Genomic DNA, 54,667 nt, shown 5'->3' with positions numbered 1-54,667 from the left:
GGAAAGGTGGATGGCAGCTTTGCTCCCACTCGTGCTTTAAGCACCGCGGACTCACAGCTTGCCATCCACCTCTCTCACCCTAGAGTTTACTTCCGGCCATAGACACAAGCGGGCTTGCCCCGCGATGGCACTTGCAGAATTACAGGGAAATCGGCTTACGCCCGGCAAAGGAATGCGCCAGCGTCCCGCCGTCGACCAGCTCCAGTTCTCCGCCCAATGGCACCCCATGAGCGATGCGCGAAGCCACCAGGCCCTTATCGGCCAGTAACTGCGCAATGTAATGAGCAGTCGCCTCGCCTTCCACCGTCGGGTTGGTCGCCAGGATCACCTCGGTAAAGGTACCCTGCTCTTCGATACGCGTCATCAATTGAGGAATACCGATCGCCTCAGGCCCCAGCCCGTCCAGCGGTGACAGGTGCCCTTTGAGTACAAAGTAACGACCACGATAGCCAGTCTGCTCCACCGCATAGACATCCATTGGCCCTTCGACCACGCACAGCAACGTATCGTCGCGGCGCGTGTCGGCGCACTGTGGGCACAGCTCCTGCTCAGTCAGGGTACGGCACTGACGGCAATGGCCAACCCCTTCCATGGCCTGGCTCAGGGCCTGAGCCAGGCGTGCGCCGCCACTGCGGTCGCGTTCGAGCAACTGCAGTGCCATGCGCTGAGCGGTTTTCTGGCCGACGCCGGGCAAGATGCGCAAGGCATCGATCAGTTGGCGAATCAGGGGACTGAAGCTCATGGGCAATAACCTGGATATTCAATAAGCGCGGGGAAAACGACGGTGGGAGCAACGGCCTCACAGCCGTGCTCCCACCGTAGGTACTACAAGTGCTGACTCAGAACGGCATCTTGAAACCAGGCGGCAGCTGCATACCGGCGGTCATGCCACCCATTTTTTCCTGGCTGTTCTGCTCGACCTTGCGCACCGCGTCGTTGACGGCGGCGGCAATCAGGTCTTCCAGCACTTCCTTGTCTTCCTGCATCAGGCTGTCGTCCAGACTGATGCGCTTGACGTCGTGACGACCGGTCATCACCACGCTCACCAGGCCGGCGCCGGATTGGCCGGTCACTTCGGCGTTGGCCAGTTCTTCCTGCATCTTGGCCATTTTTTCCTGCATCTGCTGAGCCTGCTTCATCAGGCCGGCCATGCCACCTTTCATCATGGGGATCACCTCAAATTTAGTCTTACGGGGTGCGGCGCGGGTCGGGCCCAGGCCGCTTGTGTCATTCAGTCATTCGCCCTGGGTTGCCGGGGCGTCTACAGGCTCAATAGTATCGTGTCGCACCATGGCACCAAACTGCTTGATCATCTGCTGGATGAGCGGGTCGGCTTCAATCGAAGCCTCTGCCTCCCCCTGGCGCTCGGCACGCTTGCGTGCTGCCGCCTGGGCCGGGGTTTCCTGCTCCGGGCGAATCAGCTCGATGGACAGCTTCAACGTGCGCCCGAAATGCTGGTTCAAGGCATCGTTCAGGCGGCGCTGCTGGGTCGCGTTGAACAGCGCACTGTGGGCCGGGTCCAGGTGCAGCAGCCAGTCATCGCCTTCGGCGGCCATCAACGTACAGTTGGCGGCGATACTGCCGGTCATTCCGGAGATCGGCAACTGCGGGAACAATTCCAACCATTGCAAAGCCAGTCCGGTGGCCGGCATGGCCGCTGGCAACGGCTCGGGAGCAGCGGCCGACGTCTCTTCGTGCACATGCTCGATAGCCAGTTCATCCAGGTAACTGTAGCTGGCCGGATCCATCTCCGGCTCGTAGTAATCTTCGTCCAGCGGTGGCTCGTCGTCACGCTCCATGCCGACTGGACTGTAGCCAATGCTGTCGTCGTGAGGCGGCTCGTCCTGGCGCACCACCGCCTGGACCGGCGCTGGGGCTGGTTGCGGCGATTCGACTACAGGTTCGGGCGCAGCAACTGCAGCCTCGGGCTCAGGCTCGGCAACAGACTGGACCAGGGCTGGATCGTTCCAAGGTAGGTCGACAACCGGCTCAGGCGCTTCAGCCTTGTCCTCGACTGGCGCGGGCGCGGGCGCGGGCGCGGGCTCAGGCTCCGGCTCAGGTTGAGCAACAGCTGCCAGCTCAGGAGCAGCAGGCGCAGACTCGACAACCGGCGCAGCAATCACCGCAGGCGCAGCGGCACTCGCTGCTGCCACCGCACTTGCCGAATCAGCTGTGGCCTGGCTGATCCCCACCGGCTTTAGTACCGGCGTCGGCGCGTCATCAGTATCGGCGGGACGGAACGCTAGCATGCGCAACAGCACCATTTCGAAGCCGCCACGCGGATCGGGAGCCAATGGCAGGTCACGACGACCGATCAAGCCCATCTGATAGTAGAACTGCACGTCTTCTGCCGGCAGCGCCTGGGCCAGGGCCAGTACCCGATCACGATCGCCCTGACCGTTGTCCACGGCTTCAGGCAGCGCCTGGGCAATGGCAACCCGATGCAGTACATTGAGCATCTCGGCCAGCACGCCGCTCCAGTCCGGCCCCTGCTCGGCCAGGTGGCGCACCGCTTCGAGCAAGGCCCGTGCGTCACCTTCAAGCAGCGCCTGCAGGACGCCATAGACCTGGCCATGATCGAGCGTGCCAAGCATGGCCCGCACATCGGCGGCCAATACCTTGCCTTCACCGAAGGCGATGGCCTGGTCGGTCAGGCTCATGGCATCGCGCATCGAGCCGTCGGCCGCGCGGCCAAGCAGCCACAGCGCGTCGTCTTCGAACGGAACGTTCTCGGCAGCCAGCACATGGCTCAAATGCTCGACCACCCGCTCGGGGGTCATGTTCTTCAGGGAAAACTGCAGGCAGCGCGACAGAATGGTCGCCGGCAGCTTCTGCGGATCCGTGGTGGCAAGGATGAACTTGACGTAGGGTGGCGGCTCTTCCAGCGTCTTGAGCAAGGCGTTGAACGAGTGGCTGGAGAGCATGTGCACTTCGTCGATCAGATAGACCTTGAAGCGCCCACGGCTCGGTGCGTACTGCACGTTGTCGAGCAGCTCGCGGGTGTCTTCGACCTTGGTGCGGCTGGCAGCGTCGATCTCGATCAGGTCAACGAAACGCCCCTCGTCGATTTCCCGACACACCGAACAGGTGCCACAGGGGGTCGAGGTGATGCCGGTTTCGCAGTTCAGGCACTTGGCGATGATCCGCGCGATAGTAGTCTTACCCACGCCTCGGGTGCCGGTAAACAGGTAGGCATGGTGCAGGCGCTGGTTGTCCAGTGCGTTGATCAAAGCCTTGAGCACATGGGTCTGGCCGACCATTTCGCGGAACGAGCGCGGACGCCATTTACGTGCAAGAACCTGATAACTCATCGAAAACCGTCAAATTGATAGACCAAAGACCGCTAATCCTAGCGGAGCAGGCCTGAAATTGCATCCGCTATGCAGCCTGACGTATAAGCTTTGTTCGCCAGGATGCTGTTGCTACTCAAGGAGACGTGGATGCGCTGGGTTTTGAGCCTGTTGACGCTGTACATCGGCCAGCTGTCGGCCGCTGAGCTACCACCCTTGCGTTTTGCAGTCGCCGATAGCTGGACCATGCCGCTGGTGCGCCTGGAAAACAACCAGCCGGTCGAAGGCGTCATGTTCGACCTGATGAACACCCTGGCCAGCCGCGTGCAGCGTCGCCCTGAATTTCACGTAATGCCGCGCTTGCGCCTGCAGGCAGCGATGGAGCGTGGCAGCGTCGATATGCGCTGTTTCGTGATGCCGTCCTGGAGTGGTGGGCAGTCGGGCAACTTCAGCTGGAGCCCGCCGCTGTTCCAGCAGCGCGATATGCTGGTGGCTGATCCCCACGAAGCAGCACCGGCAAATCTGGCGCAGCTGTCCAGCCAGGTCATTGGTACCGTGCTTGGATTTCATTACCCTGCACTGCAGGCACAATTCGACAACGGCCAGCTCATTCGCGACGATGCCCGAAGTCAGTTGCAAGTGCTGCAGAAACTCAAGGCCGGACGCTATCGCTATGCTGTTAGCAGTCAGTGGAGCCTTGACTGGTTTAATCGCTCGCTACCCGAAGCTCAACGTTTCAAGGCGGTGGCATTACTGGAGGAGCAGACGCTCAGCTGCTATGTGCGAAATGACCCAAGCGTACCCACGCAAGGCATTCTGCGCAGCCTTGATAGCATGAAAAAATCTGGAGAGATTGAGCGGATGGTCAGACGCCATACGGCAGCGCTGGACAGCCAGAAACAAGCAGGCGAGATAGCACGCGCAACAAAGACGATTAATAAACAAGATAGGTAAAGCAGGAAAAAGCGCATGGCTTGAAGAGAGGTGGCGACCCCACCAGCCACACCCCGGCACTCGATGTTCCCGCTATGGCTGCTCCCTTCCGGGCCTGACCAGGTTAACGGGTAATCAATGCGGGGGGACCGATGGGGTCACCATAACGCAGCTCATCTGGCGACGAGCCGCGCCATTGTACCGGAATCAAGTGAAGATACAACCTCTAATTCAAAAAAAACCATCCGTACTCAATGACTTGGCTGTGTTCCAGTGCTCAGATGGCAACACCGTGATCCCCCAGAAAGGCCACGAATGCATCTTCGTCCAGCACCTTGAGCCCCAGTTCGCTGGCCTTGGCCAGCTTGGAACCGGCACCCGGCCCGGCCACCACGCAATGGGTCTTGGCCGACACTGAGCCTGCGACCTTGGCGCCCAGGCTTTCCAGCTTATCCTTGGCGACATCGCGACTCATGCGCTCCAGAGAACCCGTCAGCACCCAGGTCTGACCGGCCAGCGGCAAGCCGGAGGCAACCTTCTTCTCACTCGTCCAGTGCATACCGAACGCGGACAGTTGTGCTTCAACATCGCGCGCCAGTTGCTGATTGGCCTCATCACGGAAGAATTCGCGTACCGCCTCTGCCTGTTTGGTGTTCAGAACCTGACGCAGGTCGATGCCATCGGCGGCAATGATTTTTTCCAGGCTATCGAGCTTGGCCACCAGCTTCTCGGCGCCCGTCGGCCCCACCGAGGGAATATCCAGCTTGGCGATCAGCCCGGCAAGTGTGGTGCTGGCCGCGAATTCGGCGCCCAGATCACCCTCATCTTGCAACTGCAGCCCACGCTCCAGCAGTTGGCTGATAACGCTGCGGTTGTGTTCATCTTCAAAGAAGCTATGGATCTCGTGGGCCACTTCCAGACCGATATCCGGCAGGTAGGTCAGCACCTGCGGCAACGCCGCCATGACCCGCTGCAACGAACCCAGCGAGCGCGCCAGGACCTTGGCGGTCTCTTCGCCCACGTCGGGAATACCCAAGGCATAGATGAAGCGCGCCAGGCTAGGCTGCTTGCTGGCGGCAATGGCCGCCAGCAGATTCTTGCTCGACAACTCGGCAAAGCCTTCCAGATCGACAATCTGCTCGAACGTCAGCTGATAAAGGTCGGCCGCCGAACGGATCAGGCCTTCATCCACCAGTTGCTCGACGCTCTTTTCGCCGAGCCCTTCGATGTCCATGGCGCGCCGCGAGACATAGTGAATGATCGCCTGCTTGAGTTGCGCAGCGCAGGCCAGACGGCCGACGCAGCGGTACACCGCGCCCTCACTGACGGTTTCCTTGCCCTTGCTGCGCTTGATCAACTGCGTGCGCTCAACCTGTGAGCCACACACCGGACACTGCGTGGGAATGTGCACCGGCCGGGCATCGTCAGGACGACGCTCAGGCACTACCTGCATCACCTGTGGAATCACATCGCCAGCGCGACGGATGATCACCGTATCGCCGATCATCAGCCCCAGGCGCGCTACTTCGTCCATGTTGTGCAGGGTGGCGTTGGACACCGTAACCCCGGCCACCTTCACTGGCTTGAGCCGGGCCACCGGGGTGACCGCACCGGTACGCCCGACCTGGAATTCGACGTCCAGCACTTCGGTCAACTCTTCCATGGCCGGGAACTTGTGGGCAATGGCCCAGCGTGGTTCGCGCGCACGAAAGCCCAACTCGCGCTGGGAAGCCAGGCTGTTGACCTTGAACACCACGCCATCGATCTCGTAAGGCAGGTCATTACGGCGCGCGCCAATATCGCGGTAGTACTCCAGGCATTCGGCGACGCCTGCGGCATGGCGTAGCTCGCGACTGATCGGCAGGCCCCAGACCTTGAGCTGCTCCAGAGTGCCGATATGCGTATCAGCCAGCGGCGCCGAGACCTGGCCCAGGCCATAGCTGCAGAACTCCAGCGGGCGGCTGGCAGTGATCCGTGAATCCAGCTGACGCAAACTGCCCGCCGCGGCGTTGCGCGGGTTGGCGAAGGTCTTGCCGCCCGCGGCGATCTGCGCCTGGTTCAGGCGCTCGAAGCCGGCCTTGGACATGTACACCTCGCCGCGCACTTCAAGCACGGCTGGCCAGCCTTCGCCTTGCAGCTTCAAGGGAATATTGCGCACGGTACGCACATTGACGCTGATGTCTTCACCGGTAGTGCCGTCGCCACGGGTGGCGCCCTGTACCAGTTGCCCGTCTCGGTACAGCAAGCTGACCGCCAGGCCATCGAGCTTGGGCTCACAGCTGTAGTCCACCGCCGCGCCGTCACCGAACAAATCGCCTGCCGGCAAGTCGAGCCCTTCGACCACGCGCCGGTCGAACTCGCGCAAGTCGTTTTCCTCGAAGGCGTTGCCCAGGCTCAGCATCGGCACTTCGTGGCGCACCTGAGTAAAGGACGACAAGGCTGCACCACCGACGCGCTGGGTCGGCGAATCGGCCGTCACCAGCTCAGGGTGCTCGGCTTCCAGGGCTTTGAGCTCGTTGAACAGACGGTCGTATTCGGCGTCCGGGATACTGGGTTCGTCGAGCACGTAATAGCGATAGTTGTGCTGGTCGAGCTCGGCACGCAGTTCGAGGATTCGGGATTTGGCGGTCATTTTCGTATTCTCTTGCAAAGCAAAAGAGCAGCCTGGGCTGCTCTTTGGGCATGTCTCTACTTTCTGTAGCGCATCCATCGCCGGCTAGGCCGGCGATGCTGCTAGCGTTTCTGGGTCAGGGCACGGCGCTCGAACTCGACGATGCGCTGACGGTAATGCTCGATGGTCTGGGCAGTCATGACGCTGCGCTGGTCGTCCTTGAGCTCACCGTTGAGCTCATGGGCAAGCTTGCGCGCAGCAGCGACCATGACATCGAAGGCCTGCTTGGGATGACGCGGCCCCGGCAAACCAAGGAAGAAGCTCACCGCACGGGTGCTGAAGTGGTCGATGTCATCCAGGTCGAATACGCCCGGTTTGACCGCGTTGGCCATCGAGAACAGCACCTCGCCATTACCGGCCATGCTTTCGTGACGGTGGAAAATATCCATTTCGCCGAAACGCAAACCGCTTTCCAGAATGTTCTGCAGCAAGGCCGGGCCTTTGAAGCCGCCTTCGTCACGGGAAATCACGCTGATCACCAGGACTTCTTCAACCGGTGGCAGGTCACGGGCTTCGGTGGTGGCAAAGGCGTTGCCGTTGTTACGGCTTTCATCCGGATAATCGTCGTCAGCGCTGGCAAACAGGTCCGGCTCACGCACACGCGGTTCGGCAGCAAGGTTCAGGTCGCCCTGTTGCGGCTCATTACCACGCTTGCGTTTTGCGGCTTTAGGCTTGCTGTTGCTGTCACGCTCGCGCGCAGCACTCATGGACGGCAGGTCGTGCTCGTCCAGCTCAGGCTCCTTGTGGGTCTCCAATACCCGCGGCGGGCCGATCAATTCGGGGCCGTTGTCGTCATCAGGGGCATTGGAGAAGCTGCGATCCAGACGAAACTTCAACTTGCCCTTGCCGCCGCGCATACGACGCCAGCCGTCAAAAAGAATACCGGCAATGACAATGATGCCGATGACGATCAGCCACTCGCGCAGACCGATTTCCATGTAATCCTGTGCCTCTGTAAAAAATGCTGAAAAATAAAGGGTTTAAACCCCTTTAAAACGTGGCGCCAACTCTATGTTCTGACAGGCGTTTTTACCCACGCAAAAAATAAGTGACATTAAGCTAGCACGACCAAAGATAACTTTACACCGTCTGTCGCAACTGACAGGGCCATTTAGCGCAGGTTCGCGCCTTATCGCCTCCAGTCAGGCGTCGACCATGGCCATCGCCTCCTCCACATCGACTGCAACCAGACGGGAGCAACCCGGCTCATGCATGGTAACCCCCATCAACTGATCGGCCATCTCCATGGCGATCTTGTTGTGGGTGATATAGATGAACTGCACTGTCTGACTCATCTCCTTGACCAACCGGGCATAGCGTCCGACGTTGGCATCGTCCAGTGGCGCATCGACCTCATCGAGCATGCAGAACGGTGCCGGGTTCAATTTGAAAATGGCAAACACCAGGGCCAGGGCGGTCAGCGCTTTCTCCCCGCCCGAGAGCAAGTGGATGGTGCTGTTCTTCTTGCCCGGTGGCCGCGCCATGATCGTTACCCCTGTATCGAGTAAATCTTCGCCCGTCAGTTCCAGGTAAGCACTGCCGCCACCGAAAACTTTTGGGAAAAGTGCCTGTAATCCGGCATTTATCTGATCAAAGGTATCTTTGAAGCGGTTGCGGGTTTCCTTGTCGATCTTGCGAATGACGTTTTCCAGGGTGTCCAGGGCTTCGACCAGATCGGCATCCTGAGCATCCAGATAGCGCTTGCGCTCTGACTGCTGCTGATACTCATCGATGGCCGCCAGGTTGATCGCGCCCAGGCGCTGGATGCGGGCGTCGATGCGCTCCAGCCCCTGTTCGGCCTCTTCTTCGCTGGCCCCCTCGCTGAGGGTGCCAAGCACCCCTTGCAGGTCATAACCGTCGGCTTGTAGCTGCTCCTGAAGGGTTTTGCGCCGCACGCTCAGCCCCTGCCACTCCAGGCGGTGCTGTTCCAGCTGACCGCGCAGCAATTGCGCTTGCTGCTCGGCCTGGGTCCGGCGTTTTTCCGCATCACGCAGCTCGCGGTCAGCCTCGTCCATATGCAAACGTGCCTGACGCATTTCGTCATCCACGCTCATGCGCTTTTCCAGCAATTCTTCGAGCTTCAGGCGCAACTCTTCCAGCGGCGCTTCGCCCTCCTCAAGGTTGAGGCTCAGCTGCTCGCGTTTTTCCGTCAGGCGCTCCGACTGCAGCTCCAGGCGTTCCAGGGCCTGACGGGTAGAATCGTGTTGGGCCCGCAGCGAGCCCAGGCGCACGGCCAACTGATGAGCGTGGTCCTTGTGCTGACGGGCTTCCTGACGTACCCGGTCGAGGCGCTCACGCAGGCTGTCGCGCTGAGCGAGGAGCAGTTCGCGCTGCTCGGTGTCCTGAGCCATCAGATCAAGGGCCTCCTGCAGTTGCAGGCGCGACTCGCCGAGGTTCTCGCTTTCGAGGGCGCGCTGCTCAAGCAGTTCAGCCAGTTCTTCCTCCAGACGTCGACGGCGCAAGCTCAATTGCTCGGCGCGCGCCTTGCCGGCCGACAACCGTGCGTTGAGCTCGCTCTGCTGGCGGGCCTCATCCTGAGCACGACGGCGCAATTGTTCACGATGCTCCTCCAACCCTTGCTGCTGCTCGCGCTGCTCTTGCAGCCGGGCCTCAAGCAATTCGAGTGCGACCTCCAGCTCTTGGTGCTCAAGCCCCAGGCGCTCCAGCTCCTGGCCACGGGCCAGCACCCCACCTTGAGCATCGCTGGCGCGATTGACCCGCAGAAAATGCCGTCCAACCCAGTAGCCATCTCGGCTGACCAGACTCTGCCCGTCGCTCAAGCGGCTGCGCTGGGCCAGCGCCTGCTCAAGGTTCTCCACCGGCACAACCTGCCCCAACCAAGGCGCCAGATCGACCCGGCCTTCAACCTTGTCGAACAAACTGCCCGGCATGCACGCACTTTCGGCCGTTGAATCAAGCAAGCGCAAATCGCCCTGACTGAACGCTGCCAGATCAAGGCCATTGAAGTCCTCCACCAGCACGGCCTGCAGATCCGCGCCCAGCACGGTTTCCACCGCCAACTCCCACCCCGGCTCGACCCGCAGGCCCTCAGCCAGACGCGGACGCTGCTCCAGGCCCTGCTCGCGCAACCATTGCGCGGTGCCGGTGCCCGGATCCAACGCGGCCTGCTGCAACGCTTCAAGCGAGGCCAGGCGACCGCCCAGGCGCTGCAATTCGCCCTGGGTCTGTTGCTGCGCCTGCACGGCCTGCTGCAATTGTTCGCGCAGGGTTTCCAGCTGCTCGACCACCTGTTGTTCCTGCAGCTGCAGCTCTTCAAGCACCAGCTCGCTGCTCGCCACTTGCTCACCCAACTCCAGAATCGCAGCATCTTCAGGGTCGGCACTGAGCTGGTCGCGCTCTTCAGCCAGCTTGCGCTGGCGCTCGGCCAGACGTTCCAGCGTCTGTTCGAGTTGCTGAATACGCGCCTGCTGCACCTCAGCCTGACGGCGTGGTTCGGCTGAGCGGGTGTTGAACGCGTCCCACTGCTCCTGCCAGCCGTGCATGGTGCCTTCGGCTTCTTCCAGGGTCGCAGCCGATTCTTCGGCGGCGGCCAGGGTCATTTCCTGTTCAGGCTCAAGCATTGCAAGCTCTTCGCCGAGAGTCGCCAGCAAGGTGCGGTCATGCCCCAGGTGCGACTCGGTCTCCAGACGCGAGCGCTCGGCTTCCTTGAAGTCGTCCTGAAGCTGGCGCAGGCGCTGCTGGCCGTGCTGGATACTCTGCTCGACCCGGGCGATATCGCCGCCAACCGAATAGAAACGCCCCTGCACCTGCCCAAAGCGCTCGGACAGCTCATGATGGCCATCACGCAGGCGCTCGATGCTGGCATCGGCATTGCGCTGCTCGGCCACCAGCGCCTCAAAGGAAACTTCCTGATCACCGATTACCGCTTCGCGCTGAGCGACCTGCTGATCCAGAGCCTGCCAACGCAAGGCCGCCAGTTGTGCCTTGAGCTGACGCTCCTCGGCCTTGTACTCCTTGTACTTCTCGGCAGCCTGGGCCTGGCGATGCAGGCGTTCGAGCTGGCGCTCCAGTTCTTCGCGCAGGTCGGTCAGGCGCTCGAGGTTTTCATGGGTACGGCGGATGCGGTTCTCGGTCTCGCGCCGACGTTCCTTGTACTTGGAGATCCCGGCCGCTTCTTCGATGAAGTTGCGCAGGTCTTCCGGCTTGGCCTCGATCAGCTTGGAGATCATCCCCTGTTCAATGATCGAATAGCTGCGCGGCCCCAGACCGGTGCCGAGGAAGATGTCGGTGATATCACGACGCCGGCACTTGGTGCCATTGAGGTAATAGGTGTTCTGCCCGTCGCGGGTGACTTTGCGGCGGATGGAGATCTCCGCGTAGGCGGCGTATTCACCGACCAGGGTGCCGTCCGAGTTGTCGAACACCAGCTCGATACTGGCCTGACTCACTGGTTTGCGGCTGGTCGAGCCGTTGAAGATGACATCGGTCATCGACTCGCCACGCAGGTTTTTGGCCGAGCTTTCGCCCATCACCCAGCGCACTGCATCGATGATGTTGGACTTGCCGCAGCCATTGGGCCCGACCACCGCTGCCATGTTGCTGGGGAAGTTGACCGTGGTCGGATCGACAAACGACTTGAACCCGGCCAGGCGAATGCACTTGAGGCGCATGCTCAGGCAGTCGCCAGTGCCGCCAGCACCAGCTCACAGCTGCGCTGGCAGTATTCGACCAGCACCGTACGGATGCGCGCCTGATCGCGGGCAACCACGGCCTCCAGCAGGTTGGCGAACAACGCCAGGAAGTCGCCCATTTCGGCCTTGCGTTGATCCAGCGCCAGGTAATAGGCGCGGCTCATGGCCGGCTGCAGGTTTTCAACGGTTTCCTGCAGGTAAGGATTGTTGGCGAACGGGTAAGCCGCACGCATCACCGCAAAGCTTTCTTCGACGAAGACCTTGATGTCCTGGCGCTGCAGAGCACTGGTCAGGCGTTGCTGAATGTTCAGGAACGCCTGCAGGTCGCCTTCATTGCGCCAGTTCTGCGCAACGGCATTGCCCAGCAGGATGTAGAGCTCGCCCATCAAAGTGCACAGGCTGCGCACGCCATGTTCGTCGAGCTCGGTTACATGAGCGCCACGACGCGGCAGGATGGTCACCAGGTGCCGACGCTCGAGGATCAGCAAGGCTTCACGTACCGAGCCGCGACTGACGTTCAGTGCCTGGGTGACCTTCTGCTCCTGGATACGCTCAGCAGGCTTGAGCTCGCCGCGGATGATCCGCTCAGCCAGGTAGTGGGCAATTTGCTCGGAGAGGCTGTCCGGCGCCTTGAACGTCATGGTTTTCCTTCAAAATCATTGAACGGTGCAAAAGGCGCAATTGTAGCGCACTTGCCCCGGTGCCGCGCAGGGGCCTGGAGGCAGAAGTTGGCACGAATGGCGCAAAAAATTCGGCCATGACCACTGCGGGCTATGCTCTATAGAAAAGCGCCTGTGGCAGGTGGGTAATGGCGTGTAAATTTTCCTGACCCAGAAGTCAGAAAATTGTTGACCTAAAAATCAAGTCTGCTTACAGTCCGCTCAACAACAATAAACCGCGTGTGAGGCCTTCCGTGATCCAGTTTCTACTCAACCAGGAGCTGCGCAGTGAGCATGCCCTGGATCCCAACCTGACAGTGCTGCAATACCTGCGCGAGCACTTGGGCAAGTCCGGTACCAAGGAAGGCTGCGCCAGCGGCGATTGTGGTGCCTGCACCGTAGTGGTCGGCGAACTGGCCGAGGACGACAACGGCCGCGAGCATATCCGCTACCGCAGCCTGAACTCGTGCCTGACCTTTGTTTCGTCGCTGCACGGCAAGCAATTGATCAGTGTCGAAGGGCTCAAGCATCAGGGCCAACTGCACAGTGTGCAACAGGCCATGGCTGACTGCCACGGCTCGCAGTGCGGCTTCTGCACCCCTGGATTCGTCATGTCGCTGTTTGCCCTGCAAAAGAACAGCGATGCCCCGGACCTGCACAAGGCCCAGGAAGCACTGGCCGGCAACCTCTGCCGCTGCACCGGCTACCGCCCGATCCTCGCTGCCGCCGAACAGTCCTGCTGCCAGGCCAGGCCCGACCAGTTTGACAACAACCAAGCGCAGACCATCGCCCGCCTCAAGGCCATTGCGCCGAGTGAAACCGGCGAGCTCAACAGCGGCGACAAGCGCTGTCTGGTACCGCTGACCGTGGCCGATCTAGCCGACCTCTACGGCTCACACCCCGAAGCACGCTTGCTCGCCGGAGGGACCGACCTGGCGCTGGAAGTCACCCAGTTCCACAAAACCTTGCCGGTGATGATCTATGTCGGCAACGTCGCCGAACTCAAGCGCATCGACAGCCTCGACGAGCACCTTGAAATTGGTGCTGCCACCCCGCTGACCGATTGCTACGACGCTTTGAGCCGTGAATACCCGGACTTCGGCGAACTGTTGCACCGCTTTGCCTCCCTGCAAATCCGCAACCAGGGCACCCTGGGCGGCAACATCGGCAACGCCTCGCCGATTGGTGACTCGCCACCCTTGCTGATTGCCCTGGATGCGCAGATTGTCCTGCGCAAAGGCGAGAGCACCCGCACCCTGGCGCTGGAAGACTACTTCATCGACTACCGCATCACCGCTCGTCAGGAAAGCGAGTTCATCGAGAAGATCATTGTGCCGCGCGCCCGTAGCGCCTGGACGTTCCGCGCCTATAAGGTATCCAAGCGTCTGGACGACGACATTTCAGCCGTCTGCGCTGCCTTCAACCTGCGCATCGAAAACGGTGTGATTGAAGCTGCACGCATCGCTTTCGGCGGCATGGCCGCGATCCCCAAACGCGCGCGCGCCTGTGAAGCCGCACTGGTCGGCAAGGCCTGGAACCAGGCCAGCATCGAACGTGCCTGCCAGGCTCTGGCCGAAGACTTCACCCCGCTCTCGGACTTCCGTGCCAGCAAGGAATACCGTCTGCTCAGCGCGCAGAACCTGCTGCGCAAATACTTCATCGAACTGCAAACGCCGCACATCGAGACTCGGGTGACCGCTTATGTCTAACCATCACGTCGCCAAAAACCAGGCAGAAATGGCCGAGCTGTTCAGCCAGGACCTGACCACCGGAGTCGGTCGCAGCATCAAGCACGACAGCGCCGACAAACAGGTCTGCGGTGAAGCGCAGTACATCGACGACCGCCTGGAGTTCCCCAACCAGCTGCACGTGTATGCGCGCATGTCCGACCGCGCCCATGCACGGGTGCTGAAGATCGATACCAACCCCTGCTACGCCTTCGAGGGTGTGCGCATCGCCATCACCCACGAAGACATTCCGGGCCTCAAGGACATTGGTGCGATCATGCCCGGCGACCCGCTGCTGGCCATCGACAAGGTCGAGTTCGTCGGCCAGCCGGTGCTCGCCGTCGCCGCCCGCGACCTGGACACCGCACGCCGCGCAGCGATGGCCGCGATCGTTGAGTACGAAGACCTGGAACCGGTGCTCGACGTGGTCGAAGCCCTGCGCAAGCGCCACTTCGTACTGGACAGCCACACCCACAAACGCGGCGACTCGGCCACGGCCCTGGCGAGCGCGCCGCACCGTCTGCAAGGTACCCTGCACATTGGCGGCCAGGAACACTTCTACCTGGAAACCCAGATCTCTTCGGTGATGCCTACTGAAGACAACGGGATGATCGTCTACTGCTCGACCCAGAACCCCACCGAGGTGCAGAAACTGGTCGCCGAAGTTCTCGACGTACCGATGAACAAGGTGCAGGTTGACATGCGCCGCATGGGCGGTGGCTTCGGCGGCAAGGAAACCCAGGCAGCCAGCCCGGCGTGCCTGTGCGCGGTGATCGCCCGCCTGACCGGCCAGCCTACAAAAATGCGTCTGCCGCGGGTCGAAGACATGCTGATGACCGGCAAGCGCCATCCGTTCTATGTCGAATATGACGTCGGCTTCGATGACAGCGGGCGCCTGCACGGCATCAATCTGGAGCTGGCTGGCAACTGCGGTTACTCGCCAGACCTCTCGGCGTCGATCGTCGACCGTGCCATGTTCCACTCCGACAATGCCTATTACCTCGGTGACGCCACGGTCAACGGCCACCGCTGCAAGACCAATACCGCATCGAACACTGCCTACCGGGGGTTCGGCGGCCCGCAGGGGATGGTCGCCATCGAAGAGGTGATGGACCACATTGCCCGCCACCTGGCGCTCGACCCTCTGGCGGTACGCAAGACCAACTACTACGGCAAGAGCGAGCGTAACGTCACCCACTACTACCAGACCGTCGAGCACAACATGCTCGAGGAAATGACTGCGGAGCTGGAAGCCAGCGCCGACTACCATCAGCGCCGCGAATCGATCCGCCGCTTCAACGCCAACAGCCCGATCCTCAAGAAAGGCCTGGCACTGACCCCGGTAAAATTCGGCATCTCCTTCACCGCCAGCTTCCTCAACCAGGCCGGTGCTCTGGTGCACGTCTACACCGACGGCAGCATTCACCTGAACCATGGCGGTACCGAAATGGGCCAGGGCTTGAATACCAAGGTGGCGCAGGTGGTGGCCGAGGTGTTCCAGGTCGACTTCCAACGCGTGCAGATCACCGCGACCAACACCGAGAAGGTGCCCAACACCTCGCCGACAGCAGCCTCCTCCGGTGCCGACCTGAATGGCAAGGCGGCGCAGAACGCGGCAGAGACCATCAAGAAACGCCTAGTGGAGTTCGCCGCACGCCAATACAAAGTGACTGAAGAAGACGTCGAGTTCCGCAACAATCATGTGCGAATCCGCGACGAGATCATCAGCTTCGACACACTGATCCAACAGGCCTATTTTGCTCAGGTGTCGCTGTCGAGCACCGGCTTCTACAAGACCCCGAAAATCTACTACGACCGCAGCCAGGCCCGTGGCCGTCCGTTCTACTACTTCGCTTTCGGCGCAGCTTGCGCCGAGGTGATCGTCGACACCCTGACCGGCGAATACAAGATGCTGCGCACCGATATCCTGCACGACGTCGGCGCCTCACTGAATCCGGCCATTGATATCGGCCAGGTGGAAGGCGGCTACGTCCAGGGCATGGGCTGGCTGACCACCGAAGAACTGGTGTGGAACGCCAAGGGCAAACTGATGACCAACGGCCCGGCCAGCTACAAGATCCCGGCAGTGGCGGACATGCCGGTCGACTTCCGCGTGAAGCTGGTGGAAAACCGCAAGAACCCGGAAGACACCGTGTTTCATTCCAAAGCTGTGGGCGAACCGCCGTTCATGCTGGGTATCGCCGCCTGGTGCGCGATCAAGGACGCCGTGGCCAGCCTTGCTGACTACCGGGTGCAGCCGAAGATCGACGCACCGGCGACCCCGGAACGGGTGCTGTGGGGCTGCGAGCAGATGCGCAAGGCGCTGGCGGCGCAGCAGCCGGCTACCGAGGTTGAGACCGTAGCACCGTAGTGTGCTCATCGCGGGGCAAGCCCGCTCCTACCTGCGGGAGCGGGCTTGCCCCGCGATTAAAGAGGCAATTTAACTATGCACACCTGGATCAACGCCCTCGCCGACCTGCAAGCCCGCAGTGAAGCCTGCGTACTGGTGACCATCATCGAAGAGCGCGGCTCGACGCCCCGCAATGCCGGCTCGAAAATGGTGGTCAGCGCCGAACAGCTGTTCGACACCATTGGTGGCGGCCACCTTGAATACAAGGCGATGAAAATCGCCCGCGAAATGCTCGCCGAGCGGCGCGAATCACCGCATCTGCAGCGCTTCAGCCTCGGCGCCAGCCTTGGCCAGTGCTGCGGCGGCGCTACCGTGCTGTTGTTCGAGCCCATGGGCCAGGTGCAGGCGCAGATCGCCGTGTTCGGTGCAGGCCATGTCGGCCGCGCTCTGGTACCCTTGCTCGCCGCGTTGCCCTGCCGGGTGCGCTGGATCGATTCGCGCGAGCAGGAATTTCCCGAGCAGGTTCCGGCCGGGGTCAGCAAGATCGTCAGCGAAGAGCCGGTCGATGAAGTCGACGACCTGCCTGCTGGCAGCTATTGCATCGTCATGACCCACAACCATCAGCTGGACCTGGAACTGACCGCTGCAATTCTTAAACGCAATGACTTCACCTGGTTCGGCCTGATTGGCTCGAAGACCAAGCGGGTCAAGTTCGAACACCGTCTGCGTGAGCGCGGCTACAGCGAAGAGCGCCTGCAGCGCATGCGCTGCCCGATGGGCCTGGCCGAGGTCAAGGGCAAGCTGCCGATCGAGATCGCCGTATCCATAGCCGCCGAAATCATTGCCACCTACAACGCCAGCTTCGGCCAGCACGACAGTGCGACCAATGCCGGCCCCATTGCCCAATTGCTGCCGCCCTCGCGGCGCAGCCAAGCCATATGACGAGAGCCCTATGAGCGCAACCTGCAAAGCCTACCGTGCCGCCATTTTGCACAGCATCGCCGATCCTGCCGAGGTAGGCATTGAAGCCTCTTACCAGTATTTCGAAGACGGTCTGCTACTGATCGACAACGGCAAGATCAGCGCCCTGGGCCACGCCAGCGAACTGCTGCCGACCCTGCCCTCGGACGTCGAGGTGCAGCACTATCAGGATGCCCTGATCACTCCAGGCTTCATCGACACCCATATCCACTTCCCGCAGACCGGCATGATCGGTTCCTACGGCGAACAGTTACTGGACTGGCTCAACACCTACACCTTCCCTTGCGAGAAGCAGTTTGCCGACAAGGCGCACGCAGACAAGGTAGCGAAAATCTTCATCGAAGAACTGCTGCGCAACGGCACCACCACTGCCCTGGTGTTTGGTAGTGTGCACCCGGAGTCGGTCGATGCCTTCTTTGAAGAAGCCGAACGTCTGGACCTGCGCATGATCGCCGGCAAGGTGATGATGGACCGCAACGCCCCGGACTACCTGACCGACACTGCCGAATCCGGCTATACCGAGAGCAAGGCGCTGATCGAGCGCTGGCACGGCAAGGGCCGCCTGCACTACGCAGTCACCCCGCGCTTCGCCCCGACCAGCACCCCGGAGCAACTGACCCTGGCCGGGCAACTGCTGGGCGAGTTCCCCGACCTGTACATGCACACTCACCTGAGCGAGAACCTCAAGGAGATCGACTGGGTCAAGGACCTGTTCCCTGAGCGCAAGGGCTATCTGGACGTCTACGACCACTTCAAGCTGCTCGGCGAGCGTTCAGTGTTCGCCCATGGCGTGCACCTGTGCGACGAGGAATGCCAGCGCCTGGCCGAAACCGGTTCGGCTGTAGCCTTCTGCCCAACCTCCAACCTGTTCCTCGGCAGTGGTCTGTTCAACCTGCCGCAGGCGGAGAAGTTCAAGGTCAAGGTTGGTCTGGGCACCGACGTCGGTGCGGGCACCAGCTTCTCGCTACTCAATACGCTCAACGAAGCCTACAAAATCATGCAACTGCAGGGCGCGCGCCTGAGCCCGTTCAAGTCACTGTACCTGGCCACCCTCGGCGGTGCTCAGGCGCTGAGCCTGGATGAGCGTATCGGCAGCCTGAAGCCTGGCAACGATGCCGACTTCGTGGTGCTCGACTACAAGGCGACGCCGTTGATGGATTACCGCATCCAGCAGTCGAACAGCATCGACGAGACCCTGTTCGTGCTGATGACCCTGGGCGACGACCGTACTGTCAAGCAGACCTTCGCCGCCGGGCGTTGCGTACACCAGCGTTAAGGTTCGCGGAACAGCCCCCGGTACAAACCGCCGCCGATCACCGCCCCGATCAGCGGCGCCACCCAAAATAGCCACAACTGCTGCAGCGCCCAGCCGCCGACGAACAGCGCCGGCCCGGTACTACGTGCGGGGTTGACCGAGGTGTTGGTTACTGGAATCGAGATCAAGTGAATCAGGGTCAGGGCCAGACCGATGGCAATCGGCGCAAAGCCTGCAGGGGCACGGCTGTCAGTGGCGCCCATGATGATCAGAATGAACATCGCGGTCATCACCACTTCGCTGGCAAAGCCTGCGGCCAGCGAATACCCGGCGGGCGAATGCTCGGCATAGCCATTCGATGCCAGACCTGAAGCCACATCGAAACCGGCTTTGCCACTGGCAATGAAATAGATCACGCCTGCGGCGATGATCGCACCGACCACTTGGGCGACGACATAAGGCACAAGTTCTTTGGCCGGGAACCGCCCACCCACCACCAGACCTAGTGATACAGCCGGGTTGAGATGACATCCCGAGATATGCCCAATGGCGAACGCCATTGTAAGTACGGTGAGACCGAAGGCCATGGCCACACCGACCAGCCCGATCCCGGCAGGCAGTGACGCCGCCAGCACCGCACTCCCACAACCACCCAGCACCAACCAAAATGTACCGATCAGTTCGGCACCCATGCGTATACCCAGAGGTGATGACATATACCTGCCCTCAAGTCGTTGACGTTTTACGCAGTACGCGCAAGCCCAACTGCTTGATGAAGGATTGCGGGGGGAGCAGGTGAGAATCTAGCAGAGGCTGGATGAAGTGCCAGTCGGCTGAAAAGTATCGCCGGCAAGCCGGCGATAGGAACGACGCGGAATCAGCCCTTGATCGGTACCGAGCTGCCACGCTTCTTGGTCTGCAGCAAGTGCGAGAACACCGCATGCAGGTCATCCGAAGCGCTGTCCTCGTCGAGGTTGAGCTTGCTGTCGATATGATCCATGTGGTGCATCATCAGGCTGACCGCCTGATTGACGTCACGCGCCTCAATGGCATCGATCAGTTGCATGTGTTCATCGTAGGAACAGTGCGAGCGGTTGCCGCTTTCGTACTGGGCAATGATCAACGAAGTCTGCGACACCAGGCTGCGCTGGAAGCTGATCAGCGGGGCATTACCTGCGGCTTCGGCCAGCTTCAGGTGGAACTCGCCAGACAGGCGAATACCGGCACCGCGGTCACCCCGTGAGAAACTGTCGCGTTCTTCACGAACCATCTGACGCAACTCGTTGAGCTGCTCGGCCGTGGCGTGCTCGACCGCAAGCTCGGTGATGGCGCGCTCAACCATGCGCCGCGAGAAGAACACCTGGCGGGCCTCCTCAACCGTCGGGCTGGCCACTACCGCACCACGGTTAGGCCGCAACAGCACCACGCTTTCATGGGCCAGGCGCGACAATGCACGACGAATGATGGTGCGGCTTACGCCAAAAATTTCGCCCAGGGCTTCCTCACTCAACTTGGTACCCGGCGCCAGGCGCTGTTCGAGAATGGCCTCGAAAATGTGCGCATAGACGATATCGTCCTGGGTTCCGCTGCGTCCGGCCTTGCCGGTACGCACTGGTTTCTTGAGAGGTTGCAGCTGTTCGTTCATGGGCACTCGAGCACGGGGATCGGCCTGTCGGACCCCGACTGTAATACCAGCCAGTGGGGCGAAGGCAAGCCTTGGTAAGAAAATTAAACGATTAAGGTATGGGCACATTGTACACAGCCGCAGGGATTTCTGCAGGGGATGATGGCCTTTATAGCGATGCGGCGAAATTATTTGCGCACAGCAACGAAAACATTATTTGCATTCTTTGTATACAAACGCATAATCCACTCGTGCAACTTCCTGACTCAGAAGTCAACAAAAGGTCCGGTCGCCTGCCATCCCATCCGCCTCACAGAGCGTCCCAGTGCGTGCGCAGGACTGGCTCTGAAAAACAAGAAAAGACTTGAGGAGTACATGCTGTGGAAAGCCGCAAATCCGAAGCCCCTACGCTGGATCTTGCCCCACCGCTCGAAACGAGCTGGCTGGAGCGGATTTTCAAACTCAAGCTACATGGCACCACCGTCAAGACTGAAATGATCGCCGGGTTGACCACCTTTATCACCATGGCCTACATCATCTTCGTCAACCCCAACATCATGGCCGATGCCGGCATCGATCACGGCGCGGCCTTTGTCGCCACCTGTATCGCCGCCGCCCTGGGCTGCCTGTTGATGGGCCTGTATGCCAACTGGCCGGTAGGCCTGGCACCGGGCATGGGACTCAACGCCTTCTTTACCTATACCGTGGTCGGGACCATGGGCTACACCTGGGAGGCGGCGCTGGGCGCAGTATTCGTCTCCGGGGTGCTGTTCATGCTGCTGACGCTGTCGCGGGTGCGTGAATGGCTGCTCAACAGCATTCCCGTGAGCCTGCGTCATGCAATGGGTGCCGGCGTCGGATTGTTTCTCGGACTGATCGGTCTTAAAACTGCCGGGATTGTCGTCGACAGCCCGGCCACCCTGATCAAGCTCGGCTCCCTGCATGAGCCTGGCCCGCTGCTGGCAGCGATCTGCTTTTTGATGATAGCGGTACTCAGCTATCACCGGGTGTTCGGCGCGATCCTGATCAGCATCATCAGCGTCACCCTCGCCGGCTGGGGCCTGGGCCTGGTCGAATACGGCGGCCTGTTCTCGCTGCCTCCGAGCCTGGCACCGACCTGGATGGCCATGGATGTCGCGGGCGTGTTCAACGTCAGCATGATAGCCGTGGTGTTCGCCTTCCTCTTCGTACACATGTTCGACACCGCCGGTACCCTGATGGGCGTAGCCCAGCGCGCCAACCTGGTGAATGCTGACGGGCGCATCGAAAACCTCTCGCGCGCATTGAAGGCTGACAGTGCTTCGAGCGTATTCGGCGCAGTGGTTGGCGTACCACCGGTAACCAGCTATGTGGAAAGCGCTGCAGGTGTTGCCGCAGGTGGCCGCACGGGCCTGACCGCCGTGGTGGTCGGTCTGTTCTTTATCGCCGCGATGTTCTTCGCGCCACTGGCCGGGATGATTCCTGCCTACGCCACGGCGGGGGCGTTGATCTATGTCGCGATGTTGATGATGGGCAGCATGGCACACATCAACTGGGATGAAGCCACCGACAGCATCCCGGCGATCGTCACCGCAATCATGATGCCGCTGACCTTCTCGGTTGCCGATGGTATTGCCCTGGGCTTTATCACCTATGTGGTGCTCAAGGCGGGTACCGGCCGGTTCAGCGAGATCTCGGCGAGCCTGTGGGTGCTGACGGCGATCTTCATTGCCAAGTTTGTGTTCCTGTAAACACCGCTGCAGCCAGGCAAAGCCTCACCTTCGGGTGGGGCTTTTTTGTTGCCCCGCGATAAAGACAGCACAAAACCCCAGGTAAAAAAAAGCCCGCAGTGTGAGCGGGCAAGGACCTACGAAGATTCTTCTAGCGACCAACTAGCTCCCACGATAGGTCGAGTAACTGTACGGCGAGATCAACAGCGGTACATGGTAGTGGTCCTGCTCGGCGCTAATGCCAAAGCGCAGTACCACGACATCAAGAAAGGCATGCTCAGGCAACTGCACGCCACGGGCGCGGTAGTAGTCACCCGCATTGAACTGCAGTTGGTAGACACCACTGCGGTAGTCGTCACCTTGCAGCAGCGGCGCATCGCAACGGCCATCGCTGTTGGTCAGGGTGGTGTGCAGCAGCTCAAGCTGCTGGCCTTCGACGCGGTACAGCTCGACCTTGATCGAGCTGCCAGGGCAGCCGTGAGCGGCATCCAGTACATGCGTGGTCAAACGTCCCATTGCTTGCTCGCCTCTGTTCTATCTGTGGGCAAAAAATCCCGTACGGCGCCGTCAGAAGACCCGGCAGCGTACGACCGTCGGATTATTAAGACATTTTTCTGTAAAATTGTACACAATAATTCGGTATTCTTCCCCGGCATGTCCGCCACCGCCTGTAAATACTCCATCAGTCGCAAAACCACGCTACTGGCCGATGAGCGCGCAATTAATTGACCAATTGGGCAGGTTTCTTGCAGAGGGTTTCCGAGGGCAAAAACAGTAAGAAATAGGAAAAAACAGGCTTACAAACCGCAAACAAAGTTGTATACAATCACCTCATCGTCGTGGCCGATACCCTACCCGGGCGCCACGCCCTCCGTTTACACGTATAAGAAGGAAGACTGCAGTGAGCGCTGATTATCCTCGCGACCTGATCGGTTACGGCAATACCCCACCCCATCCGCGCTGGCCGGGGAACGCCCGCATCGCTTTGTCTTTCGTGCTCAACTACGAAGAAGGCGGTGAACGCAACATTCTTCACGGGGACAAGGAATCAGAAGCCTTCCTCTCAGAAATGGTTGCCGCCCAGCCCCTGCAGGGCGCCCGTAACATGAGCATGGAATCGCTCTACGAATACGGCAGCCGCGCCGGCGTCTGGCGCCTGCTCAAGCTATTCAAAGACACCGGCGTCCCCCTGACCATCTTCGCCGTCGCCATGGCTGCCCAGCGTCACCCCGACGTGATCCGTGCCATGGTCCAAGCCGGCCACGAAATCTGCAGCCACGGCTACCGCTGGATCGACTACCAGAACATGGATGAGGCCCAGGAGCGCGAGCACATGCTCGAAGCGATCCGCATCCTCACCGAACTGACCGGTGAGCGTCCGTTGGGCTGGTACACCGGTCGCACCGGGATCAACACCCGTCGCCTGGTGATGGAGGAAGGCGGCTTCCTTTACGACAGCGACACCTACGACGACGACCTGCCCTACTGGGAACCGAACAACCCGACCGGCAAGCCGCATCTGGTGATCCCTTACACCCTGGACACCAATGACATGCGCTTCACCCAGGTGCAGGGTTTCAACTGCGGCGAGCAGTTCTTCCAGTACCTCAAGGATGCCTTCGACGTCCTCTACGAAGAAGGCGCCGAGGCACCGAAGATGCTCTCGATCGGGCTGCACTGCCGCCTGGTCGGTCGCCCAGCGCGCCTGGCCGCGCTCAAGCGCTTCATTGAATACGCCAAGAGCTTTGATCAGGTCTGGTTCACCCGGCGCGTGGACATCGCCCGTCACTGGCACGCAACCCACCCTTACCAAGCCGAGAACGCCCAATGACCGCTTTCAAAACCCTCACGCCTTCGTCTCTGGAGCGTAGCGCGTTCGTCGAAGCCTTTGCCGACATCTACGAGCACTCGCCATGGGTGGCTGAAAAGGCCTACGACCTGGGTCAACTGCAGGAAATCGACCAGATCGAAGCCCTACATCAACGCATGAGCGACATTCTGCTGAGCGCCGATCACGCCGCCCAGCTGGCCTTGATCAACGCTCACCCGGACCTCGCCGGCAAAGCCGCAATCCAGGGTGAGCTGACCGAGTCGAGCACCAACGAGCAGGCCGGCGCCGGTATTCACCAGTGCACCGCCGAAGAGTTCGCGCACTTCACCGAGCTCAACGACGCCTACAAGGCCAAGTTCAAGTTTCCGTTCATCATGGCGGTCAAAGGCAGCAATCGGCACCAGATCCTCGCCTCGTTCGAGAAGCGCATCCATAACTCGGTCGAGGCCGAATTCAAGGAAGCGCTGGCGCAGATCAACCTGATTGCCCTGTTCCGTCTGCTGCAACTTTAAGGGTAAGCCCGGCCTTACCCTCCACAACACAGAATAAAGAGAATCCGCATGCGCACTTTAGTGATTGAGCCCTTGACCAAAGAAGCCTTCGCCCCTTTCGGTGACGTGATCGAAACCGACGGCAGCGACCACTTCATGATCAACAACGGTTCGACCATGCGCTTCCACAAGCTGGCAACGGTACAAACCGCCCAGCCCGAGGACAACGCGATCATCAGCATCTTCCGCGCCGACGCGCAGGACATGCCGCTGACCGTTCGCATGCTGGAGCGCCATCCGCTGGGCAGCCAGGCTTTCATTCCGCTGCTCGGCAACCCCTTTCTGATCGTGGTCGCGCCCGTTGGCGATGCACCTGTATCAGGTCTTGTCCGCGCTTTCATCAGCAATGGAAAGCAGGGCATCAATTACCATCGCGGCGTCTGGCACCACCCGGTGCTGACGATCGAAAAGCGGGATGACTTCCTGGTGGTTGATCGCAGTGGCACTGGCAATAACTGCGATGAGCATTTTTTCAATGAGGATGAGCAATTGATCCTCGCCCCCCACCAATAAGAGAAGACCTGAGCACCCGGCTACAGGGTGCCAGGGTAGAGGTAAAGACTGTGGAAGCACATCTGTTGGAATGGCTGAACCTGAGCGTGCGTTGGGTTCACATGATCACTGGCGTCGCCTGGATTGGCGCGTCGTTCTACTTTGTCTGGCTGGAAAACAACCTCAACCGGGCCAACCCGCGCGATGGTCTGTCCGGCGATCTCTGGGCGATTCACGGTGGCGGGATCTACCACCTGGAGAAATACAAGCTGGCTCCGCCGAAAATGCCGGAGAACCTGCACTGGTTCAAATGGGAAGCCTATTTCACCTGGATGTCGGGTATCGCCCTGCTGTGCCTGGTGTTCTACTGGAACCCGACCCTGTACCTGCTGGCCCCTGGCAGCACCCTGAGCGGTGGTGAAGGGATCGCTATCGGTGTCGGCTCGCTGATCGCCGGCTGGTTCATCTATGACTTCCTCTGCGACTCGCCGCTGGGCAAGCGCCCTGGCCTGCTCGGCCTGGTGCTGTTCGTCCTGGTGATCGCCGCCTGCTACGGTTTCAGCCAGGTGTTCAGCGGTCGTGGTGCGTACCTGCACACCGGCGCGATCATCGGCACCATCATGGTCGGTAACGTGTTCCGCATCATCATGCCGGCCCAGCGAGCACTGGTAGCCGCCATCGAGAAGAACGAAACCCCCGATCCGACCCTGCCGGCCAAAGGTCTGCTGCGTTCGCGTCACAACAACTACTTCACCCTGCCGGTGCTGTTCATCATGATCAGCAACCACTTCCCGAGCACCTACGGCAGCCAGTACAACTGGCTGATCCTGGCCGGTATCGCTGTGGCTGCAGTGTTGGTGCGTCACTACTTCAACACCCGCCACGACAGCAACAAGTACGCCTGGACCCTGCCGGTCGGTGCCCTGTCGATGATCTGCCTGGCTTACGTCACGGGCCCTGCGCCGATGCCGAGCGCGCCTGAGCAAGCTGCCGCCAAGGTCGAGTATCAGCCGTTGCCGGAAACCGCACTGGGTGGCAAAACCGCTGCCGAGAAAGCTGCAGAGCAAGCCGCCACACCTGCCCAGGCTGCCGCCCCTGCTGCCGAAGCACCCGCAGCCAACGTCGCCAACGTCGCCAACGTCGCCAAACTCGACGATGCCGGTTTCGACAAGATCCACAGCGTCATCCAGGAACGTTGCACCGTGTGCCATTCGGCCAAGCCGACCAGCCCACTGTTTAGCGCCGCACCTGCCGGTGTAATGCTCGACACCCCGCAGCAGATCCAGCAACAGGCCGCACGCATTCAAGCACAGGCCGTGGCCACGCAGATCATGCCACTGGGCAACATCACCCAGATGACCCAGCAGGAACGTGAACTGATTGGCGCCTGGATCGCCAAGGGAGCACCAACCAACTGATGTATCTGGCGGCCCGTAAGGGCCGCCCTTCAGCGTCCGGCCTGGCGCTGCACAGTGCGATTGAACAATAAAAACAAAACCGAGGTGTTGCATGTCCGAGTCACGCAAGGCGTACATCCCCGTTGCGCCCCCACGACAGCCACTGCCAATGCTCCAACTGTTTCTGGTGGGTCTGCAACATGTCTTGCTGATGTACGGAGGCGCGATTGCCGTGCCCTTGATCATCGGCCAGGCCGCCGGCCTTTCTCGTGAAGAAGTCGCTTTCCTGATCAATGCCGACCTGCTGGTCGCTGGTGTCGCCACCATCGTCCAGTCGTTCGGCATTGGTGCAGTCGGCATCCGCATGCCGGTGATGATGGGTGCAAGCTTTGCTGCAGTCGGCAGCATGGTGGCCATGGCCGGTATGCCTGGTGTCGGCTTGCAAGGTATTTTCGGTGCGACCATCGCTGCCGGTTTTTTCGGCATGCTGATCGCCCCGTTCATGTCCAAGGTGGTGCGTTTCTTCCCACCACTGGTGACCGGCACGGTCATCACCTCGATTGGCCTTTCACTGTTCCCGGTTGCCGTTAACTGGGCCGGTGGCGGCGCCAGCGCGGAAACCTTCGGCTCCCCTATCTACCTGATCGTCGCCGGCCTGGTGCTGGCCACCATCCTCCTGGTCAACCGCTTCTTGCGTGGCTTCTGGGTCAACGTCTCAGTGCTGATCGGCATGGGCCTGGGCTACATCCTGGCTGGCTCCATTGGCATGGTCGACCTCTCCGGCCTCGACGAGGCGCCCTGGGTGCAAGTGGTGACACCGCTGCACTTCGGCATGCCGACCTTCAGCCTGGCGCCGATCCTGTCCATGTGCCTGGTGGTGGTGATCATCTTTGTCGAGTCCACCGGCATGTTCCTCGCCCTGGGCAAGGTCACTGATCGTGAAGTCACCCCGGGCATGTTGCGCCGCGGTCTGATGTGCGACGCCGGCGCATCGTTTGTCGCCGGTTTCTTCAACACCTTCACCCATTCCTCGTTCGCCCAGAACATCGGCCTGGTGCAGATGACGGGCGTTCGCTGCCGCTATGTCACGGTGGTTGCCGGCGGTTTTCTGATCCTGCTCAGCCTGCTGCCCAAGGCGGCCTTCCTGATCGCCTCGATTCCACCTGCAGTACTGGGCGGTGCGTCCATTGCCATGTTCGGCATGGTCGCGGCCACCGGGATCAAGATTCTCCAGGAAGCCGACATCGCCGACCGCCGCAATCAGCTGCTGGTCGCCGTCAGCGTCGGCATGGGCCTGATCCCGGTGGTGCGTCCGGAGTTCTTCGCGCAGATGCCACAGTGGATGGAACCGATCACCCACAGCGGCATCGCTATGGCCACGGTCAGTGCGCTGATCCTCAACTTGCTGTTCAACATCCTCGGCGGCGCCGAACGCGCTGCACATAACGAAGCCGCCCACCAGCACTGAGTCTTTGGGCGGCGCTTGCCGCCCGGTATCACCCCGAGCAGTACGCAGGACCGTCGACCCGTGGGAGCGGGTCGGCCGGGGCGCTTCGCGCCGAAAAACCCAAAACCAACAATAACAAAGCCGGGAATCACAACATGAAAGGCATCACCACTTCCCTTGTGTTGGGTAGCAGTCTGCTGGCCACCTTGCCAGCCGCCGCAGAAGACCTGTTGCAATGGCACACCAACAGCCTCACCTACCTCTATGGCAAGGACTTCCAGGTCAACCCTGCAATCCAGCAGACGGTGACCTTCGAACACGCCAACCGGTGGAAATATGGCGACACCTTCCTGTTCATCGACAAGATCTTCTACAACGGCGGCACCGACCGCAACAAAGGCAACAATACCTATTACGGTGAGTTCAGTCCGCGCCTGTCGTTCGGCAAGATCTTCGATCGCAAATTCGAGTTCGGTCCGATCACCGACGTGTTGCTGGCCATGACCTACGAGTCGGGCGAAGGCGACAACGAGGCCTACCTGATCGGTCCCGGTTTCAACCTGGCGATTCCCGGCTTCAACTACTTCACCCTCAATATCATGCAGCGCAACACCGAGGGCAGCCGCCCAGGTGATGGCGTCTGGCAGATTACTCCGACCTTTTCCTACACCATCCCCGTAGGCAGGTCCGACATCCTCGTCGATGGCTACATGGACTGGGTGGTCGACAACGACTCGACCCGGCGCGGCACCTACCACGCCAACCTGCAGTTCAACCCACAGGTCAAATACGACCTGGGCAAGGCCCTGAACCTGGGCGCCAAGCAGTTGTACGTGGGTATCGAATACAGCTACTGGAAAGACAAATACGGCATTGAGAACAGTGGACGCCTGGACACCAACCAGAGTGTGACCAGCGCCTTGGTTAAGGTTCACTTCTAAAACCTGACCAAACGCACAGCTTTAGCTACACCCGCTCCAGGACGGAGCACTTGAGGACCCGCGCGCAAGCCAGTAATCTGCGCGCCCCTCGCTCAGGGCAGGACGGATCCTGCCTGCGTTTGCTGACCGCTCAGTCAATGAATTCGGGCGGTTGGCAAGCGTCACGCCAACCTGAAATACCCCTTTTCATCAGTTCAGAAAGACGTCGAGCAGGATTGCTGTGCCGTACCGGAAAGTTGGCGCAGCTCTTGCCAAACAGTTGTGGCCAATCGAAAAAAACTGACTCAAAAGACAAGTATTTAAACCCAACGGTGCCACGCAGAGCACCGACAACAGATTCAATCAAGGGAGCAACACAGCGATGCGCATGACCAATAGCCTGATCCTCGCCGGCGGCCTGCTGGCGGCCAGTACTGCCGCCACCGCCGGTGACCTGCTGCAATGGCAGAACAACAGTTTGACCTACCTATGGGGCAAGAACTTCGCGGTCAACCCGCAAATCCAGCAGACCGTGACCTTCGAGCACGCCGATGCCTGGAAGTACGGCGACAACTTCATCTTTGTCGACAAGATCTTCTATAACGGCGATAAAGACTTCAACAACGGCGACAACACCTACTACGGCGAGATTCAGCCGCGTCTGTCGTTCGGCAAAATTTTCGACCAGAAGCTGGCGTTCGGTCCGATCAAAGACGTGCTGCTGGCCATGACCTACGAATTTGGCGAGGGCGATACCGAGTCTTACCTGATCGGTCCTGGTTTCGACCTGGCCATCCCGGGCTTCGACTACTTCCAGCTGAACTTCTACCAGCGCAACACCGAAGGCAGCCGCGCCGGTGACAACGTCTGGCAGATCACCCCGGTCTGGTCGTACACCATTCCTGTGGGCAAATCCGACATTCTCATCGATGGTTTCATGGACTGGGTGGTCGACAACGATGCCACCAGCCGCCGTGGCACCTACCACGCTAACCTGCACTTCAACCCGCAGGTCAAATATGACCTGGGCAAGGCGTTGAACTGGGGCGAGAAGCAGTTGTATGTCGGTTTCGAATACGACTACTGGAAGAACAAGTACGGGATCAAGGACAGCGACGCGTTTGATACCGATCAGAACACTGCCAGCTTCCTGGTCAAAGTGCATTTCTGATTGATGCCATCGCGGGGCAAGCCCGCTCCTACCTGGTGGGAGCGGGCTTGCCCCGCGATGAGGCTATCAGCCCTTCACCGCTCGCCAAAGCTTGCCAACAACAGCCACCACCGCCAAAACTGCCGCACCGGCCACAATCCCCACCCCGCCATTGAGCAAGGCGCCCGTCAATGCCCCGCCCCGCCCTTCACTGAAGGCTTCGATCGCATGATGCAACGGCGCCACGCCATGCACCAGAATCCCGCCACCGACCAGAAACATCGCCGCGGTACCGATCACCGACAGGCTTTTCATCATGTACGGCGCCGCACGCAGGATGCCGTTGCCGATGGCCTTGGCCACGCTCGACGCTTTCTGGGTCAGCCACAAGCCCAGGTCATCAAGCTTGACGATGCCGGCGACCAAGCCATAAACACCAATGGTCATGACAATGGCGATGCCTGACAGCACGACGATTTGCTGGGTCAGCGGCGCATCGGCGACCGTCCCCAGGGTGATGGCAATGATCTCGGCGGAAAGAATGAAGTCGGTACGCACCGCCCCCTTGATCTTGCCCTGTTCGAAGGCCACCAGATCAACTGCAGGGTCTGCCACCGCCTCGGTCAACGCGGCATGTTCGGCCTGGTCCTCCTCCTTGCTGTGCAGGAACTTGTGGGCGAGCTTTTCAAAGCCCTCGAAACACAGGAAGGCCCCCCCGATCATCAACAGCGGCGTCACCGCCCAGGGGATAAAGGCACTGATCAATAGCGCTGCCGGCACCAGGATCAGCTTGTTGACGAACGAGCCCTTGGCCACCGCCCAGACCACCGGGATTTCCCGCTCGGCACGCACCCCGGTTACCTGCTGGGCATTGAGCGCCAGATCGTCACCCAATACACCTGCGGTCTTTTTCGCCGCGACCTTGGTCATTACCGAGACATCGTCCAGTACCGTGGCGATATCGTCGATCAATACCAGTAGACTGCTTCCTGCCATGTTTGCCTGATTCCAGCGGGTTGAGAGGCGCTCAGTCTAGCCCAAAGTCGCCACCTTGAGCCCTCTGCAAACGCGGTGCTACCATGCGCAACCGCCCTTTCAGGCCCGAGGATTAGCGTCAACCATGAGCAGCATTCGCGAGCGCAACAAAGAACTGATCCTGCGCGCGGCCAGTGAAGAGTTCGCCGACAAGGGCTTCGCCGCCACCAAGACCAGCGACATCGCGGCCAAGGCCGGGCTACCCAAGCCGAACGTCTATTACTACTTCAAGTCCAAGGAAAACCTCTACCGCGAGGTCCTGGAAAGCATCATCGAGCCGATCATGCAGGCGTCAACGCCGTTCAATGCCGACGGTGATCCCAAGGAAGTCCTGAGCGCCTACATCCGCTCGAAAGTACGTATCTCCCGCGATTTGCCGTTTGCCTCCAAGGTATTCGCCAGTGAGATCATGCACGGTGCCCCGCACCTGAGCCCGAGCCAGGTCGAACAGCTCAACGAGCAGGCCCGGCACAACATCGAGTGCATCCAGGCCTGGATCGACCGTGGGCAGATTGCCAAGGTCGACCCGCACCACCTGATGTTCAGCATCTGGGCGGCGACCCAGACCTACGCTGATTTCGACTGGCAGATCTCCGTGGTCACCGGTAAAGCCAAGCTGGAAGACAGCGACTATGAGGCGGCGACCCAGACCATCATTCGTCTGGTGCTCAAGGGGTGTGAACCGGACGCTTGACCTGTGAGAACAAGCTCATCCGGTGGGGCTTGCCCCGCGATGCAATGTGACTGAACAATCGCAATCGCGGGGCAAGCCCGCTCCCACCGGGGGATAAAGTCTTAAGCTGCTACTCCGGCATCTGCCGTCAATCCCACCTCTTCGATCGCACTGATCGCGCACTGCTCATCGATATCCGAGGTATCGCCACTGATACCGATCGCGCCCACCACCACGCCCTGCTGATTACGAATCAGCACGCCACCTGGCGCCGGCACCACCGGGCTCTGCCCCAGGCCATTAAGCGCGGCGAAAAACGCCGGGCGTTGTTGTGCATCCAGGGCAATCAGGCGCGAGCCCTTGCCCAGGGCAATCGCGCCCCAGGCCTTGCCCATCGCCACTTGCGGGCGCAGCAGGCTGGCGCCGTCTTCACGCTGCAGGGTTAACAGATGGCCGCCAGCATCAAGCACCGCCACCGTCAGGGGCGCGGCGGAGATCTTGCGGCCTGCGGCCAGCGCGGCGTTCACCAGGCTGACGGCGACTTTCAGGGTCAATGTGGTCATGGAAAGGTCCTCTTGTTGTTAGAAGCCCTGAGGGCAGGTGTGAAAGCAATAGAACAAATAGAACACAATGGCGAATATTTTTGTATACAATAATTTGAGAGCGATAACCCAATTCTGACGAAACGCCTTTTTTATGGCCTTCCCGACGAAAGCACCCATCGCCGAAGAAAATGGATTGACCAGAGTCGCCTGGCGTGAATACACTCTGACGAAAAGCCATTTGTATACAATTACAAAATCAAAGAGGCACAAAACCATGAGCAAAATGAGAGCAATTGATGCAGCCGTTCTGGTGATGCGCCGCGAAGGTGTTGAAACCGCGTTTGGTATTCCGGGTGCTGCAATCAACCCGCTGTACTCGGCCCTGAAGAAAGTCGGCGGTATCGATCACGTCCTCGCTCGTCACGTTGAAGGCGCCTCGCACATGGCCGAGGGCTACACCCGCACCAAAGCCGGCAACATCGGTGTGTGCATCGGCACCTCCGGCCCTGCCGGCACTGACATGGTCACCGGCCTGTACAGCGCCTCGGCCGATTCCATCCCGATCCTGTGCATCACCGGCCAGGCGCCGCGTGCCCGTATGCACAAGGAAGATTTCCAGGCCGTCGATATCACCAGCATCGTCAAGCCAGTGACCAAGTGGGCGACCACCGTGCTGGAACCCGGTCAGGTGCCGTACGCGTTCCAGAAAGCCTTCTATGAAATGCGCTCCGGCCGTCCAGGGCCGGTGCTGATCGACCTGCCGTTCGACGTGCAGATGGCCGAAATCGAATTCGACATCGACGCTTACCAGCCGCTGCCAGTGCATAAGCCTGCTGCCAACCGCATTCAGGTCGAAAAAGCCCTGGCCATGCTCGACACCGCCGAGCGTCCGCTGCTGGTAGCCGGTGGCGGCATCATCAACGCCGATGCCTGCGACAAACTGGTCGAGTTCGCCGAGCTGACCGGTATCCCGGTCATCCCGACCCTGATGGGCTGGGGCATCATCCCTGACGATCACCCGCTGATGGTCGGCATGGTCGGTCTGCAGACTTCGCACCGCTACGGCAACGCCACCATGCTCAAGTCCGACGTGGTGCTGGGTATCGGTAACCGCTGGGCCAACCGTCACACAGGTTCGGTCGACGTCTACACCGAAGGCCGTCGTTTCATTCACGTCGATATCGAACCGACCCAGATCGGCCGGGTATTCACCCCTGACCTGGGCATCGTTTCCGACGCCGGTGCTGCACTGGATGTGTTCCTGGAAGTGGCCCGCGAGTGGAAAGCCGCTGGCAAGCTCAAAGACCGCAGCGCCTGGCTGGAAGATTGCCAGCAGCGCAAGTCGAGCCTGCAGCGCAAGACCCATTTCGACAACGTGCCGGTCAAGCCGCAGCGCGTGTATCAGGAAATGAACCAGGTGTTCGGCAAAGACACCTGCTACGTCAGCACCATCGGTCTGTCGCAGATCGCCGGCGCGCAGTTCCTGCACGTGTACAAGCCGCGTCACTGGATCAACTGTGGTCAGGCCGGCCCGCTGGGCTGGACCATTCCTGCCGCCCTGGGTGTGGTCAAGGCTGATCCGAGCCGCAAAGTTGTGGCGCTGTCGGGCGACTATGACTTCCAGTTCATGATTGAAGAGCTGGCCGTGGGTGCGCAGTTCAACCTGCCGTACGTTCACGTGCTGGTGAACAACTCCTACCTGGGGTTGATCCGCCAGGCACAGCGCGGCTTCGAGATGGACTACTGTGTGCAGCTGGCGTTCGAGAACGTCAACGCGCCGGAGCTCAACGGTTATGGTGTCGATCACGTCGCCGTGGTCGAAGGCCTGGGTTGCAAGGCCCTGCGCGTGACCGAGCCTGGCGAGATCGCCCCGGCCCTGCTCAAAGCACAAAAACTGGCTGAAGAGTTCAAGGTACCGGTAGTGGTCGAGGTTATCCTCGAGCGCGTGACCAACATTTCGATGGGCACCGAAATCAACGCGGTCAACGAATTCGAAGACCTGGCCCTGGTCGGCAACGACGCGCCAACCGCGATTTCCCTGCTCGACTGATCGCTGCAGCGGCCCTGCTGCATTAGGCGCAGGGCCCACTTTTGCAAGGAGACAACCATGCCACGTTTCGCCGCCAACCTGTCCATGCTGTTCACCGAGCAGGACTTTCTCGCCCGCTTCAAGGCTGCTGCCGACGCCGGCTTCAGCGGTGTCGAATACCTGTTCCCGTACGATTACAGCTCGGCTGAAATCAAGCAGCAGCTCGATGCCCACGGCCTGACCCAGGTGCTGTTCAACCTGCCGGCCGGTGACTGGGCCAAGGGTGATCGCGGCATCGCCTGCGATCCGGCCCGCGTCGAGCAGTTCCGCGCCGGCGTCGACCTGGCCATTGCCTACGCCCAGGTACTGGGCAACACCCAGGTCAACTGCCTGGCCGGTATCCGTCCACAAGGTCCGGATTGCGCCAGCGTACGCAAGACCTTCGTCGACAACCTCAAGTACGCTGCCGACAAGCTGGAAGCCGCCGGGATCAAGCTGGTCATGGAAATGATCAACACCCGCGACATCCCGGGTTTCTACCTGAACAACACCAAACAGGCCCTGGAAATCCAGGCCGAAGTCGGCAGCAGCAACCTGTTCCTGCAATACGACATCTACCACATGCAGATCATGGAAGGGGATCTTGCCCGCACCATGGAAAGCAACCTGGCCAAGATCAACCACATCCAGCTGGCCGACAACCCGGGCCGCAATGAGCCGGGTACTGGCGAGATCAACTACCGCTTCCTCTTCGAACACCTGGACCGCATCGGCTACCAAGGCTGGGTGGGCTGTGAATACAAGCCACTGACCACCACCGAAGCTGGCCTGGGCTGGTTGAAATCCCATAACGCGATCTGAAACTGATTGGCATGGTTTCTCTGTGGGGGCGGGCTTGACCCGCGAAGCGATGGCGACCCCAACAGCGCTATCGCGGGGCAAGCCCGCTCCCACCGGGTTACCGCATCTAACAATTACAAGAGGCATCTCTCATGGCTAAAATCGGATTTATCGGCACCGGCATCATGGGCCACCCAATGGCGCAGAACCTGCAAAAAGCCGGTCACAGCCTATTCCTGTCCACCCACCACGATGCAGCCCCGGCCGACCTGGTCGCCGCTGGCGCCGTGGCCCTGGCCAACCCGAAAGAAGTGGCCCAGGAAGCTGAATTCATCATCGTCATGGTGCCCGATACCCCACAGGTAGACTCGGTGCTGTTCGGCGAGAATGGCGTGGCCTTGGGCGTTGGCCCGAACAAAGTCGTGATCGACATGAGCTCGATCTCCCCTACCGCCACCAAAGCCTTCGCCGAGAAGATCAAGGCCACCGGCGCCACCTACCTCGACGCCCCGGTATCCGGCGGTGAAGTCGGCGCCAAAGCTGCGACCCTGAGCATCATGGTCGGCGGCTGCCCGAATGCCTTCGAACGCGCTCTGCCGCTGTTCCAGGCCATGGGCAAGAACATCACCCGCGTCGGCGGCAGCGGTGACGGCCAGACCGCCAAGGTTGCCAACCAGATCATCGTCGCCCTGAACATTCAGGCCGTCGCCGAAGCCCTGCTGTTTGCCGCCAAGAACGGTGCCGACCCGGCCAAGGTACGTGAAGCCCTGATGGGCGGCTTCGCCTCGTCGAAGATCCTTGAAGTGCATGGCGAGCGCATGATCAAAGGCACCTTCGATCCAGGCTTCCGCATCAGCCTGCACCAGAAGGACCTGAACCTGGCCCTGCAAGGCGCCAAAGAGCTGAACATCAACCTGCCCAACACCGCCAATGCCCAGCAAGTGTTCAGCACCTGCGCGGCCATCGGTGGCGCCAACTGGGACCACTCGGCACTGATCAAAGGCCTTGAGCACATGGCCAATTTCTCGATCCGCGACGACCAGTAACAACCCAGGCAACAGCGCCCCTGGGTCAGCCTGCACGGAGGCAGGCCCGGGGGCGTTTTCGATTCTGCAGAACAATAAGATTGGAGCCTGCCATGTCGGTCGATCCGCAACACTTTCTGCGCGAGCTGTTCGCCACGGCTATCGATGCCGCGCACCCTCGCCAGGTGCTTGAAGCACACCTGCCCAGCGACCGCAGCGGTCGCGTCATTGTCATCGGCGCCGGCAAGGCCGCAGCCGCCATGGCCGAAGTGGTTGAGCGCAACTGGCAGGGCCCGGTTTCCGGCCTTGTGGTGACCCGCTACGGTCACGGCGCCAACTGCTCGAAAATCGAAGTGGTCGAAGCCGCCCACCCGGTCCCCGATGCCGCCGGCCTGGCCGTGGCCAAACGCGTGCTGGAGATGGTCAGCGATCTGAACGAAGACGATCGCGTGATCTTCCTGCTTTCCGGCGGCGGCTCTGCCTTGCTGGCCTTGCCCGCCGAAGGCCTGACCCTGGCCGACAAGCAACAGATCAACAAGGCCCTGCTCAAGTCCGGTGCCACCATCGGCGAGATGAACTGTGTGCGCAAGCACCTCTCGGCGATCAAGGGCGGCCGACTGGCCAAGGCCTGCTGGCCAGCCACCGTTTACACCTATGCAATTTCCGATGTGCCGGGCGACCTGGCTACGGTGATCGCCTCTGGCCCTACCGTGGCCGACCCGAGCACCTCGGCTGAAGCGCTGGCGATCCTCAAGCGCTACAACATCGAAGCCCCGGCTGCAGTCACCGCCTGGCTAAACAACCCGGCGTCCGAGACCGTCAAGGCCGACGATCCGGCGCTGGCGCGCAGTCACTTCCAACTGATCGCCCGCCCTCAGCAGTCGCTGGAAGCGGCGGCGGTCAAAGCCCGCCAGGCTGGCTTCAGCCCGCTGATTCTCGGCGACCTGGAAGGCGAATCGCGGGAAGTGGCCAAGGTTCACGCTGGCATCGCCCGACAGGTCGTCCTGCACGGCCAACCGCTGTCGCCGCCCTGCGTGATTCTTTCTGGCGGCGAGACCACCGTGACCGTGCGCGGCAATGGCCGTGGCGGACGCAATGCCGAATTCCTCCTGAGCCTGACCGAGAGCCTCAAGGGCTTGCCCGGGGTCTACGCCCTGGCTGGCGACACCGACGGCATCGACGGCTCGGAAGACAATGCCGGCGCGCTGATGACCCCGGACAGCTACGCCCGTGCTGCAGCCCTGGGGCTGTCGGCCAGCGACGAACTGGACAACAACAATGGCTATGGCTACTTCGCCGCGCTCGATGCCTTGATCGTCACCGAGCCGACGCGGACCAACGTCAACGATTTTCGCGCCATTCTGATCCTTGAGAGTGCCAAACCATGACGCCTGATAAAAAAGTCAAAATCCTCGCGACCCTCGGGCCTGCCATCAAGGGTATCGACGACATCCGCCAGCTGGTCGAGTCCGGGGTGAACATCTTCCGCCTCAACTTCAGCCACGGCGAACACCAAGACCATGCCCTGCGCTACCAGTGGATTCGCGAGGTAGAGCGTCAGCTCAACTACCCGCTGGGCATCCTCATGGATCTGCAGGGGCCGAAGCTGCGCGTTGGCCGTTTCGCCGAAGGCAAGGTCCAGCTGCAACGCGGCCAGGCACTGCGCCTGGACCTCGACAGCACCCCGGGCACTGCCGAGCGGGTCAACCTGCCGCACCCGGAAATCATCGCCGCGCTGGAGCCGGGCATGGACCTGCTGCTCGATGACGGCAAGCTGCGCCTGCGGGTAACTGCCAAACACAGCGACGCGATCGAGACCGAAGTGCTCAATGGCGGCGAGCTATCCGACCGTAAAGGCGTCAACGTCCCGCAAGCGGTTCTGGACTTGAGCCCGCTGACCGCCAAGGATCGCCGTGATCTGACCTTCGGTCTGGAACTGGGTGTCGACTGGGTGGCGCTGTCGTTCGTACAACGCCCGGAAGACATCATCGAAGCGCGCCAGCTGATCGGTGACCGCGCCTACCTGATGGCCAAGATCGAAAAGCCCTCGGCCGTCACCCAACTGCGGGCGATTGCCGAACTCAGCGATGCGATCATGGTTGCCCGTGGTGACCTGGGTGTGGAAGTACCCGCCGAAAGCGTACCGCAGATCCAGAAGAGCATCATCAATACCTGTCGCGAGCTGGGCAAACCGGTGGTGGTGGCCACGCAGATGCTCGAATCGATGCGCTTTTCGCCAGCGCCGACCCGTGCCGAAGTCACCGACGTGGCCAACGCCGTGGCCGAAGGTGCCGATGCGGTGATGCTCTCGGCCGAGACCGCCTCCGGTGACTACCCGCTGGAAGCCGTGCAGATGATGAGCAAAATCATCCGCCAGGTTGAAAACGGCCCGGATTATCAGGCGCAACTCGACGTTGGCCGCCCGAAGGCGGAAGCGACCGTCTCCGATGCGATCAGCTGCGCGATCCGGCGTATCAGCGGCATCCTGCCGGTAGCTGTGCTGGTCAACTACAGCGAGTCGGGGGCCTCGACCCTGCGCGCTGCGCGCGAGCGGCCACGGGCACCGATCCTCAACCTGACCCCCAACCTGTCCACCGCCCGGCGCCTGAGCGTGGCCTGGGGTGTGCACTCGGTGGTCAATGATCGCCTGCGTCAGGTCGACGAAATCTGCTCCACCGCGCTGGAAATCGCCCAGGCACAAGGCATGGCCAGCCGTGGCGATACCCTGTTAATCACTGCCGGTGTGCCTTTTGGCAAACCGGGATCGACTAACACGTTGCGCATTGAAACCTTGATCTGATGTAAAAGCCATCGCGGGGCAAGCCCGCTCCCACCCTGTAGGAGCGGGCTTGCCCCGCGATAGGCACAATACAAAACCCACGTGGGAAAACCCGGCCCAATAGAGGCCACCCCACTCCACAGCAACCCAGACTGCCCCCATGTACACCAAGAATTTCGTCAACCCGTGCCCCGACTGGGCCACGGCCTTGCTCAATGGCTTCAGCCAGGTCCTGCTGCAGCGCAATCCGCTGTGCGGGCTGTTGTGCCTGCTGGCCATCACCCTGACCGCTCCCGACCTGGTCGGCGGTGCCTTGCTCGGTGCCCTTGCCGGCCTGCTCACCGCCCAACGCCGTGGCTACAATCGCACGGACCGCCAGGCTGGCCTATACAGTTACAACGGCGTGCTGATCGGCCTGCTGCTCAGCTATGCCCTGCCCTGGTCGGCGATTCTGCCGCCGCTGATCATTGCTGCCGGCGGCCTGAGCAGCATGCTCGTACACCAGTGGCTCAAACGCGCCAGCTCCAACCTGCTGCTCCCGGCATATACCGCTCCATTCGTATTGATCGGCTGGGCCGTGCTGATAGTCAGCGAACCCGGCGCCAGCAGCACCAGCCCGATCGAGCCCAATGCGCTCTATGCCCTGGCGTGCGGGCTGGGTCAGATCTTCCTGCTGAACAACCCGCTTGCCGGTCTGTTGATCGCCATCGGCCTGCTGATCGCCAACCGCTATGCCGCGGCCTGGGCATTGCTCGGCGCGGCGCTGGGCGGTAGCTTCGCACTGCTTGGCGGCGAAGCCAATGCCGCGTACGCCGGCCTGTACGGCTTCAACGCCGCACTCGCCGCCCTAGCCTTCAGCCAGACCCGTAAACAGCCCTGGCTGCCGTTGCTGGCAATGATCCTGGCAATCATCCTGCAACCGCTGGTTGCACAACTGCCGGTACCCGGCCTGACGGCGCCGTTCATCTTCGCCTGCTGGCTGGTGCTGATCGGCCAGCGCCTGATGCGCCAGCCACCTGCCCGCCGAGCCAGCCGCTTGCATAGCTGAGGCACTGCCCCTAGGCTCAGCTCCATCGTGAAATGGAGCTGAGCATGGATACCCCTTTGAGCTGGCGTGCGCGGCTCTACGTCATCGTTTTTCAAACCGACACCGTCGCTGGCCGACGCTTTGACAGCATCCTGCTGCTGATCATCCTCGCCAGCCTGATCACCGTGGTGCTGGACAGCATCGATGAAGTGCACCAGAACTACGCCGGACTGCTGGCCGGGATCGAGTGGGGGTTCACCGCCATCTTTCTGGTCGAGTACCTGATTCGCCTGTACTGCTCGCCCAAGCCCTTACGCTACGCTTTCAGCTTCTACGGTCTGGTCGACCTGCTGGCGATCGTGCCGGGAATCATCGCCTTGTACTACAGCGACGCGCAGTACCTGCTGATCATCCGGGTGATCCGCATGCTGCGCATCTTCCGCGTGCTCAAGCTCAGCCCCTATCTCAAACAAGCGCATTACCTGCTCTCGGCACTGCGCGGCAGCAAGCAGAAAATCATTGTGTTTTTGCTCAGTGTCTCGACCCTGGTGACGGTGTTTGGCACCCTGATGTACGTAGTCGAAGGACCGGAACATGGTTTTACCAGCATTCCCAAAGGGATCTACTGGGCAATCGTCACCCTGACCACGGTCGGCTTTGGCGATATCGTGCCCAAGACGCCACTGGGCCAGGTGATTTCCTCATTGGTGATGATCACCGGTTACTCGATCATTGCCGTGCCCACCGGAATCTTCACCGCGGAGCTGGCCAATGCCATGCGCGGCGAGCAACTGCAACATGACTGCCCGGTATGCCGGAAAAACAACCACGAGCACGGTGCCGCGTTCTGCTCGCGTTGTGGTAATGCGTTGTTCAAGAAAACGGAATAAGCAAAGTACTTTTTAATCTTTTTGCGCCTAAGCTTGAGCCGCTATAGTCGCTGGCATAATGCCTTTAACGCCAATTCGAACAAGGAATGCGCAGTGAAAAAACGCTTTAGTGCCTCGCTTCTGGCCGCCGGCCTCGCCCTGGGCTCCCTGGTCCACGCCGCACCAGCGCCGTTGCTGAACGTCTCCTATGACGTGATGCGCGACTTCTACAAGGACTACAACGCCGCCTTCCAGAAGCACTGGGAAGCCGAGCACAAAGAGAAAATCACCGTACAGATGTCCTTCGGCGGTTCGAGCAAGCAAGCGCGCTCGGTGATCGATGGTCTGCCGGCAGATGTCATCACCATGAACATGGCCACCGACATCAATGCCCTGGCCGACAACGGCAAACTGGTACCGGACAATTGGGTCACCCGCCTGCCGAACAACAGCGCACCGTTCACCTCGGCTACCGTATTCATCGTCCGCAAGGGCAACCCCAAGGCCCTCAAAGACTGGCCTGATCTGCTCAAAGACGGCGTCCAGGTCATCGTCCCAAACCCGAAAACCTCCGGTAACGGTCGCTACACCTACCTCTCGGCCTGGGGCTATGTCCTGAAGAAAGGCGGTGACGAGAACAAGGCCAAGGATTTTGTCGGCAAACTGTTCAAACAGGCGCCGGTGCTCGATACCGGTGGCCGTGCCGCGACCACCACCTTCATGACCAACCAGATCGGCGACGTGCTGGTGACCTTCGAGAACGAAGCGGAGATGATCGCCCGCGAGTTCGGCCGCGATCAGTTCGAAGTGATCTACCCGAGCGTCTCCGCCGAAGCGGAACCACCGGTGAGCGTGGTCGACAAGGTTGTGGACAAAAAAGGCAGCCGCGCAACCGCCGAGGAGTACCTGAAGTATCTGTGGTCGCCAGAGGCCCAGGAAATCGCTGCCAACAACTACCTGCGCCCACGTGATCCGGCAGTGCTGGCCAAATACACCGACCGTTTCCCGAAAGTCGATTTCCTCTCGGTGGAGAAGACCTTCGGTGACTGGCGCAGCGTGCAGAAGACCCACTTCAACGACGGTGGCGTGTTCGACCAGATCTATACCGGCCAGTAACACTTGCCCGTGGGGGCGGATTCATCCGCTCCCTGGCAAATCGACAGAGCCTGTGGTTCAGGATGGCCTGGACGACGTCAGTCAGGAACTGGATGTCGACAACCACCTGAATGATAACTGGCGCCTGCGCGCCGATGGCTTGATTCGACTTTCTAGCGCCCTGACATCGGTGATAAAGTCGCGCCCATGAACGCCTCCCCTGCCAACCGCCCGCTGATTGCCTGGACTCTGTACTTCTGCGTCCTGTTCAATCTGTTCGCCTGCGGTATCGGTCACGGGCAAATGGTGGGCCTGCAACTCAACGGGATCGGCGGCGCCTATTGTTCGGCCATGGGCAGCGCAGGGCCGACCCTGAAAAGTGATTTCAGCGACCAGTCGGTGTCTGGCTGGGACAGCATGCAAACCTGTCCGGTGTGCGCCGCAGCGGTGGTTTGCCTGGGCCTGGCGCTGGTCATCGGCTGGTTGCTGGCCGCCGCCCGCACCCGACGCTATCACCGCGAACTGCGCAGCAAAGCGCCACCGCGCTATTGCTGGCCCGCCGCCAACCCTCGCGCCTCACCGCTTCTGGCTTGATCCCTGCGGCAGCCCGCGCGGCTGCCGGTAACCGGCCTTTTCGCTGCGCCTGTCTGACAGGCGCCGCTGGCCGCTGGCTCAATTTCCAGAGTGCAATTCATGTCTCACTCCCATCGCTTTTCCGGTTGCGCGGCGCTGCTGTGCGCGCTGTCTTTCAATGCCTCGGCCGATGCGCCGTTGACCCTGCCCGATGTGCACATCGACGGTCGCGCAGAAACCGAGGATGGCGTGCTGCTCGACACCCCTTCCCAGACTGGCTCACGCCTGAGTCTGACCCCTCGTGAAACGCCAGCATCGGTGAGCATCATCAACCGCCAGCAGATCGAACAACGCGGCGCCCAGACCACCCAGGACATGCTCGCCGGCGTGCCGGGCATGACCGCCGCCTCGCCACCCGGCTCGGCAGGATCGGTAGCCTACCGCGGCTTTTCGGGGGCGCAGATCACCCAACTGTTCAACGGCATCAGCGTGCAGTACGACTCCATTGCCGCGCGTCCGGTGGACAGCTGGATCTATGACCGCGTCGAAGCCATCGGCGGGCCTTCGAGCTTTCTGTTCGGCGCCGGTGCCGTGGGTGGCTCGATCAACTACATCACCAAGCTGGCCAGCCGTGACGAGAGCTTCAACGAAGGCCGCATCAAGTACGGTTCCTACGACAGCAGCGAAACCTCGTTCGGTTTCAACCATGCCCTCAACGACGCTGACGGCATCCGCAACTATGCCCGCCTGGACTTCAGCCATACCCACAGCAATGGTTACGTTGACCGTGAGGAGCGCGATGCCTGGAGTGTGGCCTTCTCGCTGCTGACCGACATCAACGACCAGCTGTCCCACACCCTCGCCCTGGAGTACCAGAACGAGAGCGTCGACAGCCCCTACTGGGGCAGCCCGGTACTCAACCCGCTGGGTGGCGAAATGAAGGTCGACGAGAGCCGCCGTTTCGAAAACTACAACGTCGAAGACGGCCGCTACGAGCAACGCGTGCGCTGGCTGCGCTCGATCACCGAGTACCGTTTCAACGACGACACCTCGCTGCGCAACACCCTCTACCACTACAACACCGAGCGAAACTTCCGCAACCTCGAGACCTACGCCTACAACGCCGACAACAGCCAGGTCAAACGCTCCAACGCGCTGTTGCAGCGCCATGACCAGGAGCTCAACGGCAACCGTATCGAACTGCTGCACCAAGGCCAGTTGCTGGGCATCAACAGCCAGTGGTCGAGCGGCGTGGACTACAGCCACAACGTGCAGACGAACTATCCGCGCTCGGTCAGCGGGGTGTTCGACAGCGTCGATCCGGCGCACTTCGAGCCCGGTCATTTCTACGACCTCAAAGGCATGGTCCCGGGCTACCAGAAGAACCGCCAGAACACCGTCGACACCTGGGCCGCATTCCTTGAAAACCGCTTGCAGCTGACTGATCGCCTGTCGCTGCTGACCGGCTTGCGCCATGACCACATCGACCTTCAGGTGCACAACTACCGCACTGCCGATGCCAACAACCCGCGCGACTTCAAGCGCATCTACGAACCTACCACCGGACGCGTCGGCCTGGTCTACGAACTGACCCCAGCGGCCAACGTCTACGTGCAGTACAGCACCGCTGCCGACCCGCCCGCCGGCATCCTCACCACCGCAACTTTCGCCCAGGTGCGCGACTTTGACCTGAGCACCGGCAAACAGATCGAAGTGGGCAGCAAGTTCAGCTTCCTCGAAGGCCGCGGCGCCGCCACCGTTGCCGCCTACCACATCGTGCGCAAGGACCTGGCTACTGCCGACCCGGCCAACCCAGGCGTCACCCAGCCGGTGGGCAAGCAATCATCACGCGGCATCGAACTGGCCGCCTCCCTGCGCGTCACCCCGCAACTACTGGCCGAGGGTAACTTCGCCTACGTCGACGCTCAGTACGATGAGTTCAATGAAAACGTCGGCGGTACCAGCGTCTCGCGCAAGGGCAATACCCCGACCAACATCCCCGAGCGGGTCGCCAACCTGTGGCTGACCTACGACATCGCCCCCAGCTGGCAGGTAGGTGCCGACAGCCGCTACGTGTCATCGGTGTATGCCGATGCGGCCAACACCCGTTATGCACCGGCTTACACAATCTTCGGCGCCTTCGTTGGCTACAAGGTCGATGAAGACACACATATCACCGCCCGGGTACGCAACCTGACTGACGAGGTGTACGCGCGCTGGACCAGTTCGAGCATGCTCTACCTCGGTGCGCCGCGGACCCTGGAGCTGGCCGTGCAGACCCGCTTCTAGGACGCCGACGATGAAACGTTACCTGTACCTGTGGCACCGCTGGCTAGGCATCGGCCTGTGCCTGTTCATGGCCCTGTGGTTTTTCTCGGGCGTGGTCATGCTCTACATCGGCTACCCCAAGCTGACACCGCGAGAGCACCTGACTCATCTGCCGGTGCTCAGCCTACAGGACTGCTGCGTCGACCTGAGCATCGCACTGGCTGCAGCCGATCCACAGCGCTCCCCTGCGAGCATTCGTCTGAGCACCGTAGCCGGTGAGCCGCGCTACCTGTTCAGCTATCCGGGCCGCAGCAATGTCGCAGTGGATGCGCGCACCGGCCAGCGCGTGGGCTTCACCGACCGCGAACAGGCCCTGGCCGCCGCTCGCCAGTACGATCCATTGGCGACACCGCTTTATCAGGGCCCGGTACAGGAAGACCTCTGGAGCCATTCCCGCGCGCTGGATGCCGACCGGCCCTTGCAGCGGGTACAGCTTGCCGATGTCGACGGCACTCTGTTGTATATCTCCGGGCAAACCGGCGAAGTGGTCCGCGATGCCTGCGCCCTGGAGCGTGGCTGGAACCTGGTCGGCGCCTGGCTGCACTGGTTGTACCCGTTGCGAGGCATCGGCGTGGATGGGTGGTGGAGCAATCTGGTGATCTACCTGTCCCTGACTGCCACTGTCATGGCGGTGCTTGGAGCGGTGATCGGTGTGCTGCGCTGGCGCATCAGCAAACCCTACCGCAGCGGCTCGCGTTCGCCCTATCGGGGGTTTGCCCGCTGGCACCACATCGGTGGTTTGCTGTTCGGCATACTGGCGATCACCTGGATCTTCAGTGGATTGATGTCGATGAATCCATGGCGGATTTTCAGTAGTTCAGCGCCACTGGACACATCGGCGTACCAAGGTGGGCCGTTGCAGGCCCAAGCCTTTCCGGTTTCCGCGGCCCAGGCGCTTTCACGTTTTGCCGATGAAGGATTGGTGACGCGGGAGCTGGAATGGCGTCTGGTCGGTGGCTTGGGTTACCTGATCGGTCATGACGGCGGTGGTCGTACCCGAGTGCTGTCGATGGTCGACGGGCAGGTGCTCGACCGCCTGCCGAGAGAAGTGCTGGAGCGCGCTGCGCAGACGATTGTGCCGCAGGGGCAGATGCACAGTGAGCTACTCGATACCTACGACTTTTACTATTACGCCCGGGCTGAGCAGAGCATGCTCGGGCATCTGGAAAAGCGGTTACCGGTGTTGCGGGTGCGCTTTGATGATCCGCAACAGACCTGGTTGCATCTGGATCTGTACACCGGGGAGGTGCTTGGCGTGCTTGATCAACCCAAGCGGGTATCACGCTGGTTGTTTGCCTTGTTGCATAGCTGGGACTGGTTGCCGTTGCTGCAGCGGCGGCCGGTTTGGGATATCTGGATGATCGCATTCAGTGTTGGAGGACTGATTCTCAGCGTCAGTGGTGTGGTGTTGGGATGGCGGCGATTACGTAAGTAGTTCAGGTTTTTTGGGGGGCGTTTAGTTCTTTGCGTTTATCCATTGGCGGTGGTGGCGCTGCCAATGGATATGCCCACAAATCCGAGGGCCTCATCGCGGGGCAAGCCCGCTCCCACCGAGCAAATCAGATTCCACTGACTAGCCAACGCCGGGTCCTAAGACCTATCCTACGCAATCTGTCGGCCTCAGTAGCTTGCCCGGGGAAGGTCTTAACACTAGGCTCGCTCGGTCACTGAATCTTCGGTGATCGGGTTTGGCGACCCGGCAAATATATGCAGACATACCCCTGAACGATGGCTGGCGTCCTGGACGTCTGCGCCTCTTTTATGGTGGCTGTGCGCGGGAGGGCTTAGGCCCTGCCGGGGTTTCCTGCGTTGATCCGGTTCGCCAACCCGCGTACAGCTACCACCCATTCTCGTTTGGCGACGAGCGAGTGGTAGCTCCATCAACCAGGAGCACCATGATGAAAAAACCCGTTCCCGATCCCCCCAGCCTGCACCTCATTGAAACGCTCGAAACCGACCTCCCCTGTTGCCCGGAACATCCGCCCTTGTTCAGCGTACGCGCCGGCGTCAGTGCTGAAGATGCGCTGGTGCATGCTTCGTTTTACCTCAAGTGCGCCCGTACCACCGTTATCGAAGCCGTCCGCCATACCAACAAGGAAGGACGAGGCTTGATCTGGTCCACCCAGCATTCAGTGGAGATGGCCATGGCGCTGCTTGATGCGTTGCTTGACGGGCTAGAGGCGCGACAGACGCCCGACTGATCCGCGCCCACAAAAGCAAGTCGCTCCCTCCTAGCGGAACACCAGCGCCTTGAGCCCACCCGCCGGATCGTTATCGGGAAACTCCGGTGGGTTGGCCAAACGCTCGACGAACACCAGATCCGGCGCCTCTTCGGCCATACCCTCAATCAAAAACTCAGGCCCGATGGCCGGATCATTGACACACGCCAACACCGTCCCACCGTCAGCCAACAGTTCCGGCAACCGCCGCAAAATCTTGCGGTAATCCTGAGTCAACACAAAGCTGCCTTTCTGAAAGGTCGGCGGATCGATAATGATCAGATCATAAGGCCCGGACTTACGCACCTTGCCCCACGACTTGAACAACTCATGCCCAAGAAAACTCACCCGCCCCAGGTCGTGGCCATTGAGCCGATGATTATCCCGCCCACGGCTCAGCGCCGAGCGCGCCATATCCAGATTGACCACCTGTTCGGCACCACCGGCAATCGCCGCCACCGAAAACCCACAGGTATAGGCAAACAGGTTCAGCACCCGCTTGCCCGCGGCCTGCTCACGCACCCAGCGCCGCCCATAACGCATATCGAGAAACAACCCGGTGTTCTGCTTCAAACCAAGATCGAGCTGATAGCGCAAACCGTCTTCATCAATCAGCCAGTGCTCACTCGGCGAGCCCAGCAACCACTGCCCGGGACTGTCGGGCAGGTAGCGATGCTGGATCAGAATGGCCTGACCACTCCAGCACGGTGCCTGAGCGAGCGCCAACAGCATCTGCTCCAACGCCGGCAATTGACCGGCCGCTGGCTCGCGAAACAGCGACACCAGCAGCACACCTTGCAACCAGTCCACCGTGATCTGCTCAAGCCCCGGCCAGCAGCGCCCGCGGCCATGAAACAGCCGACGGGTTTCGGCCGGCGCCGGGTCAAGCGCCGCAAGCAGGTGTTGCTGGAGAGTGTCGATCACAGAAGTCATGGCCAGGTTCAATACAGGAAAGCCGCCTATTCTACCCTGACCGCTCGCACTCGGCAGTGCAGTTGATGCGCCGTCAGGAACCGACTGGGGCCTCTACACTGCCTATCCCACCCTCGTCTCTTGAGTTGTCGCGCCTGGGTTACCGCGATTTGCTGCCGTAGCGTCCGGCTTGACCGCTGGTTTGAACCACCAGCCTTGCTGCATACCGGCGGCGGCCAGCAGGATCGTCGCCACACCCAGCCACTGCAGCGGCGCCAGGCGATGGTCGAAGGCGAACCAGTCAACGAAGATCGCCGCGATCGGGTAGATGAACGACAACGCCCCGGTCAATGCGGTCGGCAGTTTCTGAATGGCACCGTACAGCAGCACATACATCACCCCGGTGTGAACAATCCCCAGCGTGACCAGCGAAGCCAGCGCACCCGCCTCGCTGGGCAGGCCCGAGGTATTGGCCCAGGGCGCCAGCAACAGGATGCCGGTGCACACCTGGATCAGCGCGATCAGGTGCGGTGGCGTACCACTCAGGCGCTTGATGATCAACGCCGCCACGGCATACAGGAACGCCGCACCCAAAGCCAGGCCGATCCCCAGCAGATAGTCATTGCCACTGCCGCCCTGGCTGCTGTGAGCGCTGACAATCGCTAGCATTCCGGCAAACGACAGCGCCAGCCAGAACAGCTTCTGCACGGTGATCTTCTCACCGAGGAACATGGCCGCCAGCCCGACCAGAATGAACGGCTGGACGTTATACACCGCGGTACCGATGGCAATCGAAGCCCGTGAATAAGAAGCGAACAACAACACCCAGTTGCCGACGATCGCCGCACCGCTGAGCACCGCCAGGGCGATGGTTGCCAGGGTCAGAATACCGGGCTTGAGAAAGCCCATGGCCAGGCAGATCAACAGCAAAGTGCCAGCGCCAAACACGCAGCGCCAGAACACCACATCCAGCACCGCTTGCCCGGACACCAGCACAAACCAGCCAATAGTCCCCGAGATCAGCATCGCGGCGACCATTTCCAGCGAACCACGGCGTATTGAATTGTCCATCACTCACCTCCCTGAAGATGGCTAAATTATGCGAGCCTGGCGGGCCACGCTCCAGTGGATAAAACAGGCTAAACTGCAAGAACACCTTTACTATCAAGGCAGATTTCGTAATTTGCCTAACGAGACTGAGATGACCGACGATATCGACCAGTTGTTGATCAAGGCGCTGATGGAAGACTCACGCCGCTCGCTCAAGGCCCTGGCGCAACTCAGCGGATTGTCTGCACCCAGCGTCAGCGAACGCCTGCGCCGCCTGGAAGAACGCGGTGTACTCAAAGGCTACACGGTCGAAATCGACCCGCGCTGCTTTGGCTATCAGTTGCAGGCAATCGTGCGGGTGCGGCCATTGCCGGGGCAATTGCAGGAAGTGGAACGGCAGATCATAGCGATCCCCGAGTTCACCGAGTGCGACAAGGTCATCGGTGAAGACTGCTTTATCGCCCGCTTGCATGTGCGCTCGATGGAAGAGCTGGATACGGTGCTGGACAAGCTCAACAACCATGCCGAGACCAACACCGCGATCGTGAAAAAGACGTCGGTCAAGCGACGCCTGCCGCCGATGGGGTAAGTGTTCTTACTGCACCGGCTCACTCGAAGGTTTGGCGATCAAGCCCTTCAGTTCACTGGTCATCGGAAACTCCAGGTTCAGCCCCTTGGGCGGAATCGGCTGCTCGAACCAGCGCTTATAGATGCCCTCGATCCTGCCGCTGCGGTAGACATCCGCCAGCGCCTCGTTGACCGCTGCCAGCAGTTGCTCATCACCCTTGCGCACCATGCAGCTGTAGATCTCCCGCGACTGCGCCTCACCGACCACCACCCAATCATGCGGATCGCGCGCCTTGGCCCGCTCGCCATAGAGCAGTGCGTCATCCATATAGAATGCAGCGGCCCGGCCGGACTGGAGCATCATGAACGCCTCACCATGGTCCTTGGCGCTGATGACAAAGGCGCCGAGGTTGTGCTCCAGGTTGTAATTCTTCAGGTACTTCTCATTGGTGGTGCCCGCAGTGCTGACCACATTTTTGCCCTTAAGATCGTCCAGCCCCTGAATGCCACTGCCCTTCCGGGTCAACAGTTGGCCCTTGACGAAAATAAAGCCATAAGAGAAGTCCACCTGCCTCTGCCGCTCGGCGGTGACCCCGGTGGTCCCGCACTCCAGGTCGACCGTACCGTTCTGCACCAGTGGAATCCGCGTTTGCGAGGTGACCAGGTTGTATCGCACGTTCAACTGCGGCACTGCCAGCTTGCTCTGCAGATGCTTGACGATTTCTCCGGCGAGATCGACCGAGTAGCCCATGGGTTTGCCGCTATGGTCGCCGATATAAGAAAAAGGAATGGAGGAATCACGATAACCCAGGGTGATGCTGCCCGAGTCGGCGATTTTCTTCAGGGTGCCGGAGAGTGCCGGCGTGTCGGCCAACGCCGAATTGGCGAACAACAGTGACAACGCAACCAATGTGGGTTTGAACATGATGAGCTCCTAGCCGCGCACGGCAATGACAGTGATTTCCACACGCACGCCGGGACGCGCCAGTTCGGCCTGCAAGGCGGTCCGGGTCGGGGCATGGCCCGGCACAAGCCACGCCGACCAGACCTCGTTCATCGCCTCGAAATCTGCGGCGATGTCCTTGAGATAAATAGTCGCGCTGAGCAGCTGGCTTTTGTCGCTGCCCGCCTCGGCCAGCAAGACATCGATCTTGCCCAGCACCTCGCGGGTCTGCTCACGGATATCGCTGGCCAGGGTCGGCACCTGGCCAGACAGGAACACCAGTTGCCCGAACTGGGCAGCGGCACTCAAGCGCTCGTTACTGTGCAAACGGGTTATCGACATCGGGACACTCCTTGCGGTTGTTGTTCTTGTGAAAGTCAGGCGGCCCGGGGGGACAGCCCGTGCAAGTCGATCGACGGCGTGCGGCCGGCGAGCACTTCGGCCAGCAGCGCGGCGCTGGCGCAAGCCAGGGTGAAACCGAGGGCGCCATGACCGAGATTGAGCCAGAGGTTGCGGTAGCGTGTCGCACCCAACAGAGGAACACCACTGGGGGTCGCTGGACGCATGCCTGCCCATTCCCGGGCATGTGCGTAGTCAGCGGCATCGGGCAAGGTTGCGACCGCCAGTTGGCGCATAGTGGCCAGCCGCAGCGGGTCCAGGGACTCGTCGAAGCCGACGATATCGACCATGGCGGCAACGCGCAGTTGATCCTCAAGGCGCGCATAGACGATTTTGCGGTCGTAGTCGGTGATGCTCACCTCCGGCGCTTGCTGCCCCGCCAGGATCGGCGCGGTGAGGCTGTAGCCCTTGAGCGGGTAGATCGGTAGTTGCAGGCCCGGCAGACCAAGACTGGCGCTGCGGTGCCCGGCGCACAACACCAGGCGCTCCACGGCCATGCGCTGCTCACCCAGCTGCAGCGCCTGGATCATGCCATCCGCATGACAGATAGCGGTGACACGCTGGCCCAGCAACAGCCGACAGCGACCGGAAGCCTGCAAGCGTTCAGCCAAGCTCAGGCAGAAGCGATGGCAATCGGCGACTTCTTCATCGGCGGTAAATACACCACCAATGAACGGCGTATTGGCCAGAGCCGGCTCCAGCGCGGCGATTTCGGCGGCATCGAGCACCTGCTGCCCCTGCGGATCGAGCAGATGGCGGCGAGCCTGGGCGAGACTGGCCGGATTACGGAAAGTCACCAGCTTGCCGTTGCGCCGCCAGGCAAAATCACCCAACCGGTCGACCTCACGCCACTGCGTCAGAATGTGCTGACTGTGCAGGGCCAGGCGCAATAAGTGGGCGGCATTGCTGCGGTTGACCGAAGTTCGGCAGGCAGCCATGAAGGCCCCCAACCAGCGCCATTGAGCCAGGTCCAGCCGTGGCCGCAGCTTGAGTGGCGAGTCGCCGCGCAGCAACCAGCCCAGGGCCTGCAGCGGTACACCGGCATCGGCCAGCGGCGACACATAGCGGTAGGACAATTGCCCGCCATTGGCAAAGCTGGTGCCCTCGGCCAGGCTCTCGCGCGCTTCGATCAGGTCCACTGCAAAGCCTTCGCGCACCAGGGCATAGGCTGTTGCCAGACCGATGACACCCCCACCAATGACCGTTACCCGCTGTGCCATGTGCTTTCATCCGCAAATCCGAAGGCGTTCAGGTTAGGACCGATGACAGCCGCCGGATAATGAATAAAAATGCACCGGCCATAAACAAAGGTTATGGGGTCAAGCATGCGTTTGCGTCACATCGAAGTGTTCCAGGCCATCCGCCAGACCGGCTCGATCAGCGGCGCGGCGCAATTGCTGCACGTCACCCAGCCTGCGGTGTCGAAGATTCTCCAGCACGCTGAAGCACAACTGGGTTTCCCGCTGTTTCTGCGGGTGCGCGGCAAGTTGCAGATCACCCCGGAGGCCCTGGCCCTGGAACGCGAGGTGGACAAGGTCAGCGACAGTGTCGAAGGCGTACGCCGCCTGGCCGCCAGCCTGCGCCGCCAGCCAGGCATCAACCTGCGCATCGGCGCCACGCCGGCACTGGCCCTGTCGCTGTTTCCAGCGGTGATCAACCAGTGGGCGGAGCGTCATCCGCACTCAGAATGCGAACTGTCCAGTTACCACAGCCGGGAGCTGGTGCAACAGTTGTTGATGCGCGAAGTCGATGTCGCCCTGACCTTGCGCCACCCCGAGCATCCCGGCCTGAATGTCCAGCCCCTGGCCCATGGTGTGTTGGTGGCGCTGGCGCCGACAGGCTACTGGCGCGAAGAAAGCCTGGGCCTGCCGCTGACGGTCGACGCCCTGGCCGGCGCGGCATTGATCGGCCTGAGCAGCAGCGACCCACTGGCGGCGCAGGTGAACAACTATCTGAAAAATCTTGAGCCGGCACCGCGCATCGGTATTCGTGTGCAGACCTACTCCTTGGCCCGGGCCATGGTCGAGGCCGGTGCCGGGTTGGCATTGATCGACCCGTTTACCGCCCTCGGCTCACAGCACACCCTAGTACGCCCCTTGAACCCGCCACTGCCGATTACCTTGTATGCGCTGACCCGAGCCAATGAAAGTCATCCACATACCCTGGACGACCTGTTGCAGTTGCTTTCCCAGCGCGCGCGGGAGCAGATTGCCAAAGTTCCGGCGTTGTCCCCCCCTGAATGCCTCGCCGATCAGCTCGGGCAGGTGTGTGCGCCGTTGTCCAGACCTTGCTTGTAGTTACGGCTAAGCAGGCTGGCCTTACCGTCGCGCCAGGTCAGGGTCAGGACATACAGCGAGTCAAAATCGCCCCCCTCCCAGTCCTCGGTGATCACCCGTTTCTCTCCCAGAGCTTTGCCGGCCACGGTATTGATCAGCTCAGGCAAGTAACCATGGGACCAGGCGGTGTAAACAGTAGCGTTGCGGTACTTGTCCTGCAGCAGCTCATCGGCCAGTTCGCCAGTGTCGTTGGCACCAAAGTCGATGTTCACCGGCAAGCCAAGCTTGATGGCGCTGGGGCTGATGGTCATCAGCGGGCGGATGTAACTGTAGGCGTCGTCCTTGCTGCCTTCTTCAACGTGACGCGACGGGTTGGCGGCAAACACGTAGTCAGCCTTGCCGAATTTCTCTGGAAGCAAAGTCGCCAGGTCCAGAGCACGATTGAGCCCTTGGCAGTTGAGTTGCCCCAGGCCTTCACCCGGCTTTTCGGCATGGCGCAGGAACACCAGCGTCTGGGTACCGTCCACCGGCTCAGCGTGGCTTTCGACGGCCTCCACGGCCAGCAGCGAGGCGCCCCCGAGCAGGACCAGCGAACAGAGGGTATGACGGTGGCGGTGGAACAGGGTCGACAACTTCATGGAGGGACTCTTGCGACGATAAGGGATGAGGCTGGCCCCCGCCTGTGACACGCCGCGGCCGAAGCCGCGGGTGATCCCTGTCTATCGTTTCATCCGTGAAGCGGGCTAACTGAGAGTGCATTGATCCCGTTTGGTTCGATCCCTGAATACTCAATCCCTGAGCACGAATGACATTAACGCTGCGACATTTCCGAATTAAGACAGACGCGGGTCAGTCGTCGCGGGTCAGGACTTCCAGCAACTCGATCTCGAAGGTCAAATTCGAATGCGCTGTGATCGCCCCCACGCTGCGCTCGCCATAGGCCAGGTGGGACGGTACTAGCAGCTTGCGCTTGCCGCCGACCTTCATGCCCATCAGGCCCTGGTCCCAGCCCTTGATGACCCGGCCGGTGCCGATCACGCACTGGAAGGGTTTGCCGCGGTCGTAGGACGAGTCGAATATGCTGCCGTCATCCAGCCAGCCGGTGTACTGGGTGGTGATCAGGGCGCCCTTGACGACTTCTTTGCCGTCCCCCAGCTGGATATCGATGATTTGCAATTCGCTGCTCATGCTTGACCTCGTTGACGCGTGAAAAGTGTTTCGAGGCTGCCTTTTCTCAAGAATGCAGGGGTTTGGCAAGCTCTGCCTGCGTGCCATGCTGACGCATCGACCAGCAAACGCCGCCGATGACCAGGATGATCGCGGCAGCCTCCAGCAGGCTTGGCCCGCTTTGGCGCCAGATGAACGCGTAAAGCAAGGCGAACAAGGTTTCGAACACAATCAGTTGGCCACTCATCGTCAGCGGCATGCGCTTGGAGGCGGCATTCCACAGCAATGCCGCCAACCACGAACCGAAAATCGCGCAACCCAGACTGTACAGCCAGAACAACCACCAACGCTCAGCCGGCGCCTCGACCTGCAACTGAGCAGGCTGCCACAGCGCAATAAGCGCCACTAACACCAGGCTGAACACCCCTGTCATTACCCCGCACAGCACTGACCACTGGTGGCTGTCAAAATGCCCGCACTGCTTGAGATAGCGGCTGTTGTTGACTGCGTACCAGGTCCAGCAAGCCAATGCGGCCAGGGCATAGAGTACGCCAGCAACTTTGTCGCCCTGCGCACCCGGCTCAACAGCGAACGTTTGCACATTGATACAGAGCATACCGGCGAGAATCAGCAATAGCGGCACAAGCAGTTGCTTGAGCGCTACACCACCATTGTCA

Annotated in this window: 48 protein-coding genes and 1 other RNA gene (1 of these 49 only partly in view); 28 read left to right on the top strand and 21 right to left on the bottom strand. The window is 60.9% G+C overall.

Annotated features, from left to right (window positions below; all coding sequences use genetic code 11):
• Window positions 1-139 precede the first annotated feature (139 nt).
• The 3 genes from recR to dnaX form a co-directional block, all read right to left on the bottom strand.
• A complete protein-coding gene (recR, locus tag C6382_RS15395; RefSeq protein WP_107025266.1) occupies window positions 140-742 on the bottom strand; it encodes a recombination mediator RecR in 603 nt (200 codons plus the stop codon).
• A 97-nt stretch (window positions 743-839) separates the two neighbouring features.
• Complete coding sequence (locus C6382_RS15390) at window positions 840-1,166, bottom strand: YbaB/EbfC family nucleoid-associated protein (RefSeq protein ID WP_028945400.1); 327 nt, start codon at window positions 1,164-1,166, stop codon at window positions 840-842.
• Between the two features lie 69 nt (window positions 1,167-1,235).
• Complete coding sequence (gene dnaX, locus C6382_RS15385; RefSeq protein WP_107025265.1) at window positions 1,236-3,311, bottom strand: DNA polymerase III subunit gamma/tau; 2,076 nt, start codon at window positions 3,309-3,311, stop codon at window positions 1,236-1,238.
• Between the two features lie 129 nt (window positions 3,312-3,440).
• Here dnaX and C6382_RS15380 point away from each other — a divergent pair, with 129 nt between their 5' ends.
• Window positions 3,441-4,244 carry an ABC transporter substrate-binding protein gene (locus tag C6382_RS15380; RefSeq protein ID WP_107025264.1) on the top strand — a complete coding sequence of 268 codons (804 nt, stop codon included), beginning with the start codon at window positions 3,441-3,443 and terminating at the stop codon, window positions 4,242-4,244.
• A gap of 37 nt (window positions 4,245-4,281) precedes the next feature.
• On the opposite strand, the gene ffs is transcribed toward C6382_RS15380, so the two are convergent.
• The 5 genes from ffs to C6382_RS15355 form a co-directional block, all read right to left on the bottom strand.
• Window positions 4,282-4,378, bottom strand: an RNA gene (ffs, locus tag C6382_RS15375) — signal recognition particle sRNA small type.
• 122 nt (window positions 4,379-4,500) lie between these two features.
• Entirely contained in the window at window positions 4,501-6,855 is a 2,355-nt protein-coding gene (gene ligA, locus C6382_RS15370) for an NAD-dependent DNA ligase LigA (protein ID WP_107025263.1), read from the bottom strand.
• Window positions 6,856-6,956: 101 nt separating this feature from the next.
• On the bottom strand, window positions 6,957-7,832 hold the full coding sequence (zipA, locus tag C6382_RS15365) for a cell division protein ZipA (protein ID WP_107025262.1): 876 nt from the start codon (window positions 7,830-7,832) through the stop codon (window positions 6,957-6,959).
• A gap of 204 nt (window positions 7,833-8,036) precedes the next feature.
• Entirely contained in the window at window positions 8,037-11,525 is a 3,489-nt protein-coding gene (smc, locus tag C6382_RS15360) for a chromosome segregation protein SMC (RefSeq protein ID WP_107025261.1), read from the bottom strand.
• A gap of 2 nt (window positions 11,526-11,527) precedes the next feature.
• Window positions 11,528-12,187, bottom strand: a complete 660-nt coding sequence (locus tag C6382_RS15355; RefSeq protein ID WP_107025260.1) for a GntR family transcriptional regulator — start codon at window positions 12,185-12,187, stop codon at window positions 11,528-11,530.
• Between the two features lie 272 nt (window positions 12,188-12,459).
• On the opposite strand from C6382_RS15355, the gene xdhA reads away from it, so the two are divergent.
• From xdhA to guaD, 4 genes are all read left to right on the top strand, one after another.
• Window positions 12,460-13,914 (top strand): xanthine dehydrogenase small subunit, encoded by a 1,455-nt coding sequence (xdhA, locus tag C6382_RS15350; RefSeq protein WP_107025259.1) that lies wholly within the window; start codon window positions 12,460-12,462, stop codon window positions 13,912-13,914.
• The gene (gene xdhB / locus C6382_RS15345; RefSeq protein ID WP_107025258.1) at window positions 13,907-16,303 is read left to right on the top strand and encodes a xanthine dehydrogenase molybdopterin binding subunit; all 2,397 of its coding nucleotides are present in this window, start codon (window positions 13,907-13,909) and stop codon (window positions 16,301-16,303) included. The genes xdhA and xdhB overlap by 8 nt, the downstream gene beginning before the upstream one ends.
• Window positions 16,304-16,378: 75 nt before the next feature.
• Window positions 16,379-17,224 carry a xanthine dehydrogenase accessory protein XdhC gene (gene xdhC / locus C6382_RS15340; protein WP_107025257.1) on the top strand — a complete coding sequence of 282 codons (846 nt, stop codon included), beginning with the start codon at window positions 16,379-16,381 and terminating at the stop codon, window positions 17,222-17,224.
• A 10-nt stretch (window positions 17,225-17,234) separates the two neighbouring features.
• Window positions 17,235-18,539, top strand: a complete 1,305-nt coding sequence (guaD, locus tag C6382_RS15335; protein ID WP_107025256.1) for a guanine deaminase — start codon at window positions 17,235-17,237, stop codon at window positions 18,537-18,539.
• Here guaD and aqpZ read toward each other — a convergent pair.
• Window positions 18,536-19,234, bottom strand: coding sequence for an aquaporin Z (aqpZ, locus tag C6382_RS15330; protein WP_107025255.1), 699 nt, complete (start codon window positions 19,232-19,234; stop codon window positions 18,536-18,538). The two genes, guaD and aqpZ, sit on opposite strands and share 4 nt — an antisense overlap.
• Window positions 19,235-19,395: 161 nt before the next feature.
• Entirely contained in the window at window positions 19,396-20,163 is a 768-nt protein-coding gene (locus tag C6382_RS15325) for a GntR family transcriptional regulator (protein ID WP_038613226.1), read from the bottom strand.
• Between the two features lie 359 nt (window positions 20,164-20,522).
• Between C6382_RS15325 and C6382_RS15320 the strand changes: the two genes are divergently transcribed.
• Entirely contained in the window at window positions 20,523-21,872 is a 1,350-nt protein-coding gene (locus tag C6382_RS15320; protein ID WP_038613228.1) for an NCS2 family permease, read from the top strand.
• Between the two features lie 141 nt (window positions 21,873-22,013).
• On the opposite strand, the gene uraH is transcribed toward C6382_RS15320, so the two are convergent.
• Complete coding sequence (gene uraH, locus C6382_RS15315) at window positions 22,014-22,367, bottom strand: hydroxyisourate hydrolase (RefSeq protein WP_107025254.1); 354 nt, start codon at window positions 22,365-22,367, stop codon at window positions 22,014-22,016.
• A 385-nt stretch (window positions 22,368-22,752) separates the two neighbouring features.
• Here uraH and puuE point away from each other — a divergent pair, with 385 nt between their 5' ends.
• The 7 genes from puuE to C6382_RS15280 all read left to right on the top strand — a co-directional run bounded on the left by puuE (window position 22,753) and on the right by C6382_RS15280 (window position 29,660).
• Window positions 22,753-23,682, top strand: coding sequence for an allantoinase PuuE (puuE, locus tag C6382_RS15310; protein ID WP_107025253.1), 930 nt, complete (start codon window positions 22,753-22,755; stop codon window positions 23,680-23,682).
• On the top strand, window positions 23,679-24,194 hold the full coding sequence (gene uraD / locus C6382_RS15305) for a 2-oxo-4-hydroxy-4-carboxy-5-ureidoimidazoline decarboxylase (RefSeq protein ID WP_107025252.1): 516 nt from the start codon (window positions 23,679-23,681) through the stop codon (window positions 24,192-24,194). Before puuE ends, uraD begins: the two co-directional genes overlap by 4 nt.
• 48 nt (window positions 24,195-24,242) lie before the next feature.
• Window positions 24,243-24,746 carry an ureidoglycolate lyase gene (locus C6382_RS15300; RefSeq protein WP_107025251.1) on the top strand — a complete coding sequence of 168 codons (504 nt, stop codon included), beginning with the start codon at window positions 24,243-24,245 and terminating at the stop codon, window positions 24,744-24,746.
• 50 nt (window positions 24,747-24,796) lie between these two features.
• Entirely contained in the window at window positions 24,797-26,143 is a 1,347-nt protein-coding gene (locus C6382_RS15295; protein WP_107025250.1) for a urate hydroxylase PuuD, read from the top strand.
• A gap of 91 nt (window positions 26,144-26,234) precedes the next feature.
• A complete protein-coding gene (locus C6382_RS15290) occupies window positions 26,235-27,590 on the top strand; it encodes a nucleobase:cation symporter-2 family protein (protein ID WP_107025249.1) in 1,356 nt (451 codons plus the stop codon).
• 134 nt (window positions 27,591-27,724) lie between these two features.
• Window positions 27,725-28,510 (top strand): outer membrane protein OmpK, encoded by a 786-nt coding sequence (locus tag C6382_RS15285; protein ID WP_107025248.1) that lies wholly within the window; start codon window positions 27,725-27,727, stop codon window positions 28,508-28,510.
• Window positions 28,511-28,871: 361 nt separating this feature from the next.
• Window positions 28,872-29,660 (top strand): outer membrane protein OmpK, encoded by a 789-nt coding sequence (locus tag C6382_RS15280; RefSeq protein ID WP_107025247.1) that lies wholly within the window; start codon window positions 28,872-28,874, stop codon window positions 29,658-29,660.
• A 66-nt stretch (window positions 29,661-29,726) separates the two neighbouring features.
• Here the strand turns inward: C6382_RS15280 and C6382_RS15275 are convergent, their stop codons facing one another.
• Complete coding sequence (locus tag C6382_RS15275; protein ID WP_107025246.1) at window positions 29,727-30,635, bottom strand: DUF808 domain-containing protein; 909 nt, start codon at window positions 30,633-30,635, stop codon at window positions 29,727-29,729.
• A gap of 124 nt (window positions 30,636-30,759) precedes the next feature.
• Here C6382_RS15275 and C6382_RS15270 point away from each other — a divergent pair, with 124 nt between their 5' ends.
• Entirely contained in the window at window positions 30,760-31,368 is a 609-nt protein-coding gene (locus C6382_RS15270; RefSeq protein ID WP_038613246.1) for a TetR/AcrR family transcriptional regulator, read from the top strand.
• A gap of 101 nt (window positions 31,369-31,469) precedes the next feature.
• Here the strand turns inward: C6382_RS15270 and C6382_RS15265 are convergent, their stop codons facing one another.
• Complete coding sequence (locus C6382_RS15265; protein WP_107025245.1) at window positions 31,470-31,910, bottom strand: heme-binding protein; 441 nt, start codon at window positions 31,908-31,910, stop codon at window positions 31,470-31,472.
• Window positions 31,911-32,166: 256 nt separating this feature from the next.
• On the opposite strand from C6382_RS15265, the gene gcl reads away from it, so the two are divergent.
• The 12 genes from gcl to C6382_RS15200 all read left to right on the top strand — a co-directional run bounded on the left by gcl (window position 32,167) and on the right by C6382_RS15200 (window position 46,658).
• Window positions 32,167-33,942 carry a glyoxylate carboligase gene (gcl, locus tag C6382_RS15255; RefSeq protein ID WP_107025243.1) on the top strand — a complete coding sequence of 592 codons (1,776 nt, stop codon included), beginning with the start codon at window positions 32,167-32,169 and terminating at the stop codon, window positions 33,940-33,942.
• A 57-nt stretch (window positions 33,943-33,999) separates the two neighbouring features.
• Window positions 34,000-34,782, top strand: a complete 783-nt coding sequence (gene hyi / locus C6382_RS15250; RefSeq protein ID WP_107025242.1) for a hydroxypyruvate isomerase — start codon at window positions 34,000-34,002, stop codon at window positions 34,780-34,782.
• A gap of 131 nt (window positions 34,783-34,913) precedes the next feature.
• Entirely contained in the window at window positions 34,914-35,807 is an 894-nt protein-coding gene (locus tag C6382_RS15245; RefSeq protein WP_107025241.1) for a 2-hydroxy-3-oxopropionate reductase, read from the top strand.
• Between the two features lie 92 nt (window positions 35,808-35,899).
• A complete protein-coding gene (locus C6382_RS15240; protein WP_107025240.1) occupies window positions 35,900-37,174 on the top strand; it encodes a glycerate kinase in 1,275 nt (424 codons plus the stop codon).
• Window positions 37,171-38,586 carry a pyruvate kinase gene (pyk, locus tag C6382_RS15235; RefSeq protein ID WP_107025239.1) on the top strand — a complete coding sequence of 472 codons (1,416 nt, stop codon included), beginning with the start codon at window positions 37,171-37,173 and terminating at the stop codon, window positions 38,584-38,586. Before C6382_RS15240 ends, pyk begins: the two co-directional genes overlap by 4 nt.
• A 139-nt stretch (window positions 38,587-38,725) precedes the next feature.
• Window positions 38,726-39,613 carry an urea transporter gene (locus tag C6382_RS15230; RefSeq protein ID WP_107025238.1) on the top strand — a complete coding sequence of 296 codons (888 nt, stop codon included), beginning with the start codon at window positions 38,726-38,728 and terminating at the stop codon, window positions 39,611-39,613.
• 44 nt (window positions 39,614-39,657) lie between these two features.
• On the top strand, window positions 39,658-40,482 hold the full coding sequence (locus C6382_RS15225; protein WP_107025237.1) for an ion transporter: 825 nt from the start codon (window positions 39,658-39,660) through the stop codon (window positions 40,480-40,482).
• Between the two features lie 93 nt (window positions 40,483-40,575).
• Window positions 40,576-41,577 (top strand): sulfate ABC transporter substrate-binding protein, encoded by a 1,002-nt coding sequence (locus C6382_RS15220; RefSeq protein ID WP_107025236.1) that lies wholly within the window; start codon window positions 40,576-40,578, stop codon window positions 41,575-41,577.
• Between the two features lie 186 nt (window positions 41,578-41,763).
• Window positions 41,764-42,150 (top strand): DUF2946 domain-containing protein, encoded by a 387-nt coding sequence (locus C6382_RS15215; RefSeq protein WP_107025235.1) that lies wholly within the window; start codon window positions 41,764-41,766, stop codon window positions 42,148-42,150.
• A 99-nt stretch (window positions 42,151-42,249) separates the two neighbouring features.
• Window positions 42,250-44,418 carry a TonB-dependent siderophore receptor gene (locus tag C6382_RS15210; protein WP_107025234.1) on the top strand — a complete coding sequence of 723 codons (2,169 nt, stop codon included), beginning with the start codon at window positions 42,250-42,252 and terminating at the stop codon, window positions 44,416-44,418.
• A gap of 10 nt (window positions 44,419-44,428) precedes the next feature.
• Window positions 44,429-45,892: a PepSY domain-containing protein gene (locus tag C6382_RS15205; protein WP_107025233.1), complete on the top strand. Its 1,464-nt coding sequence runs from the start codon at window positions 44,429-44,431 to the stop codon at window positions 45,890-45,892.
• Window positions 45,893-46,355: 463 nt separating this feature from the next.
• Window positions 46,356-46,658, top strand: coding sequence for a DUF6124 family protein (locus tag C6382_RS15200; protein ID WP_107025232.1), 303 nt, complete (start codon window positions 46,356-46,358; stop codon window positions 46,656-46,658).
• Between the two features lie 30 nt (window positions 46,659-46,688).
• On the opposite strand, the gene C6382_RS15195 is transcribed toward C6382_RS15200, so the two are convergent.
• Together C6382_RS15195 and C6382_RS15190 are read right to left on the bottom strand one after the other, a co-directional pair.
• Window positions 46,689-47,609, bottom strand: coding sequence for a class I SAM-dependent methyltransferase (locus C6382_RS15195; protein ID WP_107025231.1), 921 nt, complete (start codon window positions 47,607-47,609; stop codon window positions 46,689-46,691).
• A gap of 102 nt (window positions 47,610-47,711) precedes the next feature.
• A complete protein-coding gene (locus tag C6382_RS15190) occupies window positions 47,712-48,659 on the bottom strand; it encodes a DMT family transporter (protein WP_256589115.1) in 948 nt (315 codons plus the stop codon).
• A 130-nt stretch (window positions 48,660-48,789) separates the two neighbouring features.
• Here C6382_RS15190 and C6382_RS15185 point away from each other — a divergent pair, with 130 nt between their 5' ends.
• Window positions 48,790-49,227, top strand: coding sequence for an Lrp/AsnC family transcriptional regulator (locus tag C6382_RS15185; protein WP_107025230.1), 438 nt, complete (start codon window positions 48,790-48,792; stop codon window positions 49,225-49,227).
• 6 nt (window positions 49,228-49,233) lie between these two features.
• On the opposite strand, the gene C6382_RS15180 is transcribed toward C6382_RS15185, so the two are convergent.
• From C6382_RS15180 to C6382_RS15170, 3 genes are read right to left on the bottom strand one after another with little or no spacing between them, the layout of a single operon-like run.
• On the bottom strand, window positions 49,234-50,130 hold the full coding sequence (locus C6382_RS15180; RefSeq protein WP_107025229.1) for a transporter substrate-binding domain-containing protein: 897 nt from the start codon (window positions 50,128-50,130) through the stop codon (window positions 49,234-49,236).
• Window positions 50,131-50,139: 9 nt separating this feature from the next.
• Complete coding sequence (locus tag C6382_RS15175) at window positions 50,140-50,490, bottom strand: RidA family protein (RefSeq protein ID WP_107025228.1); 351 nt, start codon at window positions 50,488-50,490, stop codon at window positions 50,140-50,142.
• A gap of 35 nt (window positions 50,491-50,525) precedes the next feature.
• The gene (locus C6382_RS15170; protein WP_107025227.1) at window positions 50,526-51,767 is read right to left on the bottom strand and encodes a D-amino acid dehydrogenase; all 1,242 of its coding nucleotides are present in this window, start codon (window positions 51,765-51,767) and stop codon (window positions 50,526-50,528) included.
• A 105-nt stretch (window positions 51,768-51,872) separates the two neighbouring features.
• On the opposite strand from C6382_RS15170, the gene C6382_RS15165 reads away from it, so the two are divergent.
• Window positions 51,873-52,844, top strand: a complete 972-nt coding sequence (locus C6382_RS15165) for a LysR family transcriptional regulator (protein ID WP_107025226.1) — start codon at window positions 51,873-51,875, stop codon at window positions 52,842-52,844.
• On the opposite strand, the gene C6382_RS15160 is transcribed toward C6382_RS15165, so the two are convergent.
• From C6382_RS15160 to C6382_RS15150, 3 genes are all read right to left on the bottom strand, one after another.
• Window positions 52,799-53,461: a histidine phosphatase family protein gene (locus tag C6382_RS15160; protein WP_107025225.1), complete on the bottom strand. Its 663-nt coding sequence runs from the start codon at window positions 53,459-53,461 to the stop codon at window positions 52,799-52,801. The genes C6382_RS15165 and C6382_RS15160 overlap by 46 nt on opposite strands.
• Window positions 53,462-53,672: 211 nt before the next feature.
• Window positions 53,673-54,011, bottom strand: coding sequence for an FKBP-type peptidyl-prolyl cis-trans isomerase (locus tag C6382_RS15155; protein ID WP_107025224.1), 339 nt, complete (start codon window positions 54,009-54,011; stop codon window positions 53,673-53,675).
• A gap of 46 nt (window positions 54,012-54,057) precedes the next feature.
• Window positions 54,058-54,667, bottom strand: partial view of a DMT family transporter gene (locus C6382_RS15150; protein ID WP_107025223.1) — the 3' portion only. 332 nt of this gene lie beyond the right edge of the window; the window shows 610 of its 942 coding nt (coding positions 333-942); its start codon lies off the right edge, out of view; the stop codon is at window positions 54,058-54,060.

The sequence above is a fragment of the Pseudomonas sp. BBP2017 genome, from assembly GCF_003024385.1.
GTDB lineage: Bacteria > Pseudomonadota > Gammaproteobacteria > Pseudomonadales > Pseudomonadaceae > Aquipseudomonas.
This window is presented reverse-complemented; position numbering and strand designations above follow the sequence as displayed.

Bases quoted from the DNA above. Each gene is read 5' to 3' on its own strand.
- recR (WP_107025266.1), bottom strand. From the start codon at position 742: ATGAGCTTCAGTCCCCTGATTCGCCAACTGATCGATGCCTTGCGCATC.
- C6382_RS15390 (WP_028945400.1), bottom strand. From the start codon at position 1,166: ATGATGAAAGGTGGCATGGCCGGCCTGATGAAGCAGGCTCAGCAGATG.
- dnaX (WP_107025265.1), bottom strand. From the start codon at position 3,311: ATGAGTTATCAGGTTCTTGCACGTAAATGGCGTCCGCGCTCGTTCCGC.
- C6382_RS15380 (WP_107025264.1), top strand. From the start codon at position 3,441: ATGCGCTGGGTTTTGAGCCTGTTGACGCTGTACATCGGCCAGCTGTCG.
- ligA (WP_107025263.1), bottom strand. From the start codon at position 6,855: ATGACCGCCAAATCCCGAATCCTCGAACTGCGTGCCGAGCTCGACCAG.
- zipA (WP_107025262.1), bottom strand. From the start codon at position 7,832: ATGGAAATCGGTCTGCGCGAGTGGCTGATCGTCATCGGCATCATTGTC.
- smc (WP_107025261.1), bottom strand. From the start codon at position 11,525: ATGCGCCTCAAGTGCATTCGCCTGGCCGGGTTCAAGTCGTTTGTCGAT.
- C6382_RS15355 (WP_107025260.1), bottom strand. From the start codon at position 12,187: ATGACGTTCAAGGCGCCGGACAGCCTCTCCGAGCAAATTGCCCACTAC.
- xdhB (WP_107025258.1), top strand. From the start codon at position 13,907: ATGTCTAACCATCACGTCGCCAAAAACCAGGCAGAAATGGCCGAGCTG.
- xdhC (WP_107025257.1), top strand. From the start codon at position 16,379: ATGCACACCTGGATCAACGCCCTCGCCGACCTGCAAGCCCGCAGTGAA.
- guaD (WP_107025256.1), top strand. From the start codon at position 17,235: ATGAGCGCAACCTGCAAAGCCTACCGTGCCGCCATTTTGCACAGCATC.
- aqpZ (WP_107025255.1), bottom strand. From the start codon at position 19,234: ATGTCATCACCTCTGGGTATACGCATGGGTGCCGAACTGATCGGTACA.
- C6382_RS15325 (WP_038613226.1), bottom strand. From the start codon at position 20,163: ATGAACGAACAGCTGCAACCTCTCAAGAAACCAGTGCGTACCGGCAAG.
- uraH (WP_107025254.1), bottom strand. From the start codon at position 22,367: ATGGGACGTTTGACCACGCATGTACTGGATGCCGCTCACGGCTGCCCT.
- uraD (WP_107025252.1), top strand. From the start codon at position 23,679: ATGACCGCTTTCAAAACCCTCACGCCTTCGTCTCTGGAGCGTAGCGCG.
- C6382_RS15300 (WP_107025251.1), top strand. From the start codon at position 24,243: ATGCGCACTTTAGTGATTGAGCCCTTGACCAAAGAAGCCTTCGCCCCT.
- C6382_RS15290 (WP_107025249.1), top strand. From the start codon at position 26,235: ATGTCCGAGTCACGCAAGGCGTACATCCCCGTTGCGCCCCCACGACAG.
- C6382_RS15285 (WP_107025248.1), top strand. From the start codon at position 27,725: ATGAAAGGCATCACCACTTCCCTTGTGTTGGGTAGCAGTCTGCTGGCC.
- C6382_RS15280 (WP_107025247.1), top strand. From the start codon at position 28,872: ATGCGCATGACCAATAGCCTGATCCTCGCCGGCGGCCTGCTGGCGGCC.
- C6382_RS15275 (WP_107025246.1), bottom strand. From the start codon at position 30,635: ATGGCAGGAAGCAGTCTACTGGTATTGATCGACGATATCGCCACGGTA.
- C6382_RS15270 (WP_038613246.1), top strand. From the start codon at position 30,760: ATGAGCAGCATTCGCGAGCGCAACAAAGAACTGATCCTGCGCGCGGCC.
- C6382_RS15265 (WP_107025245.1), bottom strand. From the start codon at position 31,910: ATGACCACATTGACCCTGAAAGTCGCCGTCAGCCTGGTGAACGCCGCG.
- gcl (WP_107025243.1), top strand. From the start codon at position 32,167: ATGAGCAAAATGAGAGCAATTGATGCAGCCGTTCTGGTGATGCGCCGC.
- hyi (WP_107025242.1), top strand. From the start codon at position 34,000: ATGCCACGTTTCGCCGCCAACCTGTCCATGCTGTTCACCGAGCAGGAC.
- C6382_RS15245 (WP_107025241.1), top strand. From the start codon at position 34,914: ATGGCTAAAATCGGATTTATCGGCACCGGCATCATGGGCCACCCAATG.
- C6382_RS15240 (WP_107025240.1), top strand. From the start codon at position 35,900: ATGTCGGTCGATCCGCAACACTTTCTGCGCGAGCTGTTCGCCACGGCT.
- pyk (WP_107025239.1), top strand. From the start codon at position 37,171: ATGACGCCTGATAAAAAAGTCAAAATCCTCGCGACCCTCGGGCCTGCC.
- C6382_RS15230 (WP_107025238.1), top strand. From the start codon at position 38,726: ATGTACACCAAGAATTTCGTCAACCCGTGCCCCGACTGGGCCACGGCC.
- C6382_RS15225 (WP_107025237.1), top strand. From the start codon at position 39,658: ATGGATACCCCTTTGAGCTGGCGTGCGCGGCTCTACGTCATCGTTTTT.
- C6382_RS15215 (WP_107025235.1), top strand. From the start codon at position 41,764: ATGAACGCCTCCCCTGCCAACCGCCCGCTGATTGCCTGGACTCTGTAC.
- C6382_RS15210 (WP_107025234.1), top strand. From the start codon at position 42,250: ATGTCTCACTCCCATCGCTTTTCCGGTTGCGCGGCGCTGCTGTGCGCG.
- C6382_RS15205 (WP_107025233.1), top strand. From the start codon at position 44,429: ATGAAACGTTACCTGTACCTGTGGCACCGCTGGCTAGGCATCGGCCTG.
- C6382_RS15200 (WP_107025232.1), top strand. From the start codon at position 46,356: ATGAAAAAACCCGTTCCCGATCCCCCCAGCCTGCACCTCATTGAAACG.
- C6382_RS15195 (WP_107025231.1), bottom strand. From the start codon at position 47,609: ATGACTTCTGTGATCGACACTCTCCAGCAACACCTGCTTGCGGCGCTT.
- C6382_RS15190 (WP_256589115.1), bottom strand. From the start codon at position 48,659: ATGGACAATTCAATACGCCGTGGTTCGCTGGAAATGGTCGCCGCGATG.
- C6382_RS15185 (WP_107025230.1), top strand. From the start codon at position 48,790: ATGACCGACGATATCGACCAGTTGTTGATCAAGGCGCTGATGGAAGAC.
- C6382_RS15180 (WP_107025229.1), bottom strand. From the start codon at position 50,130: ATGTTCAAACCCACATTGGTTGCGTTGTCACTGTTGTTCGCCAATTCG.
- C6382_RS15175 (WP_107025228.1), bottom strand. From the start codon at position 50,490: ATGTCGATAACCCGTTTGCACAGTAACGAGCGCTTGAGTGCCGCTGCC.
- C6382_RS15170 (WP_107025227.1), bottom strand. From the start codon at position 51,767: ATGGCACAGCGGGTAACGGTCATTGGTGGGGGTGTCATCGGTCTGGCA.
- C6382_RS15165 (WP_107025226.1), top strand. From the start codon at position 51,873: ATGCGTTTGCGTCACATCGAAGTGTTCCAGGCCATCCGCCAGACCGGC.
- C6382_RS15160 (WP_107025225.1), bottom strand. From the start codon at position 53,461: ATGAAGTTGTCGACCCTGTTCCACCGCCACCGTCATACCCTCTGTTCG.
- C6382_RS15155 (WP_107025224.1), bottom strand. From the start codon at position 54,011: ATGAGCAGCGAATTGCAAATCATCGATATCCAGCTGGGGGACGGCAAA.